Origin of the sequence: Mesorhizobium sp. WSM4983 (assembly GCF_029625765.1) — a bacterium.
Classification (GTDB): Bacteria; Pseudomonadota; Alphaproteobacteria; order Rhizobiales; family Rhizobiaceae; genus Mesorhizobium.
On record NZ_JARTVM010000006.1, the window covers coordinates 115,344 to 173,014 of the forward strand.

Annotated in this window: 49 protein-coding genes, 1 tRNA gene and 6 pseudogenes (1 of these 56 only partly in view); 32 read left to right on the forward strand and 24 right to left on the reverse strand. The window is 62.1% G+C overall.

The features are described from left to right. Positions 1-133: 133 nt before the first annotated feature. A complete protein-coding gene (locus P9254_RS18250) occupies positions 134-820 on the forward strand; it encodes a D-lyxose/D-mannose family sugar isomerase (protein ID WP_067329872.1) in 687 nt (228 codons plus the stop codon). Positions 821-837: 17 nt separating this feature from the next. Here the strand turns inward: P9254_RS18250 and P9254_RS18255 are convergent, their stop codons facing one another. Genes P9254_RS18255 through P9254_RS18285 form a run of 7 tightly spaced genes read right to left on the reverse strand, consistent with a single transcriptional unit; the run spans position 838 to position 7,077 of the window. Further along, the gene (locus tag P9254_RS18255; RefSeq protein WP_442920329.1) at positions 838-1,101 is read right to left on the reverse strand and encodes a hypothetical protein; all 264 of its coding nucleotides are present in this window, start codon (positions 1,099-1,101) and stop codon (positions 838-840) included. Between the two features lie 28 nt (positions 1,102-1,129). After that, complete coding sequence (locus P9254_RS18260; protein ID WP_278056024.1) at positions 1,130-1,993, reverse strand: RDD family protein; 864 nt, start codon at positions 1,991-1,993, stop codon at positions 1,130-1,132. Next, positions 1,980-2,996 carry a stage II sporulation protein M gene (locus P9254_RS18265; RefSeq protein WP_278056023.1) on the reverse strand — a complete coding sequence of 339 codons (1,017 nt, stop codon included), beginning with the start codon at positions 2,994-2,996 and terminating at the stop codon, positions 1,980-1,982. The genes P9254_RS18260 and P9254_RS18265 overlap by 14 nt, the downstream gene beginning before the upstream one ends. Then, positions 2,993-4,297 (reverse strand): DUF58 domain-containing protein, encoded by a 1,305-nt coding sequence (locus P9254_RS18270; RefSeq protein WP_278056022.1) that lies wholly within the window; start codon positions 4,295-4,297, stop codon positions 2,993-2,995. Before P9254_RS18270 ends, P9254_RS18265 begins: the two co-directional genes overlap by 4 nt. Then, on the reverse strand, positions 4,294-5,250 hold the full coding sequence (locus P9254_RS18275) for an AAA family ATPase (protein WP_278054811.1): 957 nt from the start codon (positions 5,248-5,250) through the stop codon (positions 4,294-4,296). The genes P9254_RS18270 and P9254_RS18275 overlap by 4 nt, the downstream gene beginning before the upstream one ends. Continuing rightward, on the reverse strand, positions 5,237-6,448 hold the full coding sequence (locus P9254_RS18280; RefSeq protein ID WP_278056021.1) for a DUF4350 domain-containing protein: 1,212 nt from the start codon (positions 6,446-6,448) through the stop codon (positions 5,237-5,239). The genes P9254_RS18275 and P9254_RS18280 overlap by 14 nt, the downstream gene beginning before the upstream one ends. Further along, positions 6,445-7,077: a DUF4129 domain-containing protein gene (locus P9254_RS18285; protein ID WP_067330190.1), complete on the reverse strand. Its 633-nt coding sequence runs from the start codon at positions 7,075-7,077 to the stop codon at positions 6,445-6,447. Before P9254_RS18285 ends, P9254_RS18280 begins: the two co-directional genes overlap by 4 nt. A gap of 143 nt (positions 7,078-7,220) precedes the next feature. On the opposite strand from P9254_RS18285, the gene P9254_RS18290 reads away from it, so the two are divergent. After that, entirely contained in the window at positions 7,221-7,997 is a 777-nt protein-coding gene (locus tag P9254_RS18290; RefSeq protein ID WP_127215562.1) for a hypothetical protein, read from the forward strand. Positions 7,998-8,250: 253 nt separating this feature from the next. Then, positions 8,251-9,033 carry a hypothetical protein gene (locus P9254_RS18295; RefSeq protein ID WP_067000573.1) on the forward strand — a complete coding sequence of 261 codons (783 nt, stop codon included), beginning with the start codon at positions 8,251-8,253 and terminating at the stop codon, positions 9,031-9,033. Positions 9,034-9,078: 45 nt separating this feature from the next. Here the strand turns inward: P9254_RS18295 and P9254_RS18300 are convergent. The 4 genes and pseudogenes from P9254_RS18300 to P9254_RS18315 form a co-directional block, all read right to left on the reverse strand. Further along, a pseudogene (locus tag P9254_RS18300) lies at positions 9,079-9,309 on the reverse strand (hypothetical protein); the annotation flags it as partial. 14 nt (positions 9,310-9,323) lie between these two features. Continuing rightward, complete coding sequence (locus tag P9254_RS18305; RefSeq protein ID WP_278056020.1) at positions 9,324-10,964, reverse strand: ABC transporter substrate-binding protein; 1,641 nt, start codon at positions 10,962-10,964, stop codon at positions 9,324-9,326. 270 nt (positions 10,965-11,234) lie between these two features. Further along, positions 11,235-11,912 carry an isochorismatase family protein gene (locus P9254_RS18310; protein WP_278056019.1) on the reverse strand — a complete coding sequence of 226 codons (678 nt, stop codon included), beginning with the start codon at positions 11,910-11,912 and terminating at the stop codon, positions 11,235-11,237. A gap of 322 nt (positions 11,913-12,234) precedes the next feature. Further along, a complete protein-coding gene (locus tag P9254_RS18315; RefSeq protein ID WP_278056018.1) occupies positions 12,235-13,530 on the reverse strand; it encodes a M24 family metallopeptidase in 1,296 nt (431 codons plus the stop codon). 198 nt (positions 13,531-13,728) lie between these two features. On the opposite strand from P9254_RS18315, the gene P9254_RS18320 reads away from it, so the two are divergent. Next, on the forward strand, positions 13,729-14,076 hold the full coding sequence (locus P9254_RS18320; protein WP_067329908.1) for a hypothetical protein: 348 nt from the start codon (positions 13,729-13,731) through the stop codon (positions 14,074-14,076). 2 nt (positions 14,077-14,078) lie between these two features. Here P9254_RS18320 and P9254_RS18325 read toward each other — a convergent pair whose 3' ends face one another. Next, on the reverse strand, positions 14,079-14,975 hold the full coding sequence (locus P9254_RS18325; RefSeq protein WP_245433081.1) for a GlxA family transcriptional regulator: 897 nt from the start codon (positions 14,973-14,975) through the stop codon (positions 14,079-14,081). Between the two features lie 191 nt (positions 14,976-15,166). Between P9254_RS18325 and P9254_RS18330 the strand changes: the two genes are divergently transcribed. Both P9254_RS18330 and P9254_RS18335 read left to right on the forward strand, forming a co-directional pair. Beyond that, entirely contained in the window at positions 15,167-15,664 is a 498-nt protein-coding gene (locus tag P9254_RS18330; RefSeq protein ID WP_067000588.1) for a GAF domain-containing protein, read from the forward strand. 122 nt (positions 15,665-15,786) lie between these two features. Continuing rightward, a pseudogene (locus P9254_RS18335) lies at positions 15,787-17,219 on the forward strand (aldehyde dehydrogenase family protein). A gap of 110 nt (positions 17,220-17,329) precedes the next feature. Here P9254_RS18335 and P9254_RS18340 read toward each other — a convergent pair. Beyond that, complete coding sequence (locus P9254_RS18340; protein ID WP_127246918.1) at positions 17,330-17,563, reverse strand: hypothetical protein; 234 nt, start codon at positions 17,561-17,563, stop codon at positions 17,330-17,332. A 751-nt stretch (positions 17,564-18,314) separates the two neighbouring features. Here P9254_RS18340 and P9254_RS18345 point away from each other — a divergent pair. The 4 genes from P9254_RS18345 to P9254_RS18360 all read left to right on the forward strand — a co-directional run bounded on the left by P9254_RS18345 (position 18,315) and on the right by P9254_RS18360 (position 20,225). Then, positions 18,315-18,725, forward strand: a complete 411-nt coding sequence (locus P9254_RS18345; protein WP_278056017.1) for a hypothetical protein — start codon at positions 18,315-18,317, stop codon at positions 18,723-18,725. A 204-nt stretch (positions 18,726-18,929) separates the two neighbouring features. Then, positions 18,930-19,394 carry a hypothetical protein gene (locus P9254_RS18350; RefSeq protein WP_067329922.1) on the forward strand — a complete coding sequence of 155 codons (465 nt, stop codon included), beginning with the start codon at positions 18,930-18,932 and terminating at the stop codon, positions 19,392-19,394. A gap of 46 nt (positions 19,395-19,440) precedes the next feature. Beyond that, positions 19,441-19,956, forward strand: a complete 516-nt coding sequence (locus P9254_RS18355; protein ID WP_067329925.1) for a metallophosphoesterase — start codon at positions 19,441-19,443, stop codon at positions 19,954-19,956. Between the two features lie 44 nt (positions 19,957-20,000). Next, the gene (locus P9254_RS18360) at positions 20,001-20,225 is read left to right on the forward strand and encodes a hypothetical protein (protein ID WP_067329928.1); all 225 of its coding nucleotides are present in this window, start codon (positions 20,001-20,003) and stop codon (positions 20,223-20,225) included. A 10-nt stretch (positions 20,226-20,235) separates the two neighbouring features. On the opposite strand, the gene P9254_RS18365 is transcribed toward P9254_RS18360, so the two are convergent. Continuing rightward, positions 20,236-21,129: a lipid kinase gene (locus P9254_RS18365; RefSeq protein ID WP_278056016.1), complete on the reverse strand. Its 894-nt coding sequence runs from the start codon at positions 21,127-21,129 to the stop codon at positions 20,236-20,238. Positions 21,130-21,386: 257 nt separating this feature from the next. Further along, positions 21,387-21,755: a hypothetical protein gene (locus P9254_RS18370; RefSeq protein WP_067329933.1), complete on the reverse strand. Its 369-nt coding sequence runs from the start codon at positions 21,753-21,755 to the stop codon at positions 21,387-21,389. Between the two features lie 155 nt (positions 21,756-21,910). Between P9254_RS18370 and P9254_RS18375 the strand changes: the two genes are divergently transcribed. The 4 genes from P9254_RS18375 (at position 21,911) to P9254_RS18390 (ending at position 26,485) form a co-directional block, all read left to right on the forward strand. Then, on the forward strand, positions 21,911-22,156 hold the full coding sequence (locus tag P9254_RS18375) for a hypothetical protein (protein WP_095824759.1): 246 nt from the start codon (positions 21,911-21,913) through the stop codon (positions 22,154-22,156). 384 nt (positions 22,157-22,540) lie between these two features. Then, a complete protein-coding gene (locus P9254_RS18380) occupies positions 22,541-24,496 on the forward strand; it encodes a sensor histidine kinase (protein WP_278056015.1) in 1,956 nt (651 codons plus the stop codon). Positions 24,497-24,669: 173 nt separating this feature from the next. After that, positions 24,670-26,139: a winged helix-turn-helix domain-containing tetratricopeptide repeat protein gene (locus P9254_RS18385; protein ID WP_278056014.1), complete on the forward strand. Its 1,470-nt coding sequence runs from the start codon at positions 24,670-24,672 to the stop codon at positions 26,137-26,139. Between the two features lie 100 nt (positions 26,140-26,239). Continuing rightward, positions 26,240-26,485, forward strand: a complete 246-nt coding sequence (locus tag P9254_RS18390; RefSeq protein ID WP_067000612.1) for a DUF6894 family protein — start codon at positions 26,240-26,242, stop codon at positions 26,483-26,485. Between the two features lie 777 nt (positions 26,486-27,262). Here P9254_RS18390 and P9254_RS18400 read toward each other — a convergent pair. After that, a complete protein-coding gene (locus P9254_RS18400; protein WP_278056013.1) occupies positions 27,263-27,628 on the reverse strand; it encodes a hypothetical protein in 366 nt (121 codons plus the stop codon). A 2,167-nt stretch (positions 27,629-29,795) separates the two neighbouring features. Between P9254_RS18400 and P9254_RS18405 the strand changes: the two are divergent. The 7 genes and pseudogenes from P9254_RS18405 to P9254_RS18430 all read left to right on the forward strand — a co-directional run. After that, a pseudogene (locus tag P9254_RS18405) lies at positions 29,796-29,915 on the forward strand (PilZ domain-containing protein); the annotation flags it as partial. A gap of 1,858 nt (positions 29,916-31,773) precedes the next feature. Beyond that, positions 31,774-32,400, forward strand: coding sequence for an imm11 family protein (locus P9254_RS18410; RefSeq protein WP_156751114.1), 627 nt, complete (start codon positions 31,774-31,776; stop codon positions 32,398-32,400). Between the two features lie 2,685 nt (positions 32,401-35,085). Then, a pseudogene (locus tag P9254_RS29110) lies at positions 35,086-37,179 on the forward strand (beta strand repeat-containing protein); the annotation flags it as partial. 238 nt (positions 37,180-37,417) lie between these two features. Next, positions 37,418-37,486: pseudogene (locus tag P9254_RS29115) on the forward strand (hypothetical protein); the annotation flags it as partial. A gap of 42 nt (positions 37,487-37,528) precedes the next feature. Continuing rightward, entirely contained in the window at positions 37,529-38,986 is a 1,458-nt protein-coding gene (locus P9254_RS18420; protein WP_442920330.1) for a calcium-binding protein, read from the forward strand. 116 nt (positions 38,987-39,102) lie between these two features. Beyond that, positions 39,103-40,734: pseudogene (locus tag P9254_RS18425) on the forward strand (type I secretion system permease/ATPase); the annotation flags it as partial. A 24-nt stretch (positions 40,735-40,758) separates the two neighbouring features. Further along, complete coding sequence (locus P9254_RS18430) at positions 40,759-42,066, forward strand: HlyD family type I secretion periplasmic adaptor subunit (protein WP_278056094.1); 1,308 nt, start codon at positions 40,759-40,761, stop codon at positions 42,064-42,066. Between the two features lie 249 nt (positions 42,067-42,315). Here the strand turns inward: P9254_RS18430 and P9254_RS18435 are convergent, their stop codons facing one another. Together P9254_RS18435 and P9254_RS18440 are read right to left on the reverse strand one after the other, a co-directional pair. Further along, the gene (locus P9254_RS18435; RefSeq protein WP_127242100.1) at positions 42,316-42,558 is read right to left on the reverse strand and encodes a conjugal transfer protein TraD; all 243 of its coding nucleotides are present in this window, start codon (positions 42,556-42,558) and stop codon (positions 42,316-42,318) included. Between the two features lies 1 nt (position 42,559). Continuing rightward, positions 42,560-42,886, reverse strand: coding sequence for a conjugal transfer protein TraD (locus P9254_RS18440; RefSeq protein ID WP_127242099.1), 327 nt, complete (start codon positions 42,884-42,886; stop codon positions 42,560-42,562). Between the two features lie 172 nt (positions 42,887-43,058). On the opposite strand from P9254_RS18440, the gene mobQ reads away from it, so the two are divergent. After that, the gene (gene mobQ / locus P9254_RS18445) at positions 43,059-43,868 is read left to right on the forward strand and encodes a MobQ family relaxase (protein WP_278056011.1); all 810 of its coding nucleotides are present in this window, start codon (positions 43,059-43,061) and stop codon (positions 43,866-43,868) included. Then, the gene (locus P9254_RS18450; RefSeq protein ID WP_278056010.1) at positions 43,765-44,643 is read left to right on the forward strand and encodes a recombinase family protein; all 879 of its coding nucleotides are present in this window, start codon (positions 43,765-43,767) and stop codon (positions 44,641-44,643) included. Before mobQ ends, P9254_RS18450 begins: the two co-directional genes overlap by 104 nt. 143 nt (positions 44,644-44,786) lie before the next feature. Here the strand turns inward: P9254_RS18450 and P9254_RS18455 are convergent. Further along, positions 44,787-44,860, reverse strand: a tRNA-Gln gene (locus P9254_RS18455). A 143-nt stretch (positions 44,861-45,003) separates the two neighbouring features. Next, the gene (locus tag P9254_RS18460) at positions 45,004-45,936 is read right to left on the reverse strand and encodes a lysylphosphatidylglycerol synthase transmembrane domain-containing protein (protein WP_095824756.1); all 933 of its coding nucleotides are present in this window, start codon (positions 45,934-45,936) and stop codon (positions 45,004-45,006) included. Between the two features lie 248 nt (positions 45,937-46,184). Between P9254_RS18460 and P9254_RS18465 the strand changes: the two genes are divergently transcribed. Both P9254_RS18465 and P9254_RS18470 read left to right on the forward strand, forming a co-directional pair. After that, positions 46,185-47,519, forward strand: a complete 1,335-nt coding sequence (locus P9254_RS18465; RefSeq protein WP_278056009.1) for a Ppx/GppA phosphatase family protein — start codon at positions 46,185-46,187, stop codon at positions 47,517-47,519. Beyond that, positions 47,516-48,211 carry an RlmE family RNA methyltransferase gene (locus P9254_RS18470; protein ID WP_067329957.1) on the forward strand — a complete coding sequence of 232 codons (696 nt, stop codon included), beginning with the start codon at positions 47,516-47,518 and terminating at the stop codon, positions 48,209-48,211. Before P9254_RS18465 ends, P9254_RS18470 begins: the two co-directional genes overlap by 4 nt. A gap of 45 nt (positions 48,212-48,256) precedes the next feature. On the opposite strand, the gene P9254_RS18475 is transcribed toward P9254_RS18470, so the two are convergent. Beyond that, the gene (locus P9254_RS18475) at positions 48,257-49,678 is read right to left on the reverse strand and encodes an MFS transporter (RefSeq protein ID WP_127404114.1); all 1,422 of its coding nucleotides are present in this window, start codon (positions 49,676-49,678) and stop codon (positions 48,257-48,259) included. A 213-nt stretch (positions 49,679-49,891) separates the two neighbouring features. Here P9254_RS18475 and P9254_RS18480 point away from each other — a divergent pair, with 213 nt between their 5' ends. From P9254_RS18480 to P9254_RS18500, 5 genes are all read left to right on the forward strand, one after another. Further along, positions 49,892-50,137: a type II toxin-antitoxin system Phd/YefM family antitoxin gene (locus tag P9254_RS18480; protein WP_067329962.1), complete on the forward strand. Its 246-nt coding sequence runs from the start codon at positions 49,892-49,894 to the stop codon at positions 50,135-50,137. After that, entirely contained in the window at positions 50,134-50,583 is a 450-nt protein-coding gene (locus P9254_RS18485; protein WP_095824754.1) for a PIN domain-containing protein, read from the forward strand. The genes P9254_RS18480 and P9254_RS18485 overlap by 4 nt, the downstream gene beginning before the upstream one ends. A gap of 142 nt (positions 50,584-50,725) precedes the next feature. Beyond that, positions 50,726-52,228, forward strand: a complete 1,503-nt coding sequence (guaB, locus tag P9254_RS18490) for an IMP dehydrogenase (protein ID WP_067329968.1) — start codon at positions 50,726-50,728, stop codon at positions 52,226-52,228. Further along, positions 52,179-52,820 (forward strand): hypothetical protein, encoded by a 642-nt coding sequence (locus tag P9254_RS18495; RefSeq protein ID WP_278056007.1) that lies wholly within the window; start codon positions 52,179-52,181, stop codon positions 52,818-52,820. Before guaB ends, P9254_RS18495 begins: the two co-directional genes overlap by 50 nt. Positions 52,821-52,834: 14 nt before the next feature. Next, positions 52,835-53,254, forward strand: coding sequence for an MAPEG family protein (locus tag P9254_RS18500; protein WP_067000646.1), 420 nt, complete (start codon positions 52,835-52,837; stop codon positions 53,252-53,254). A 105-nt stretch (positions 53,255-53,359) separates the two neighbouring features. Here P9254_RS18500 and rnd read toward each other — a convergent pair whose 3' ends face one another. The 3 genes from rnd to P9254_RS18515 all read right to left on the reverse strand — a co-directional run bounded on the left by rnd (position 53,360) and on the right by P9254_RS18515 (position 56,536). Next, entirely contained in the window at positions 53,360-54,511 is a 1,152-nt protein-coding gene (gene rnd, locus P9254_RS18505; protein WP_278056006.1) for a ribonuclease D, read from the reverse strand. Between the two features lie 168 nt (positions 54,512-54,679). Continuing rightward, complete coding sequence (locus tag P9254_RS18510) at positions 54,680-55,918, reverse strand: MFS transporter (RefSeq protein ID WP_127847432.1); 1,239 nt, start codon at positions 55,916-55,918, stop codon at positions 54,680-54,682. A 129-nt stretch (positions 55,919-56,047) separates the two neighbouring features. Next, positions 56,048-56,536 (reverse strand): MFS transporter, encoded by a 489-nt coding sequence (locus P9254_RS18515; protein ID WP_245322392.1) that lies wholly within the window; start codon positions 56,534-56,536, stop codon positions 56,048-56,050. Here P9254_RS18515 and P9254_RS18520 point away from each other — a divergent pair. Both P9254_RS18520 and aspS read left to right on the forward strand, forming a co-directional pair. Then, complete coding sequence (locus P9254_RS18520; protein WP_278056004.1) at positions 56,421-57,281, forward strand: DeoR/GlpR family DNA-binding transcription regulator; 861 nt, start codon at positions 56,421-56,423, stop codon at positions 57,279-57,281. The genes P9254_RS18515 and P9254_RS18520 overlap by 116 nt on opposite strands. A gap of 118 nt (positions 57,282-57,399) precedes the next feature. Next, a protein-coding gene (gene aspS, locus P9254_RS18525; protein ID WP_067329976.1) for an aspartate--tRNA ligase crosses the window boundary here: on the forward strand, positions 57,400-57,671 show its start. It continues 1,516 nt past the right edge of the window; the window shows 272 of its 1,788 coding nt (coding positions 1-272); it begins with the start codon at positions 57,400-57,402; the stop codon falls past the right edge of the window.

Here is a 57,671-nt window from a genome sequence, read left to right on the forward strand (position 1 = left end):
CCCGTTGGGGTTATGGGCTTGATCGGGCCGGATGTCACGGGGCCAGAGCCGTCAGTTTGCGTCGACAGCGGACCGGCATTGCGATATTCGGGTTGGCAGATTTCAGCAGGCAGCGGCCGGAAGGAAAACGACCATGAAGCGCTCCAAAATCAACGACATCATCCGCGAAGCCGACGCCTTCATCCGCTCGTTCGGCTACATCATGCCGCCCTTCGCCTACTGGTCGCCGGAAGAGATGAAGGCGCACAAGGCGGACTCTTCGGCCATTTTCAGCTCGCGTCTCGGCTGGGACATCACCGACTACGGCCAGGAGAAGTTCGATGAGCTTGGTCTCTTCCTTTTTACCGTCCGCAACGGCCGCTACGCGGACATGAAGCTCGGCATGGGCATGCTCTACGCCGAGAAGATCATGATCTCGCGCAAGGACCAGCTGTCGCCCATGCACCGCCACAACATCAAGGCCGAGGACATCATCAACCGCGGCGGCGGCAAGCTGGTGCTGGAACTGTTCATGCACGACCGCGACGGCGGCATCGACCCGAAGGCCGAAGTGTCGGTGCCGGTCGACGGCACCATCACCAGATTGCCCGCCGGCGGGCTCCTGAAGCTCGACCCGGGCCAGAGCGTGACGCTGCTGCCGGGCGTCTGGCACGCCTTCTGGGCCGAGGGCAAGGACGTGCTGATCGGCGAGGTCTCGACCGTCAATGACGACCTCACCGACAACGTCTTCCGCGATCCGATCGGCCGCTTCTCCAACATCGAGGAGGATGTGGCGCCGGTTCACCTTCTGGTGTCCGACTACGAGAAGTGGGTGGGGTAGGCGGGGGCGCTGAGGCTCTATCCGGTCTGATTAAGAAGTGCGCGCAGCCGGCGCACTTCCGCGACCAGGCGAGGAACGTCCTGCCGCGCAGCCGCAATGAAATCTTGCTCCGCGACGGTCGCACCGGACCTTTCAATGTCTTCGCCGCGCTCTGCGCCGTTGCCGGTCTGGATGAAGTTGGATCCTCCGTCGAAATCCCGACCTTCGTCCCAAGATTTCCACGGTCCGGGGCAGGCTGCGGCCGCCCGCGATTCCATTTCCTGAAGTTCGAATTCGGGCAACGAACTCATCATTCCCTCGCTTAGGCGTCTACCGCGCGTACTTGTCCGCCTTCCGATTGCCCAGCAGCAGCTTGCGCTCCAGGTGCGCGCGCAGCTCGCCGTAATAGGCGGTGAGGAATGCCCGTGAATCGACCGGCTCGACCCTGGCGCCGATCTTGCGGCCTATCGTTTCCGCCACCGCTTTCATCGCGAAATAGTCGTCGCGGCGCAGCACTTCCTCCAGCTTGTGCAACTCGGCGATGCCATAGGCGTCGAGCTGCGCGGCGCTGAACTGGAAGCGGGTCGCGACCGGATCCTTGCGCAGCGACAGATCCTCGAGCAGCGCCACCTTCGGCGCCTCGACCACCCAGGTTCCGGCGAGCAGGTCGCCAATCCGCAGCCGGTCGCGGTTGAAGAGCGGGAATAAGGAGAACAGCAGCGCCCACACCAGGCCGAAGATGGTCGACAGCGTGTCGGCGACGCCGGCGCTGCCGCGCGCCGCCAGGATCGACAGCGGCAGGAACACCTCGATCTCGCGCATCAGGTTGCGCGCGATGACCTGGTCGAGGCTGAGGCCGGCGCCGCTGCGCGAAGCGACGCGGACGCCGACCATCCGCTTGCCGGGCGTCGCCGCCCGCCGGCCCGCCTCGAAGGCGATGAAATAGACGTTGCGCAGCAGGAAGATGAAAATGATCCAGACGATGAAGAGCGGTTCGGCGTCCTTCACGCCGAGCCCGCCCAGGCCGAAGATCGCGACAAGGCTGACCGCGACGGCGGTGACGACGATGATCACCACATCGAGCAGGAATCCCGAAGCCCGCGTCCCGGCATCCGCCAGCTTGACGCGCAGGTCCACGCCCTCCGGCGTGACCAGCGGGCGCACCAGCGCGGCGGGATTCCTAGCCGTTGCCATGCCGCACCATCCGGAACAGGTAGAAGTAAGAAATCCAGAACGCCAGCATGCCGCCGCCGATCGAATAGCGGGCGATATCGCCTGTGATCGTCTGCCGGCCGATGCCTTCGAGCAGGCCGGCAAACAGCAACATCACGATGACGCCGACCATCGCGGTCGCCGCCACGCGGCCCGCTCGTGAGGCCGCGGCCATGCGCGTCAGCTCGCCGGGAAAGGCGATGCTGGTGCCGATGCGCATGCCGGCCGCGCCCGCGATGGCGATGGCAAAAAGCTCCGTCGTGCCGTGGATCGACAGCCAGCCGCCGAGCTCGAAACCGAGCCCCTTGGCGGCATAGATCTGGAAGATGGCGCCGAGCATGCAGCCATTCATCAGGATGATCAGCACGCTGGGCACCGCGAAGGCGAAGCCGAGCGCGAAGGCCAGGATCGACACCTGCGTGTTGTGGGTGAAGAGATAAGCGGCGAAGCCCGACAGAAAGTGGTCGCCGCCGCCATAAAGCACGCTGCGCAGCATCTCGGCCGACGAATCCGGATTGCGCCCGCCGGCGAGGCTCGGCGCGATGATGGCGTCGTACCAGCGCTTGTCGGAGGCGACCAGCCAGTATCCGGCAGCGGCACCGATCACCGTCAGGGCGACCGATGCCCAAACCTCGCGCCACAAGTCGCGGATCGCCGCCGGCCAGTCGTGCAGGAAGAAGTCGCCGATGCGCGTTCTCAAGGATCGCCGCGCGCCATAGAGGTAAAAATAGCCGCGCAGGCAGAGCGCTTCGAGATAGGCGACGAGCGCGCTGTCGAGCGAAGTGGCGCGTGCCACCGAAAGCGAGGACAGCGCCGAGCGGTAGAGGAGGGGCAGTGACAGCAGCTCCTCTTCCGACAGCGCGCGCGGCGCGCGCTTCTCGACGCGGGCAAGCAGCGCCTCGAACGCCTTCCAGTCGGCCTCGCGCTCCTGGCGGAAGCTTGCCAGCGACTGGCGGACGGCATCGGTGCCGGCGGGCAGCGTCATAAGAGGTTTTCCTCCTTGAGCTGGATAAAGCGCTCGACCAGCGCCGGGCCGAGCCGCTGGTGGTCGGCCTCGATGACATGCGCGCCGAGCAGCCTGAGTCTGCCGATCACCACCTGCCGCTGTCTGAGCAGGTCGCCGGCGGTGACCGCGCGGGCCACGTCCTCCGGAGCGGTAGGCGCCATATCCGCCAGCGTCTCCAGCTCGACATCCTTCATCAGCATGAACAGCACCAGATGCCGCTCGGTCAGCCGCCCGACGGTGCGCAGCATCAACTCGGCGCTGATCGGGTCGACGAAATCGGTGAAGACGATGACCAGCGAGCGCCGGTCGAGCTTCGCGGCGAGCGTCGTCAGCGCCAGGGTGAAATTGGTCTCCTCGGTCGAATAGTCGATCTGGGCGGCGCGCTTCTGGATCATGGTGAAGCTCGGCGAGCCGCGCACGGCGCCGCTGGAAACGCGGGGCCTGGCGTCGAAAGAAAACAGGCTGACGAGGTCGCCGCCCTTGAGCGCAATGAAGGCGGACAACAACGCCGCCGTCACGGCCCGGTCGACTTTCGGCACGCCCTCGACCGGCTCGCACATCAGCCGCCCGCTATCGATGGCTAGAACGATGTTGTTGTTCTCTTCGATACGGAATTCTCGGGCAAGCAATTTGCCGTGGCGGGCGCTGCGCTTCCAGTCGATCATGCGCCGGCCCATGCCGGGCTGGTAGTCCTTGAGCGCCTCGAACTCGCGGCCCTGGCCGGCGCGCTTCTGCGCATGGCCGTCGGCAAGAGCGGAGCGCTGCAGCAGCGTGATCGCCTCGTCGCGGGCGCGGCTGACATCGGGCAAAACCGCTATCTTGCGGTCCACCGGCAGCACGGCCTGGTTCCAGACCAGCCCGAACGGCCCTTGCCAGCGCAGCCATAGCCGATCGAAGCTGGCGATGCCGCGCCGAACGGCGTCGAATTCGAGATCGAGCGTGCCGCCATTCGCCGGCAGCGTGCCGCCCGTGCCGTTGACCGGCGCCAGCCGCTGGTCATGCCCGACGCGCGCCTGCAGCCACCGCGTTCGCGCCCCGAGACCGGCCGCGATGTGCAGCGTAAAGCGTCCGCCGACGCCGACCTGCGGCGGCGCGGTGAGCGTCGTGCTGAGCGACGCGCGTCCGCGCCCGGCCGCCGCGTCGACCGCCAAGAAGGCAAGCAAAGCGCAAATCCAGAGCAGCCCGAGATACCAGACATGCGGCAGCGCGAGCGCGATCAGGAAGGCGGGAATCGCTCCCGCCGCCGCCGCCCATACCGCTCTGCCGCTCGGATAGATCAACGCGGCGCTTCCGTCTGGTCGACGAGGTCGGACACGATCTGCTCGACCAGCCGTCCGTCGATCTGCGCCGCCGGCGAGAGGATGACGCGGTGGCGCAGCGCCGGCACGGCTAAAGCCTTGACGTCGTCGGGGATGACATAGTTGCGGCCGTCGAGCGCCGCCCGGGCTCGCGCCGCGCGCGCCAGCATGGCGCCGGCGCGAGGACTGGCGCCGACCTCCAGATCCGGGCTTTCGCGCGTGCCGCGGACAAGGGCCGCGATGTAGCCGACGACGTCGTCGACCAGCGTGACGGCGCCCACTGTGGCAAGCGCCGCCTCCAGCGTCTTGCGGTCGGTCTGCGCCTTGATGCCGTATTGCTCGATATTGTGCGAGGCGGAGCCGCCGCCGTGGTGGATGATGATGGCACGTTCTTCCTGCGCGTCCGGATAGCTGACCCGGTGCTTGAACAGGAAGCGGTCGAGCTGGGCCTCGGGGAGCGGATAGACGCCTTGATGCTCGATCGGGTTCTGCGTCGCCACCACCATGAAGTTCTTGCCGAGCGAATGGGTCGTGCCGTCGAATGTGACAGCGTGCTCCTGCATGGCTTCGAGCAGTGCAGCCTGCGTCTTCGGCGGCGTTCGGTTGATCTCGTCGGCAAGCAGCAGATCGCAGAAGATCGGGCCGCGCGTCAGCGTGAACTGGCCGGTCTGGAAATTGTAGATGTTGGCGCCGACGATGTCGCCGGGCATCAGGTCGGGCGTGAACTGGATGCGCCCATAGGCGACGCCGAGCGCCTGCGCGAAGCAGCGCGCGGTCATGGTCTTTGCGGTACCGGGCGGACCTTCGAGCAATATATGCCCGCCGGCGAACAGCGCCGTCAGCATCAGATCGACCGTGTCGCGCTGCCCGGTGATCGCTTTAGCCACCTCTTCCCTGATCGCGCTCGCCAGGGCTTTCACTTCAACGACGTTCACCGAGCCTCCTTGCCGTCCAGTCATGCAGCTCTTCCGCTGCTTCATGCATTGCGGCCAATGTTTTGGAACCGTTCGCAGCCTTGAACCGCGCGGTGAAGCCGTTCGCTTCATTTTTGTCGCGGGAATCCAGCCAGCGGTCTAGCGCTTCACCCTGCAGCCCGTGCGGCGCGCCAAGCAGCGCGGCGGCGCGCTGGCGCATCAGCGCGGCATAGCGGTCGCCGAGTTCCTGCAGCCGTCCTGCCCGCTTCAGGAGCATTGCCGTGGTGTCGACCAGCGCCTGCTTGCCGAAGGCGATGGCGCGACCCTCGGTGCGCGGCGGCCCGAAGCGACCGAGCCCGTGCAGGAAGGCGAGGGCAGCCGCCACCAGCACCGACAGCGTCAGCGCCAGGAAGGGCGGTTCGACCAGGAGCTTGCCGAGATCGTAGTTCTGGCCGATGCCGTGAAGCGTCAGGTCGAACATAACCGCGCCCTTGGCGGGCTCCAACATGGCGATCATGTCGAGCGCCGCTGCCGCCTTTTGCGGATCCTTCAGCGCCGCGTTGTTGATGAGATCGGGATCGGTCAGGATGTAGAAGGGTTCGCTGTCGAGTTCGGTGAGAACAGCCTTGCCGTCACCCGCGGCAATCAGCGGATGATTGTCGGCTACCCATTGCAACTCCTCGGGCACGGCGATCTTGCGCCCCTCTACATCGATCCGATCGACCGATGGCTTGCCGTCGCCGAGCTTGGCCTTGGCGAGGCGACCGAGCCAGTCGTTGACCGCCGTTGCGGGCAGCCGCTCGACTTTCGTCTCCCAGCCCTCCTGGCCCGGCTGCGGAAAGGTGACCCATTTGGGCAGCACGAAAAGCGTGTGCTTGCCCAAGCGGAGCTTGATGATGCGCTGAAGCGCCGCCGGGTCGCTGTTGGGCGCGATGGTGACGATCAGCAGGAATGTGGATGCCAGGGGAGATTGCAGATCCTTCTCCCCGCGCGCCATGGGCGGCGCCTGCCCGTTGGTGAGCTTCAGCCATTCCACGAGCCCGGCATAGCCGGTGCCGCCCTTGGAGAGCGGTGTTGCGCCGCCCTCGGGCTGACGAAAGTCCGGAGCGTAGGTCGAGAGCAGGAAGAATCCGGCGGCCGCGAGCAGGCTGGCGAAGATGCCCCAGAACAGCGTCCTGCGGCTGAACGGCTCTTGTGCCTCTGTCGCCTCCGCGCTCATGCCCAGGCATCCCGGAAGGCAAAGCGCTCATAGGCGCCGCGCGCCTGCTGCCAGCCCTCGGCGCCGACCGGCCGGCGAGCGAACAAGGCAGCCTCGACGATGCGCGCGATCTCACTGAAGGCAGCGCGGGGGCGGGACGGGATGGAACCTGCGGCGGCGATGTCGCGCGCGGTCAGCGACGGGCGCAGGAAGTCGGGCAGGCGGCTGGCGATGTCGGCAACGCTGCGCCGGAGCAGCAGATGCACCGCCTCGTCATAGTCGCCGCGCGCGGCGAGCGCATCGGCTTCGGAGAGCAGGATCTGAGCCGCGCCGGCATCCGGACGCCATTCCTCCTGCGCCTCCGCCTCCTTGCTCACGCGCCGCCACGGCAGCCGCCAGGCGATGCCCTTCGCCTCGAGCACGAGCAGGAACACGATGATTGCGACGCCGATGATCACCGCGCCCCAGAACAGATAGATCATGTAAGGGCCTAGCTTTGCCAGGGCTTCCAGAAAAGGCTTCAGCCATTCCGGCGGCTCCGGCCGCACCAGCCCCGGCAGGTCAAACTGGATCGAATCGTCAGCCAGCAGCTGCTTGTGCATCTTGGCCAGCCATTCGGCGTCCGCTGTGGCAGGCTGTGCCGCTGTCACCAACTCGCTCCCCTGCTACCCACGGGTTCGACACTGGCAATACCGCAGGACAATTGCAAGTGATTGGACGCGTCTCGTCAATACTGGCAGATTTGCTTTGGGGCGATAGGCTGGCGTGGAGCGGCCAAGCAGGGGAGGGCGTCATGACTTCAGCCGCGTTGGTACGGCAGGAGAAGTATCAGATCGGCCGAGTGTTCAACAACACTTTCTCCGTGATCGGTCGTAATATTGTACTCTGCGTTGGTCTTGCGGCGCTGTTTTCAGGACTACCGCAACTGGTCACCCAGCTCGTGCGTCTAAATTCCCATCCTGGAAATCCGGCCAATTTCGCCAAGGCTATCACGAACTACAAGCTCGGCTTCATCATTGGAACTGCGGTCATTGTAATACTTTATCTCGCCTTTGCGGTTCTGTTGCAGTCGAGCCTCGTCCGGGTGGCGATCGAGGACATGAACGGCAAGAAGCCGACTTTCGGCGATTCCATCGCAACAGCGATCCGCTTCCTGTTGCCCACGGTCGCCATAGGTCTGCTTGTAGCGCTCGGCGTGGGCGCGGCCTCGATTGCCTTGCTGGTGCCCGGAATCATCCTCGGGCTCGGCTGGTCGGTGGCAATACCGGTGCTCATTCAGGAGCGCTTGGGCGTCTTCGGCTCGATGTCGCGCAGCCGCGCCCTGACCAAAGGCAGCCGCTGGGCTCTGTTTGGCCTTTTCGTGATCCTGGTCATCATGGGGCTTGTGATGCAATCCATCACCGGAGTGGTCGTTTATCTATTCCATGGCATCGTCGCCGCCGTCGTGGCCGCCATGGTCCAGAGCATCGGCTCGATGGTGGGTTCCGTCGCAGCCGCGGTCAGCTATGTCGAACTGCGCCAGGTCAAGGAAGGCACTGGCGTCGATGAACTGGCGGAGATATTCTCGTAGTCTGGGATGCTGGCGAGGCCGGCCGAAGTGCTGGTGAGCGGCAGCCCCCGCTGAGAGCCTGCCTGTCCTGCAAAATCGCCTTCCTGGCCTCAAATCAGAGCGCGACCGTGAGCTTTTGCTGCAGTCGGCGGTTCTGGCTGACACCGGGAATACCCGAAACAATTGCAAGTCCACTGGACGGGGCCCGCCGTTCTTGGCAGATTTACTTTGAAGTTGCCGAATTGGATTCGGCAGCGGCTCGGGGGAAAGCTTCATGACCACTGCGACATTGGGACGACCAGGCAGATTCGAAATCGGCAGGGTGTTCAACAGCACTTTTGCCGTCATCACGCGCAACATAGGACTCTGCGTCGGGCTGGGGCTTTTGTTCGCCGGCCTGCCGACGCTGCTCATCAGGTTGTGGACCCAACCGCAGATGGAAGCGGTTATGAACGGCGATCCGAGTGCCATGGCGGATCCGAACGCGGTGCTGCGCAACTCCTATCTCAGCATCCTCGCGGGATTGATTTCCTTCGTCTTCACGCTGCTGCTCCAGTCGTCGCTGGTGCGGGCAACGATCGAGGATCTGAACGGAAGGCGGCCATCCTTCGGCGACAGCGTGCAGATTGCCATCCGCTTCCTATTGCCGACGCTTGCGATCGGCCTGCTCGTCGGCATCGGCTCTGCGCTTGCTATGATCGCGCTGATCGTCCCCGGCATCATCCTGTGGCTTGGCTGGTCGATGTCGGTTCCCGTTCTCATCCAGGAGCGGTTGGGCGTATTCGGCTCGATGTCGCGCAGCCGAGCGCTGACCAAAGGCAATCGCTGGTCGCTGTTCGGCCTCTTCCTCATCCTGGTCATCATCGCGATGGTCATCCAGTGGGGGATCCTGGTGGTGCTGCTTCTCTTCGGCGGGATCCTCGCCGAACTGGGCGCCGCCGTGGTGCAGGCCGTCGTCTCGATGGTGCTCTCCGTTGCCACCGCGGTCAGCTATGTCGAACTGCGCCAAGTCAAGGAAGGCACCAGCGTCGACGAATTGGCGAAAATCTTCTCTTAGCAACGGCCTGGCCGCCTTCCACTTTGAGGGCGGCCGCCCGCTGTCTCAACGACAACAGCAGTGGTCTGCCTGCACGCTCGTGCGGCAGAGGCATGACGATGTGATCGGCACGTCCGCCTTGGTCAGCGCCAAAGCAAGTTTCGCCTGCAAGCCCGGCAGCTCCTCGCTCTCGCGGCGCCCCTTCAGGCATTCGACCAGCCCGTGTAGCGCCCAGACATTGTCCGGATGCTGGGCGCAGCGCTGCACGGCGCCGCTGAGGCCCAGATCGTCGCGATCGGTCCTGGGAGGAATCAGGACTCGAGCCAGACCGTCTCGAAATGCTGCTCGAGCGCCTGGTGCTGCTCGCAGCCATGCACGCCCTTGCGGTAGGTGCGGTAGACCGAGCGCCAGTAGGGCTGGATGATGATGCCGGAGTCGCGCAAATTCTGCTCGATCTTGGCCATGATCTCCTTGCGCTGGGCGGCGTCCGGCGTCGCAAGTGCTTTATCGAGAAGCTCGTCGAACTCCTTGTTCGAATAAGCGCTTTCGTTCCAGGCCGCGCCTGATTTATAGGCCAGGGCCAGCACCTGGACGCCGAGCGGACGGCCGAGCCATTCGGTGCAGGAGTAGGGGAACTTGCTCCAGTCGTTCCAGAAGGTGGCAGCCGGCAGCACGGTGCGCTTGATCTTGAGGCCGGCCTCGCGGATCTGGGCGGCGATCGCGTCGGCGGTGCTCTTTTGCCATTCGACGTCGACCGAGATCAGCTCGTATTCGTGGTCGGCCTTGCCGGATTCGGCCAACAGCTTCTTCGCGGCGTCGACATCGCGCTTGGCTGGGCCGATATCGGCGAATTCGGGATGCATCGGTCCGACATGGTGGTTATCGGCGGGCTTGCCCCTGCCGTCGAGGCCGAGCTTCAGCACGGCCGCATTGTCGACGGCAAGCTGGGCGGCACGGCGCACCTTGACGTCGTCATAGGGCGCGTTGCCGACATTGAAGCGCGCGACGATGGTCGAGCCGGTCGCGATCTCGGAATTTTCGAGTTCCATCTGCTCGGTCTGCGACACGGCGTCCGAGGCGGTCTCGTGGTCGGTGTCGATCTCGCCGGATTCGAAGGCCGACAGCATGGCGTTGGGATCGGAGCCGTAGTCGACCCACTTGATGCCGTCGAGATAGAACTCGCCCTTCCACCAAGGCTTGTCCTTGCGCTTCACCTCCGCACCGGTCTCGGCGTCCCAACTCACCAGCTCGCACGGGCCGGTGGTGATGGCCAAAGCCTTCTTCGGATCGGCATCGCCTTCATAGGAGCGGTGCATGATCAGCGCCGGATAGTCGGCCATGCCGGCGATCAGAGAGATGTCGGGTTTGGGCAGGTTGAGCTTGATGGTGTAGTCGTCGACCTTCTGGATACCGCCGTCGACCGGCTTCTTGGTATCGGCATTGACCAGCGCGCCCATGCGCGCGGCGACCGAATTGCCGGCGACCGAGGCATCGCACCAGCGGTTGAGGTTGTGGATCACGTCGTCGGCGTTGAAAGTGTCGCCGTTCGACCAGGTGATGCCTTTGCGCACGTGAAGCGTGATCGTCTTGGCGTCGTCGCTGGTCTCCCAGTTTTCGAGCAGCCAGGGCTCGAAGGTGAAGTCGGTTTTCCAGCGCACCAGATATTCGTTGCAATGGCGCGCCACATTCGACATCTCGACGCCATCGAAAGTGCGCGGATCCTTGAAGCCCTTCACGTTCATGGCGACGCGCAGGACCCCGCCGCGCTTCGGCTCCTCGGCCCGAGCGGGCGAGGGAGTAAGGCCGCCCAGCGCCAGCGCGCCGGCGGCGCTGACGCCCAAGCCGGCCATAAGCGCCAGATACTCGCGCCGGCTGATCGCGCCCTTCTTGAAATCACCCGCGGTCGGCTTTGCCCGCGGGTGCAGTTTTCTGTCGGTCAGCATGAATTTCATTGTCGTTCCCTCTATTGTTGGTGCAGGTCGCCCGCGCGGCGGCTTTTGGCGGCAACGACCTGCACGAAACCCAGGGGCGCCCCCCTGCCGTCAGGCGCGGAGGCGGAAATGGCCGCTGGGCGCCGTTGCCTGCGAGGGGATCATAGGTCCGCTTTCCGCGACGAAATGTTTGGTTTTCCGCAATTCTTGTGCGCTGTTCCGCAGGCTAAAGTTGGCTGACGCGCATAATTGCTGCGCCTTGCCGGGCGGCTGGGTCTCCGGTCTTCGCGGTCAGAGCTCTGCGTAAAGTTGCGCCGCATTCTCGAAGGTGAAGCGCAGCGGCACCGATCCCTCGACCTGCCACACGCTCACCGTGTCGCCTGCCATCAGCCGGCAAGCGTCGAGCGTGTTGGTCACGGCGCCGCCATAGAGGCGGTTGGCGAGGTTGAGGATGCCGGTCTGGTGCATGGCGCTGCTGCCGCTGCCGCAGGCATCCTTGACCAGGAGCACGCGAAAACCGTGCGCCACCGCGTCCTTCACCGTGGCGTCGATGCAGGCTTCGGTCCACACGCCGGCAATCACCAGCCATTCGATGCCGGCTGCTTCGAGCTTGTCGCCAAAATCGTTCTTGCCGAAGACGCTGGCTTCCTGCTTGACCAGAGTGGCTTCGCCGTTTTGCGGCGCCACTTCATGGCAGATCGCCGTCAGCGGATCGTCCTTGTCGGAGAAGGCCGACTTGCCGCTCTCGTCGAGCGGATGGAACGGCCGCGCCTCGGCGAGGTCGACAATATAGGCCCAATGATAGAGCGGCACGAAATTGCGCCGCGCCGCCTCCTGCAGGCGTTGGACGTTGGCGAGGATGTCGGCAAAGCCCTCGACCAGATAGCGCTTGTCCTTGCGATGCTCCTCCTGGAGATCGATGAACACCGCGGCCACCGTGCCGCGCCGGATGGAAATGGGGGATTTCATGCGGATGCTCTCAAAGGGGTGCGGCGGCGCGTCGGAATGTGCCGCAGCGTATCAGCTTCGTCATTCCAGCGCGAAGCAGCCGCGAAGCGGCGTCGCGAAGACCCTGGAATCCATTCCGTTACCTTGACCGAAGAGTGCGGCCCAACAGAATTCTGCACCGTTGCGGCGCTCGGACGTAACGGAATGGATCCTAGGGTCTGCGCCGCGTCGCTTCGCTCCTTGCTTCGCTCTAGGATGACGACGACATGAGTGCTGCTGCCAATCTCGAACGCCTGCGACAATGTATGGGCGGCGCCAACAGAGCGTATCGGGATCAAACCGCTCATTCCAGAAACTCATCCTCATAAGGAAACCGCGAAAGCAGCTCGGTCCCCGTTTCGGTAATGAGAATCTCGTCCTCCAGCTTGACGCCCTCGCGGCCGCCTTTCTCGCCGATATAGCTTTCGACGCTCACCACCATGCCCGGCACGATCATGCCGTCGCGGCCGTACGTCTCGTAATCCATCGCGTGGGCGATGAAGGGCGTCTCGCCATGCATGCCGACGCCGTGCATGACCGAGGTATAGCGCTGGTCCACAAAACGGTCCGGGATCTTCCAGGCCTTCTCGGCGATCTCGCGAAACGCCATGCCGGGTTTCACGATGGAAATGTTGTGCTGCACCTGGTCGTGCGCCATGCGGTAGAGCGATTTCTGGTAGGGCGTCGGCTTGCCCGGGCCGCAGCGGAAGGTGCGCGAGAAGTCGGAATAATAGCCGTAGCAGCCGATGGTGTCGGTATCGAGCGCGACCAGCTCGCCCGGCCTGATCTTGCGGCCGCTCGCCTCGTTGAACCACGGATTGGTGCGCTGTCCTGAAGTCAGCAGCCGGGTCTCGATGAACTCGCCGCCCTGGCGGATCACCTCGTGATACATAATGGCGAAGAGCTCGTTTTCGGAAACGCCGGGCTTGATCGCCTCGCGCACGGCGGCCACCGCGGCTTCGGCTCCGGCCATGGAAGCCTGCAGGCATCTCACCTCCTCCGGCGTTTTCACCGCGCGCACGGCAAGAATCTCGCCCTGGCAGTCCTTCACCTCGCAGCCGCGCTTTTCCAGAGCCACCGCCTGCAGATGGCTGCAGCGGTCGAGGCCGAGCTTCATCGAGCCGCCGCCATGCCTCTTCAGAAGCTCGGTGATCTCGTCGGCGAACGGCCCCGCCGTCTCGTCGTCGCGACCGGAGACGGAGGACCAGACGAGCTTGGAAGGACGCGCCTCGTCGATCGTGTCGAGCACCATCGAGACATGGTAGCTCTGCGGATATTCGAACAGCACGATTGGCCCATCGGTCGGGATGAAGAAGTAGCGGGTCGAATTGCGCAGGAAATAGCCGAACATGTTGCGCGAGCCGGTGGCGTAGCGCTGGTTATAGGGGTCGAACAGCACGACGCCGCCATAGCCCGCCTCGCGCATCCAGGCGCGCAGTTTGGCGAGCCGCCCCTTGCGCAGAGCGTCAGCGTCGATGAAGGACGGCTCGGTGTCGGAGAGCCACATGCCGCCGGCGGGATCGGCCGCGGCCGGATGGCGCATGCGGTCCTTGAAGTCCACATCCTCGGTGCTGTCGGGATCGAAAACGACGATGCTCATGGGTGCCTGGCCTTGAGTAGGTTGTAAATGCCGACCATGGCGCAGGAGGGGAGAAGGTATTGTGCGGAAAGCCGCTCATGCTGTGCCGGATGCCGCTGGCCGTGTGGAACTGCAACCGCTAAAATTCTGCTCGATGCCTCATCAGCTTTGAGACTTTGTGGTAAAGTCGCTGAATAATCTGGTATTGCGGACCACACCGTGGATTATCGAATAGCGCTTGGCCCCTTATACATCCTGCTTTTTTTCAGCTTCTGCCTTCTGGCCTATATTCAGCCGATTCTGCATTGGCTGGCCGACGATTTTGGCAACACAACCATGCTCGCATGTCTGGCGGCATATTTCGGCATTATCGTCGGATTGGTTTGGGCTATCAACAAAATCAACAAAGCATTCCCGACATTGGACCTTCCGCCTTCTTCCAATCGCCAAGGGGTGATCTGGGATGTCGCGGCGACCTATGAAGAGGCAAGGCCCAACGTCGCCGCCGAGAAATCGCCGCCTGTCAAAGTCCGGTCGGAAACTGGCAAACCGGACGTTGAACTCTGATCCTACCGCCGCCGCATCGCCTTCGGCGCCTGCCCATGCTCCTCCTTGAAAGCCCGCGCGAAACTCGACATCGAAGCAAAACCGCAGGCCAGCGCAACATCGCGCACCATCAGCGTCGAATGCGCCAGCAGATCGGCGGCGCGCTTCAGCCTGAGCCGCCGGTAATAGCCGTTCGGCGAGATATCCAGCTCGGCGCGGAAATTGCGCTCGAGCTTGTCGGGCGAGACCCCAAGCCGCTCAGCCAGCTCCGCCATGCCGAGCCGTTCCTCGACCGCGTCCTCCATGATGGCGATCGCCGACAGCACCAGCTCGTTCTGCACCCCGGTGCGCAGGCGCAGCGGCATCAGCTTGCGGTCGACGCTCGACCGCAGGGGAGAGTGCACGAACCATTCCGCGACACCAGCGGCAAGCTCGGCGCCGTAGTCGCGCGTGATGATCTCCAGCATCATGTCGAGGCTGCCGACGCCGCCGGCCGAGGTAAAACGCTTGCGGTCGATGACGAAGAGATCGCGCCTGAGCTCGATGTCGGGAAACGCCTCGGTGAAAGCGGCCTGGCTGGTCCAGTGCAAGGTGCAGGCATGGCCGTCGAGCAGGCCGGCGCGGGCGAGGAAGAACGCCGCATCCGCCACCGCGCCGATATGCGCGCCACCGCGCAGGCTTTTGCGGATCCAGCTCATCGCCTCGTCGGCCACGACATGGTCGGCATCGCCGCCCGAGCAGACGACGATGCGATCGACCTTCGGTGCGTTGGCGGCCGAGAAGCCGGGCTGGATGACGACGCCGTTGGAGGCTTCGACCGTGCCCTGATCCGCGCCGACGATCACCCATCGGTAGCAGTCGCGCTTCGCAAGAATGTTGGCGCCGCGCAGCGGCTCGATGACAGAAGAAAACGCCATCATCGGAAAGCCGGGAAAGACCAGCACCGCAAAGGTGAGCGGGGTCTCGCCTGCCTCCGGCTGCGCGCGGTCGCGTTTTCGGTTGGCGAGAATGGCGCTCACGACTTGTGTATTTCCCGCGCGCAGCATTGGTGGCAGATAAGGCCAAACTGTAGCGGGCGCTTCAGCGCCTTAGCAACGGAGAAACGACCAGGATGTTTGCGGCAACGGCCCTCGACACGAGCAACAAGCCGGCCTTCTACGATGAGCTGGCCAGGCAATTGAAAGCGCTGCTGGAAGGCGAGCGAGACTCGATCGCCAACGCCGCCAACACCTCGGCGCTCATCTACCAGATGGTGCCCGACCTCAACTGGGCGGGTTTCTATTTCCTTCAATCCGACGAAGAGCTGGTGCTCGGCCCCTTCCAGGGCAAGCCGGCCTGCGTGCGCATAGCGGTCGGCAAGGGCGTCTGCGGCACGGCGGTCGATCTCGATATGTCGATGCTGATCAAGGACGTGCACGATTTTCCCGGCCACATCGCCTGCGATGCCGACTCGCGCTCGGAACTGGTCGTGCTCTTGCGCGACGACGAAGGCATCTTCGGCGTGCTCGATCTCGACAGCCCGCTGCCAGGCCGCTTCGACAAGGAAGACCAGGCCGGCATCGAGAAGCTTGCCGCGATCTATGTGGCCGCCAGTTCCTTTGAGGACTGAACTCTTAGCGGACTGCGGTACGGCTCCGCCGCTGGCTCAACGACCCTGTCTTGCGTTGCCATACGCGCGTCGTTATCTCTGGGGGAATATGACGCTCGCCAAGCGCGCCGAAGGGAGAAGATATGTCGCACAATCTGCAGTTCTATATCGAAGGCGTGTGGGTCGATCCGGTGGTGCCGAACAATTTCGACGTCATCGATCCGTCGAACGAAGACGCCTTCGCGCAGATCTCGCTGGGCACCAAGGCCGATGTCGACAAGGCGGTCGCTGCCGCCAGGCGCGCCTTCGCTACTTTCGGCTTCAGTGAAGTCGAGGAGCGCCTCGACATCCTCAACCGCGTCATCGAGGTCTACAAGAAGCGCAGCAAGGACCTTGCGCTCGCCGTCTCGCGCGAATGGGCGCGCCGCGCCAGATGGCGCTGGACAGCCAGGTCGGCGTCGGCCAGGCGCATCTGGAGAAGATGGCCGAGGTGCTGAAGACTTTCCAGTTTCGCCATGTCAAAGGCTCCTCGCTGATCGTCAAGGAGCCGATCGGCGTCGTCGGCCTGATCACGCCCTGGAACTGGCCGCTCAACCAGATCACCTGCAAGGTCGGCCCGGCGCTCGCCGCCGGCTGCACCATGGTGCTGAAGCCGTCGGAGATCGCGCCGCTCGACGCCATCATCTTCGCAGAGATCATGGACGAGGCCGGTGTGCCGAAGGGCGTCTTCAACCTGGTCAACGGCGATGGCCCAACTGTCGGGCAGGCTTTGGCCAGCCATCCGGATGTCGACATGATGTCCTTCACCGGCTCGACGCGGGCCGGCATCCTCGTCGCCAAGGCGGCCGCCGACACGGTGAAGCGTGTGCATCAGGAGCTCGGCGGTAAATCCGCCAACATCCTCTTCCCCGACGTCGATCTGCAAAGGGCGGTGACCAAGGGCGTGGCCGGCTGCTTTGGCAATAGCGGCCAGTCCTGCAACGCGCCGACCCGCATGTTCGTGCCGCGCGACCGGCATGACGAGGCCGCCGGCTATGCCAGGACGGCGGCGGAGAAACTCACCGTCGGGCCGGCCGATGCGCCGGGAACGAAGCTCGGCCCGGTGGTAAGCCAGCTGCAGTTCGACAAGATTCAAGACCTGATCCAGAGCGGCATCGACGAAGGCGCGACCCTGATCGCTGGCGGCCCCGGCCGTCCGGCCGAGCTCAACCGCGGCTACTATGTCCGCCCGACCGTCTTCGCCAACGTGACGCACGACATGCGCATCGCGCGCGAAGAAATCTTCGGGCCGGTGCTGTCGATCATGCCTTACGACACGGTCGAGCAGGCGATCGAGCTGGCCAACGACACCGTCTTCGGCCTCGCCTCCTACATCCAGGCCAAGGACATCGAGAAGGCGCGCCAGGCCGCGGCCCGCATGCGCTCCGGCAACGTCTATATCAACTATCCGACGTGGGACGCCGGCCTGCCCTTCGGCGGCTACAAGCAGTCCGGCAACGGCCGCGAATATGCCGAATACGGTCTCGAGGATTTTCTGGAGATCAAGGGCATCGCGGGATACGCGGCGGCGGAGTAGGCGGAGCAGAGGCCGGCGCAGGCGGATAGAGAAAGGGCGCGATCTCGGCTTCGCCAATTTGCCATGAGCCGCTTGCCGCGACAGCCGATCAGCTCTTCCTCGCCGCCTTCTTACCCGCGTCTTGCCTCGATGATGCCCACCATGGCGCGGGTGAATTCGACCACGCTGTTTGCCGTGATGGCAGCATTGTCGGGGCTCTGGCCGATTTGCTCGGCTGCTCCGCAGCACGTGCGGCGGATGAGGTCGTAATGAGCAAGTCTTTCATCGTCCGGCAACGCCGCCAGGTTCAAGGCTCGACGGTGAAGCATGCGCAACAGCTGCGCCAGCGCTGTTTCGACACTCATGCGTTTGGCTCCGCATCGGTCGAACGTCTCGGCACATAAAGTACCGGATCGTCGATCAGGGGACGGTTCTCGTCCCCGATCCGGCAAGGCTGCGCCTTAGTCGTTAATACATCGTTGATCGCTAATATGATCGGCGAAGCCTTTGGGCGGATTCCCGGATGCCATCGGATGGCGGAGACAGATCATCCCCCGCGCGGCACAGCTAACGTCCTCGGCATTTCAAAATCTAACGATCGGCAGAATGCACCAGTAAGGATGCTTGGTAAGGGTTGATTCAACCCTTGCTGGTATGTACAAGGTGGCGGCTCCGGCCAGGGGTAGGGTTGCCTAAAAGCCGGAGCCGCCTGCGCGGCCGATGGGTAGTGTCCGCGCTGTCCCAGAATAGGACAGCGCGGTCTACGATTCGTTAATTCGCTAATATATCGTCCTATGGGCGAACCCCGCGGACAGCGATGCCGGCAAACGAAATTTCCCAAGCAATTGAATTCTCACAGTTCTAGCTGCGAATCTGGATTCGAACCAGGACCGGCGGACTTAAGAGTCCGCTGGTCTACCCGTTCCTGTCACCAGCAACGCTGCCAGCCCAGAGAAGATCCACCTTGTCTTTGGCCTTCTTTCGGGGGCGATGAGATAGAATGGGGATGGCGATGCCCGGGTCGACAGACCGGCCCGGCCGTCGATGGTCCTGATGATAGTTGCATCGATGCACTTCGTCGCAATGCCTCAAGCCCTTTGCCATGGTTAACGAGTCATGGGCCGGCAGGACCTTCGTAAAGACTTTGCTAATATTAGAAAGAAGACAAGCCGTTCAGCGGAACAAGCCTCGCTGAGCGCAGTTCGGTGCGACGTGGCGCCGGCTATTGCCGTCGCGTTGGGAGACAGCAGCGCAAGCGAACCCGACAGGAAGCCAAGCGTTCGCAAGGCCTCTCGCGAGCTGCCAAGAAATGAGTGGAACATCACCCCTAGGTGCGCAATGACTACCCCCAAATACATTTCAACGTTCGACCTCGATGAGTTGCGCGAAGCCTTCAAGCAATTGACACGCGAGCAAGGCATCACAGCCGAAGAACGGGACGTATACGCCCAGCTTTTCCTGAAGCAGACCTGCGCCCCAGTTTTTCCGCTCGGGCCTGAACGGCGGCCGATTCAGGCTTGGAGTTAGCTTGGCGGCTGGTGTGCCGCATCGACGGTTGCGGGTCCACGGCAGCTTCCCGCAAAGTTCGGCGACACACTTGCGCCAAGCCAGGCTTGTCCGTCGAGATCATGGCCCGAACGCCGCTGCAGCTCTGCGATGGATCACCAGATGGTGGGCCGGGGGGCCCCCAACTGATCTGGACGCCCTATGAAGCGGCGCTAAATCAAGCCGATGCGGGTTGCGTTCAGTATATTTACTTTTCTTTTTTGCACCGCCTCTCTTCAGGCCCAGGAGTGGCAGCCGTTTGGGGTCCGGCAACTGGGCTTCACATTCGATGTTCCGCCTGGTTTCGTCCTCACCCAGCATTCGGATCAGGGTGCTGCATTCCAAGGCGAACAAGACGCGTTTCTTGCCGTGTGGGGCGCCAGACTTGGAAGAGCCAGCTTTCGGGCCGAGATCGAGCATCGCATGCTGGAAGACGAAAAGGCCGGCTGGAAGTTGACGTACCGGCGCCTGACCTCGACCTGGGCCAGCTATTCAGGGATCAACAACGGTGAGATCCGATATGTTCGCGCCATCAGGGTCTGTGATGACCGCGCCGCGCTTTTCACGATCAACTACAGCAGATCGGAGAAAACGCCTTATGATCGGATCATTGTGCGAATGGTAAGATCCTTAAGGGCCGAAGGCTGCTAGCCTTAGGCCCAGGGTGGGTTTCGATCTGCATTGCCGGCATGCCCTGATGCTATTTTTTACGAGCGACACGCATTTCAATGATGCCCGCATCCTGCGGATTGACCGGCGGCCTTTCGCATCGCTTGCCGAACATGACGAAGCGCTGATCTCTTTCTGGAACGAGACCGTCACGCCTGACGACGAGGTCTGGCATCTTGGCGACTTCGCGCGCCACGGCAAAGCAGGCGGGGAGGCACTTCTGTCGCGCCTCAATGGGCGCAAGAACCTGATCATCGGCAACAATGACCCGGACGAAACGACCGCCGCCGACGGCTGGGCCAGTATTCAGCATTACGCGGAACTCAGGTTCAATGGGGTGCTTCTCATCCTGTGCCACTATCCGTTCCGCACCTGGAATCAGATGGGCAAGAAGTCGATCAATTTGCACGGTCACTCGCATGGGAAGCTTAAGCCGCTTCCACGCCAGTACGACGTTGGCGTAGATGCTTGGAACTTTCGGCCGGTCCCGCTTCCAGCATTGATCCAAAAAGGCGGTGCCCGGGCGCAAGCTTCGCTAGCTTAAAGTAGGTCAGCCGGCCAGCGAGAGCATCAGGGGCGGCCGTTCTTTTGGACCGCGCTAACCGAACACCCGAGTCCTTCATCATCGACGGCGAGATGATCACGCGGGATCCCGACGGACGGCCGAACTTCCATGCCATCCATTCGCGCATGACCTGGAACGCCCAGGCTCGCCTTCGTCGCTTTCGACCTTCTCTCCTCAACGGCGAGCACATTCGTGCTCTGCCGCTGATCGAGCGCAAGGCGAGGCACTGGAAACTGATCAAACCGTAAGACGGGGCGCTCACGCGGCGCGATCCGGCGCGAAGACCGAGATCGCCTTTGGGTGAACCTTGAAATGGGCCGGTGTCGACGTGACGATCTCGCCATCGGTGTTGACCGGCATCGCCTTCCGCGTCTCGATGTCGAACTCGACGCACCTGGCCGTGCGCACCTCACGCCATGCGCCATGCGTTCCAGAACGGAAAGAGCGGAGCATCAGCGCCAGCTTCCAGAGGTTCGTCATTTCCAAGCTATAGAGATCGAGATGTCCGTCATCGATCTCGGCCGTTTCTTCCACGACGTTGCCGCCGCCGTAATGCCGACCGTTTCCAACCGCGATCTGGTAGGTTTCCACCTCGATCGCCGCGCCTTTCTCGGTAATCTTCGCGTGAAACCGCGCGGCCCGGGTCAACACTTTCATCGCCGCCAGCGCATAGCCCAGCCTGCCGAAGCGCTTCTTCAGTGCGGGGTCAAGACCCTGCGCCAGTTCGGTGCTGAGTCCGATACTTGCGACGTTGAAAAAGGCATGACCGTTGACCGTCCCGACATCGATCAGCCGGGTTCGGCCTCGCGCGATCACATCGGCGGCCTGCAGGAGATCCATCGGAATATTGAGCGTGCGAGCAAGGTCATTCGCTGTCCCCATAGGAATGATGCCCATCGGCAGGCCGCTTTCCATGATCGCCGTCGCCGCCGAGGACACCGAACCATCACCACCGCACACGACCACAAGATCGGCCATATGGCGTAAGCGAACGATGTCTCGAGCGATTTCAGGCAACGCCTCGAACATCTCAACAGTGACGGAAAGCCGACCTCGCCCCAGCCGCTCCACAATTGGCGCGAGCATCTCCTGGCCGCGCCGAGCCTTGGGATTGAGGAGCAGCAACGCGCGCCTTTTGGCTGCTTCGCTCATTCAAAGATCGGTCCGACTGATCATGGCTCAACGCAAATAGGGTGGCTGCTTCCGGATTTCGACCGCAAACCGACGCGAAACGTCACGCCTGCCCCGCCTATGGCGCGCGGTTTCTAAGCGACAAGCGCGCCTGCGGCGTCGGATAATTCGCGGGCAAAAGGTCCACATTGGCTATGGCGAAGCGCTTTCTTGAGAAGGCGGGCTGAAGCGATCCGTTTTTGCAGTAGGACTCCCGAGGAGCGAGAGAGCCGCCTTGGCTAGTGAAGTTTGTCCTTGGAAGGTTTGGCGGCCGACTCGCTCAAGATTTCTTTAAGCGCTTGCTCCAGCTCCAGCCCGAGCCCGATAATGGGCTCGGGAATCGCAATCACGTCATTCCGGCCCGCCACCACTTGCGTCTCGGCCGAAAGCTCCGAGACTGCTTTACCGGCCGATTTCGATAGCAGTCGCGACAGGTGCTGCCGCTGCAATGCGTGAACCTCTTCCAACAGGCTCAGGAGCCTCAATGCATCCTCGATCGGCAGCCTGCTGGTTCTGAGGCAGGCAATCCGCTCGTGCTGACGTGCGATGTGCCGCTCGCCCTGTCGGACGTGGCGCCGCGCCATGCTGATGTGGTCGTGGAGAAGCATTGCCCACAACGCGAAATCCCCCGCGTCGTTCCGTTGTGGTTTTGAGGCGCAAATCACAAAGGTTAATGCAGCGAGTTTCTTGCCCGCTTACATGCAGCAAGGCCGCAGTCTGCTCAAGCTTGTCGGTGCCGGTCGGATGATGAGAAGGGAATCTGATGAAGGCAATGAAGAGGGAAAATCGTCGCCGCTTGCTGATCCAACTCCGCCAGCAGGAGATGCGCTATCTAGAGCTGATCGACCAGACGCGAGTGATGATTGCCAAGAGCTCCAGACTGGTCGAGCAATCCAGAAAACTCCTGTTGGTTCAGCGCAGCGGCGCATGCAAGACCAAGCCGGCAATTGTCAGTCTGCCGCCATCCCGACGGTATCGCGTTCGCTGTAGCGCAGACCGCTCGGGCTGACCCCGCGCTCGGGCGCGCTTATTATCCATCTAGGGAGGCGTACCGTCTTGCCGGCGAAGGGGTACGTCACCTTTTCGTCCCTCGAATGAAAGGCGACAAGATACGCTGGCCCGCCGAGCCGGAAATGACGGCAAAACCAAGCTCTGGTTCCCGCGTGGCTCCTCTGTCCACCCCTCGGGCGGGACTCTTTGCAACTCAGTGATTTTCGCTTACCCGCATTGTCTGGCGGCAAGCGGCCTTCGAACTTGGCCATGTTCAGCAGTGTTAATCTAAGCTTGTCGTTCGCCAGCTTGCGGCTAAGCTTGCAGTATTGGGGAAGACAGGGAAACAGATTTGCCTCGTCGATCGGTACGAGCCCATCTGCTTGGACTAATCGCAGCGGCCGTGTTGCCGGTCTGGCTGTTTGCTGCCTATCTGTTCGTTGCCTACGCCCTGCATGAGCAGTCTCGTATCGAGCAGGAGGCGCTTTGGATTGCTCGTCAGGTGTCGCTGGTCGTTGATGGCGAACTCGTCAATCTCAAGACCCTTCTGGAAGGGCTCTCCAAGTCGCCTGCTCTCGCCAATGATGATCTGCAGGCTTTTAGCAACGAGGCGAGCCGCCTCGTCCAGGGTACGGATCAGGTAATCACGCTGCGTGATCTCGGTGGCCGCGCCTTGGCAAGCACTCAATCCGCCAAGGGCTCCGAGCCTTCGGCCGAACCGCTGACGCCCGAGGAGCGCGAGCACCTGGATCTTGCTGGCGTGCTGGTCAGCAACGTGTTCGCCGCGCCGCGATCGAACGCATACCGGATCGCGGTCACCAGACAAGTGTCGGGCTCGAACGGCCAGTCGTTGCTGCTTTCGATGTCGGTCCCGACGGAACGCATTCGCCTTGCTATGCTGCCCGCGGTCCCAGCGGGGTGGACGGTCGCTGTCGGTGATCGTGAGGGCAACTACGTTGCAAGGTCCAAGTTGCATGGTGAGGTGACCGGCAAGCCCGGTTTGCCGGAATATTTAGCAAAGGTCGTCGGCCGCTCCGGTACGTTCCGATCTCGCAATTTCGAAGGCACCACGCTGCTGGCCGGGTACTATCGATCGCCCTATTCGGACTGGTTCTACACCGCCAATGTTCCGCTTTCTGATGTTCAGGCACCTCTCTGGTGGTCTCTCGCACAGATTGGCGCAACAGGCCTAACTGCGCTGCTTTTTTCGCTCACTCTGGGCTACGTGGTCGGTAAAACCTTCACCAAGGCGACAGTCGACCTCGCCGCGCGCGCCGATGCGCTCGGCAAAGGGAGCGAGGTCAAACCTATGTCGACGTCTGTCGCCGAGTTCGACACGATTGCCCAAGCCATGATCAAAGCCGGCCGTGCAATCGCGGAACGCACGCGCGAGTTGGAAACCGTTCTGGATACGGCGCCGGTGGCGGTCTGGTTCACCTATGATCCGCAAGCGCGACAGGTGATCCGCAACCGGTTCGCGGCGGAACTGATGGGCCTATCGACGGAGTCCCGGAGATCCTTTGGGACGCCCGACTTGGTGATCGAAACGCTGGCGTACAAAGACGGCCAGACCATCAGCCGGGAAGACCGTCCGCTGAGCAGAGCCATGCGCGGCGAGGAAACTGACAGTGAGGAATTCGCCTATACGCTGCCATCCGGGGTGCAACGTTACCTGCTTTCCAGCGCGCGGCCCGTCCGCGATGCGGCAGGCTCGGTAATAGGCGCTGTCCAGATCAGCCTCGACATCTCCGAGCGCAAACGGAGTGAGGAGCAGCGCCAACTGTTGATCAATGAACTAAACCACCGGGTCAAGAACACGCTGGCCGTAGTTCAGGCAATCGCGAGCCAGACCATGCGCAGCGCAACCAGCCTCGCGCTCGCAAAGGAGGCGCTTTCGGCCCGGCTGGTTTCGCTGGCACAAGCGCATGATATCCTCACCCGGGAGAATTGGAGCGGTGCCGATCTCAGCACGCTCATTGCCGCCTCGATCGACCCGCATGCCTCTCTCGATCGGTTCGATCTCACAGGCGAGCCGGTTTGGTTGCCCTCGAACGTGGCGCTTTCCTTCGCGCTGGCCATTCATGAACTTACCACGAACGCCATCAAATATGGGGCGCTCTCCAATCCTACCGGATCGGTCTCGATCTCGTGGCGGTTGGAATACGTCGATGGGGGCCGAATTCTGGTCCTGGAATGGTGCGAGGAAGGCGGCCCGCCGGTCGTGCCTGGCAAACACGGCTTTGGTACGCAACTCCTGCAGCGAGTGTTCGACAGCGAAAGAACGGGCGGGGTTGAGCTGGTCTACGATCGCTCCGGGCTGCGTTGCATTTTTAAGGTGGGATTGGACCGCAGCAAGTAGCGTAAGTGCCGACGCAAACACCAGACGGCGACGAGACCCGCGACGTCTTTCAGCACTACCACCTAGGAAGAATGGAGAGTTTGGCCCGGGAATTTAGGGGGTGCCTGTTCCGACAACTTCCAAACGTCTAATATGCCCAAATGCAGCGGTGTCGCATCGCCTTCGGTCCGTTCGTGCTCGATCCCGACATGGGGACGCTTCTTAAAGACCAGATCCCGATCACTGTTGGGCATCGTGGGCTGACGCTGCTTGCTGCGCTTACCGCACGGCCCGGTGAGATCCTGACGAAGGCCGAGCTGATGGACGCTGCCTGGCCGGGCACCGCCGTTGAGGAAGGCAACCTTACCGTCCAAATCGCGACGCTGAGAAAGGCACTCGGTCCGGCTGATAACGGCGGTGAGTGGATCGCCACAGTGCCTCGCCTCGGGTACCGCTTCACGGGGACTGTCGAGCCGGTGGCGAGCGCGTCCTACGGAGCGATCCCACCGCCCGGCAAGCCGTCGATCGCGGTGCTGCCCTTTGTCAACTCGGGCGGCGATCCGGACCAGCAGTATCTCAGCGACGGCATAACCGAGGACATAATTACGGAGCTGGCCAGGTTCCGCTCCCTGCTCGTCATCGCACGCAATTCATCGTTTCAGTTCCGTCACCCCGCATTGGACACTGCCGAAGCCCACCGCAAGCTCGGAGTTCGCTACCTCGTCGCAGGCAGCATACGAAAGCTCGGTGATCGCATTCGGATCACCACACAATTGATTGATGCCGCCACCGGCACCCACCTTTGGGCCCAACGGTACGACCGGGCCCTCAACGACATCTTCGCATTGCAAGACGAGGTTGCGGCTCTTATCGCCTCGATGGTCGAAGGCCAAGCGGAGGCCGATTCTGCGAGCCGCAGCAGACGCAAGCGTCCGACCGATTGGGACGCATACGACTACTACCTGCAGGGGCGCGCGCACTTCTACCGATATGAACTGGACAAGGCCGAGCCCCTCTTCGCGCAGTGTATCAAGCTCGATTCGGCATTCGCTCAAGGTCACGCCTTCCTGGCGCAGGCCCTCGTCGGCAGATTTTGGTACGACAACGATCTGCGGACGCTACAGAAGGCCTGGGACGCCGCTCGAACGGCGCTCGCTCTCGACAGGAGCGATGGCGTCTGTCATCAGAGCATGGGGCTGGTGCTTACCCACATGCGCCAACACAGCGATGCGGGAGTGCATTTCGAGCGAGCGCGCTCGTTGAACCCGCTGGACGTGAACATAGCGGGGGATTACGCAAGCTGGCTCAACTACGGCGGACGGGCCGAGACGGCGCTCGACGTGCTCGAAACAGCGCTCCTGCGCGACCCGGTACCACCGATGTGGTTCTGGGAGGTGAAGGGTAGCTCCCTGTTCCTGCTTGGAAGGTACTCCGAAGCCGTCGCTTCGTATCAGAAGGCTGGCGACCAATTCTTCGTCCATGCTTTCCTCGCAGCGTCTTACGCACATTTGGGCGAGACGGAGAAGGCGCGCGCTGAAGTCGAGGAGGCACTGACCAGGAAACACGACCTGACTCTCCGGCTGATTTCAAATCTCCCGTTCGCCGACCATGTCGCGCTCGGGCTTTTCACATCAGGCTTCAGAAAGGCGGGTTTTCCCGCCTGAACGCACCCCAGGGAAGGCTATTTTCACACTCGGAGGGGTGGATGCTTTCCCATCTCTCAAATTTGAATGCGGGTGCAGCTCGTGCGGCCCACAATAATGCATGCCGAACTATCTGTTCGAAGTCTTCCGAAATGGGCAAAGCCTCGGCGATGCTTGGGTCGACCTCGGCAATCTGACCGACCTGCGACGAGAAGCGCTGAAGGCGCTTCACGATATCGCTGCAGACGAAATCGCCTCAAGCGACTTGGATGAGACTGTGACCGTTGCCGTTCATGACGAAGCCGGCAGGCCGGTATATTCCGCAAGTCTCACCGTCTCGCAGCCGTTGCCCGCCTTCAACGGCTAGGAGTCGTCCGCTCATCCTCCAGCGGCAGGAACGCGCCCGGTCGCAGCGAAGCCGGAACTGGTAGTTTGATGAGTGTGGGGGAAAGACGGCAGCGGAAGAGAGCCTTTCCTGCTGCTGATCCTGATCTCGCCGCTCGCGGCCAACGCGAGTGGCGTTCCTCTTCAGCATCTTGGCTTGGAACACCACCAACCAGCCGGTTGAGCCTGAAGCCGCACATTATTCACCGTGGTGATGAGTGTTTCTGCGTTTTCCAAATTGGACGCGTACAACCTTTTTGGGCGATGGTTCGAGCCCGGGAAGCCCGCAGCGGCGATCGTGGCGCGCGATGGCCGATATGCCGGCACCGCGTTTATAGCGCTGCCCAGCGGCCTCAGGGAACGGCTGTGGAAGCGCGTCCAAGAGGCCAGGGCCTCAAAGCCAGCGCAGCGGGTGCCGAGCGCCTTCGCCGACGATGTCGAATGGGTTAAGCCGGGCATCACCGGCTGGGTGAAATTCCTTCGCGGGGAGCACGCGCTTCGTCATGCGACACTGCAGGATTTCCTCGATGGTAGAAGTTCACCGCCGTGGCGGTCCGCAAAAGAGCAGTAGAAGCGGGAATTTTCAATCCGGCTGAGCTGGAACTTCCGGCCTGGGTCTTCGATGGTTTGAAATATGATGGCCAAACTACGGAGCAGCGTGAGGCCCTAGCTTCCCGCATGATCGCCAACTTCATGGCGGGTATTGTCGACGAGCATGAACCCGTTTCGCTATCCCGGCTCCCTTTAGGCGATACAGGGCTCACATCGCGTCGGCCGGCGCGAAGAAGCAATTCTCGTCTTCTTCGGTCGGATGAAGGCAGATGTGGAAATTGTCGTCGCCAGACGGAATGACCACGTCGTAAGCAACGAAGTATCGGTTTTGGTGAGTGACTCTGTGGTGATCGCCTGGTCGAAGGATGATTACATACCCGTCAGGCCGCGGCGTCACGGCGATGGCGGGGATCTTGCCGCATTCTCCGGTGATGGGATCGCCATGGCAACAGGCAGGTGGATACGTCCAGCTGCTACTGTGGCTATGCGCCAGGGCTAGACCACCATTGAGGGCCGCAGCTGTGACCACAATGCTCGCCAGCCCTGCGCGTTCTCGCGTGCTGACCTGATGCATAGTCGCCCTCGCGTGACCACGTCAACATCTAGATTAGCATCTACTAATATGTTAAGCAAATGCAAGGGTCTTTGCGGGCGAGGCCGGTGCGCACGATTGGTATACGGGCAAGAGGGATTCGGTTCTCCAGTACGATTGCTAGGGCCGTTGACCCCACTTATGAATTTCGAGGCCTATCACAGCTTTAGGTGACCTGTTTTTTCGCCCCGACATGCACAAGTTCAATCGGCCAAAGATAGGACAACAAAACAGATGCCCGCCATCCCAGGCAACGGGATGGCGGGCATCTATCCACTCTCTCATGCCGCCGAACGAAGGGACACATGCTCGCCGGCTCTATCAAATGATGCAGCGACGCGAAGGTTTCAGCACAGGGACCAAAGTGTCCGTCTCTACGACTTCTGTCTGAATAGAACATCTCAACGGGCATGCGATCATGGTCGCGACGGCACGGGTCGACCTCGCATTCTATCCGTGCCGTCTCAAAGCATGGAGCCCGCTCGTCCCCCTCAAACGAGCGGGTTCTTGCATGCGACGGATTTCGAGGAAGGACCCGAAGGTAGCGGCCAGATTTTCCTCAGTATGAGCGCGCGGGCTTTGAAATTTCTGGACCGATGGATGGCAGAACATCTGCCAAACGTGAGCACCGAAACCCAGGGGCCATTGCCATCTTGTCGTCGAACTCCTGGCTACTGCCGGGCGTCAGGGCATCGCGCCCAAAGAGATATACGAGGAGTTCGATAGCTTGTTTCACCTTCTGAGCGAAGCGATGGAGCGCCGTAGGGGCGGCTTGGCCCGCTAAAACGGCGACTAGATGCCACTCCACTTACATCATTTCTGAATGACGGTGCGCTTCTGCCCTCGCCAGATAACGGGCCATGTTCAAGCACGGGGGTCTGATGGGTTGTCGCCCTTGAGCGATGCTCCAAGCGGAAAGCCAATGAACCATGGCCGACAAGAAAATAGGCAATGGCGGAAACGGCTTTGAGATCACTATGGTCGCCGTCATCGTCTTCGCCGCGATGGGCTGATCCTGGTCGCAGCTACGGCAATACACTGAATCGCCGCCGAGGAAGCCGCTTCAGCTGTGGAAGGCGTCAGCCGGAAAGACTTGCGTTGCTGTTGGAACATACGCGAGGGTAAGCGGCGGCACGGTTCGTCCCCGGCATCCGAGCCGCCTGCATAAGAGCAACGGTCCGTTCGACTTCCCAAGGCGAGCGGGCTTTTGCGTCCGTCCCGGGCGAGCTGAGGCGCCTAGATGGCGGGTGGCGGCCCGGTAGCCTTTGGGTGTGGCTTAGGGGTGGCCACCGGGCCTTGGCCGGCAGGGCCTATCGGGAACGCCATGCCGGCAAAGAAGTATATGCGCATCTCCTAATAAGCCGAAATTCAGCGAAAAGGGGCTGATCGACATGCAGCACTCCGCGCCGCTCAGAATTTTCCATCCAAGCCTGAACCTGTCCGCCTTTCGGTAGTTGGAAAGGCAGGAGGTTCCATGAACGAAGACACCGGCGATGGGGACTTGAGCGACGCTCCGATGAGATCCCGGCCAGCCGATTGGCCAGAGAGGTAGAGATTTCCGAAGAGCAAGCGCGCGAGCTGATCGAGTTGATCGGGACCGATTGGAATGCGCTGCTTCGAGAGGCTCATTTTCTAAAGGCGCGGCATTGAGCGGACGCGGGGCAGAATTCTTTGCCGAATGGATTGCCGACAACTTGATGCGCGGCAGCGTGGGCGCTGGCTTCCTCAAGAAGCATGCCAGTATTCGGCAATCCTATAACCCGCCGCTCGGTGTGCCCCCACACCCAGCGGCGGGCTAAGGTGACCGGCGCCTTTTCTCGTGGGGGAGAATTGCCTGAGAGCCCGGCGCCGGCCTAGCGACTAGTGGTCCGCCGCATATGCAAGATAGCTAATTTCTACCTCAAAAGGACATGGTGTGATCGCGTAACCTCTTTGGCAATCGCCCCGGCGATCAGGAATAATCCTCACCGGTGCGGCGATCCCAATTTGCGAGGATCGCCATGACAATGAAATTTCCCTTCACGGAAGACACACTCGGCAAAAGCTGGAGGCCGGGACGGGTCTTTCTGTCTATTGCCTCACTTGCCGGCGGTCGGCGGTATTGGACGTTGCCGCACTGGTGAAACGGCTCGGGCCAGACCATAAATGCCTGCTTTGCGTACCAGTTGATGGGATCGCCTACAGGACTGTTGTTCGATGGCGCAAGAGTGATCGCGTAGGCGTTGAATTCAAGGGCACCGAGCCAAAGCCGAAGTTCCATTACGGTTGAATGCCGGCTCCGGCCTTCCTGTCTCTAGTGGCAGAAATGTCACGCAATCTGAATATGCAGCGCTTCAACTAGGGCGCGCTTATGATCCCACTTACCGAGGCGTACCGTCTTGGCTGCGAGGGATGCGGGGACCACTGGAGCGCTCGCTGCGGCAACGCAGCGGGCGCTTCGCATGGGAGCGATGGCGATGTGCACCGGAGCAGGGCTAGCATCCGGCTTCCGGGCTTTCTGTCAGCTCACTCTCCGGCTGGACCGCCAGCGCGCGGTCTCGATGTCGTCGCGGGAAATCCCCATGTCGCTGAGCATGTCGTCCGGTGAGTCGCTCAGATCGTCAGTTGCCTTCAATAGCGCCCTCTGATCGGCTCGGCGACCAAACCAATCGACAACGGGACCAGCTACGACAAGAGGAAGGTTCATAAGCATAGGAAGGTTCACAAGCATCAGGGCACTCCCTTCACCGCTGCACAAGCTAGGCCGACGCGCCAGGAGCGTCTGTGACAGGATTCACAGACCCGTTAGTGCCTGCTAAATCAAGAACGTGCCGAGAACATCACGGCCATTCCGTGTGAGCGGGAATGTTTTGCAATGCACGGAAAACAAGGGCTTAGGTGAGAGCGTGTTGCAAATGTGATGTAACCACGGTCCGGAGACCATGTTTTCATCTAAGGCATTGTTCTGCTTGGATATTTCGTTGGCTGGGGTTCATGGAAGCTTTTCGAACTTTCTTGGTCGCGCCTCAGCCGGAATTGCGGGTGCTTATATCGGCAGTGAGAGCGAGGAGCCGGGGTAGAAGAGAGTCCTGCCTTGCAAGCCATCTTGAACGTGGGACGGATTCCATAGTGCCTCGCCAAGTTGGGTGGCACTCCTTAGTGTTTAGAAGCTGAAGTTGCGCGGCGGCGTGGGTCCGACTGACGCAGCGCGTCGATTGTGTCTGCGATGATCGTCCGCCCCCTCAGGAACACAATTGGAAGGTTCGCCTTGATAGGATCGGGACTAAGGCTCCGTCTATCCGTGGTGGCCGCGAGCGTTTCCAACGGTATCTCACATACTCCTAGAATTCCTAGATCGTTGCAGTGCCGGGTCATTGGACCCGGCAAGCAAGAAGTGCCCCACGGGTGACATCGACCCTGCCACTCTCCAAGCAGAACGATCACTCTAGTTCTGCTTGTACGGGTGCTCTTCAACAAGCACGATTGGGGGGGCGCGGCAAGTTGTTCGATATTACTGGCTGCCGTTTCGCAATCTCATCACATCTGGCTTGTGAAGGCCAACCGTCAAGAAACGTTGTTATAGGTACTCCGAGGTTCTTCAAGAGAAATTGCGAGGGAAGTCAACGCTTGTCAACGTGAAATTAGCGATAAGTAATATATGGAATCAGTATATAACTGTGTATGCTCTTCGTGCCATTCCAAAAGAAAAGATGACTTCGGCTCTTTCCTTTCACAAAACACTTAACAAGCGATCACGAATATGTTACCGGTTTGATTGTGGGGTGGAGGGGCGACATCTGCGACCAAACTGAGGCGGCGAAGTTTCATAGCGTCTGGCGCGGCGCTTGACGCTAGGTCTTGCTGCGCTAACGCGATGGGCCGTTCGCCATCTCGTGGATCATAGTTCGCAGGTATCTGCGGCGAACCATAGAACTCGTTTGGAGGCAAATTGTACCGGCAGATAGTGCTGCTGAGCCATACCCGACATGCCTGATCCCAAGGATAGTGCGGTTTTCGCGCGATCCTCTGAAACCTAGCATCCAATCTGCGCCTCGCTGTGGGCTGCGCGGTAGTAATTTTGCCTTGGCCGTATTCAGGATTGAGCTATGCGTAGGTGCGAAGACATAGGTCAGGGAGATATTGCCACGATGACGAAGCTTCATAGCCCAAGAGTCTGGGCCAGTCGCGCCTTCATGGACTCGACGCGGATCAAAGGGTTCACGGCGGATCCTTTGCCGACCGGAATGCGTCTCGGTCAGATGGCGGAGTTGAACGAAACCGGCGAACGGATGTCGGCCGATCATTTCCCGAAGGAGATATTCGCCAAGTATCCGGACAAGAAAGAAGGCAAGCAGGCGGATCTAGTTCTTGCCGCAGGCGCGGTGGTGATTTCGGCGGCCTGTGCCGATGTGCTGCGGCAATTCGATCTCGGTCATTCCTCGCTCTATCCGATCAAGCTCCTCCAGCATGACCGCAAGACGCCTGTGGAGGGCGAGTATTTTTGCCTCAATATCGGCGAGCGCAAAGATGCTTTTCTGGCTGAGTCTTCACGAGAGGTCACTAAACTCGGATCCGGGAAACTACTCGTGCGATCCTATCTTCCCGACGATGATGTGGCGGTCAGCCCGGCTGCGCTCGATGGCCCTGATCTGTGGGTAAGTCCGCCCTTGATCCGCATTTTCTTTCTGAGCGACCGGCTAACCCAAGCACTACGGGCGGCAAAAATGGGAAGAGTTTTCGGTTTTCGCACCTGCCGTATTGTTGAAACTGACTGATATCGTCCAAGCGGGCATGTCATGGCGATACCTTTTGCGTTCCAGATACACCATATTTTTCCAACAAAATTGTTTGATGACCCACGAATTGCAGAATCTCTGCAGCAGTTACTTGCTGTAACTGGCACTAACTTCACAATGGATATGGCTGGCAACGAGATTGCGCTCTTCAGCGACCCCGAAGTTGCGGCCTATGTGCGGGCGCTCACGAATGCAGACGGAAGCAATGTCTACTACGACAGCGGTTTTGGCAGCGTAATTCACACAGGCGATCACCCGGGCTATACCGAGTTTCTCACCCGCAGTATTTTTGAAGTTCTTGAATCTAATCTGACAAATGATCAGAAGATATCGGAAGTATACAAACTCCATTACTTCGCGACACAAGTGAGTCAGGGGCTTGTCACCTTCGAAGGCCAGACTTTGGGCGTAGCGGGCACTGCGGTCTATGCGGACACTCTCGCCGACGCTTATGATAACTTGGCCGTCAGTGCCACCTCATTGCAAGCACACATCAGCGGGCTGAGCAGGACGATAACAGATGGAGAGGACCATAATCTGCAGGCGCGACTCAATTCGATAAGCTCATTTGTCACGCTTTCTTTTCAGAAGGGATACCTAAATACCGATCAATACGACGCTAAATTGTCTCAGATTTCTGCGGTTCAGCTTGGTTTGGATCAATCAGGAGGATACCACGATGATCTGGCAGGTATGCTCAAGGCGAGCACGGCCATAACACAGATCAGCATTGCCGCGAATTTTGAAGTTAGGAATAGTTTTGGGGTACAATCGAAGCTAAATGAAATCCTCTCGTACCATATTTCAAACTTTGTCGCACTAGAGGCCAATAATCTTGACGTTGATCTATTTAACAACGCAATGGAAGCCATTTCGAAGTTCTCGGATCTGTTGTCCAGTGTCCCCTCTGACATGCTGCCGAACGATCTGTCTCACTTCGACCAGGCTACCATTAATCGGATGGCAGCAATTCATAACAGCACACTTGTCGGGGTGGGCGGGGGTCTCCTTGGCGATACGGTTGAGTTTCTCAACTTAGCATATGACGCCATCAAAACCGGCCGCCGGACCGGGGATTGGAGCGATCTGACGGAGGTGATTGTCAACTACGGCATATCGGCGGTTCTCAGTGCAATGGCGATAACCGTGGTAATCGCTGTCGTGGGCGAAATCTCCGTGGCCGCCGCGGCCGTCGTCGCAACTGCCTGGGCGGTTGCCGGCGTCATCGACGCTGTTTCCAACGGCGCGCAACTACTCGACAAGATCTTGACGGATCTTGAGGTTCGCGACGATCTTCCCGGTTGGTACGCTGATCTCGCAAGACTGTTCAATCCACCTCCTCGCGATCCGCTCGTCATCGATCTGGACAGGGATGGAATCGAACTGACAGCCTTTGACACATCAACGGCCTATTTCGACCTCGATGGCGATGGCTTCGCAGAACTGACAGGCTGGGTTCGACCGGATGACGGCCTATTGGTCTTGGACGAGAATGGAAACGGACGCGTTGATGATATTGCCGAATTGTTCGGCTCGCAGAACTCGCAAGGATTCGAGGAACTCAGCCATCTCGACGGTAATGGCGACAACGTCATCGATGCCAGCGATGCCGCATTTCTCTCCCTGCAGGTATGGCGCGATGCTAACGGCGATGGTTCGTCGTCGCCGGATGAACTTCGTTCCCTGACGGACTACGGCATTACGGCTCTCAGTCTTGAGACTTCCCCTTCGACTGCAACGCCAAGCGGCAATCGGATTCTCAGCACGAGCCATGTCACCTGGAGCGACGGCGCCGAAACACAATCGGCAGAGGTCGCTTTCACACTTTCACAGTTTCAAAGCCGTTACGTACTGCCGGAGAACTTCGCATACGACGCTGACGTATACAGCCTGCCGAAACTCGCCGGCTATGGGGACGTCCCTGGCCTCTGGGCCGCCATGACACAGGACGACTCCCTGAAAGCGGAGGCCGAGGCTGCGATCGAGACCGCCCGTGGCGGCGACTTTGACGAATTCCTGGCCGGCATGGACGATCTTCTGTTCGATTGGGCCGGTGTCGAAGGCGTCCGTTGGATGGGGGACGTGGAAAATCTTTATGTAAACTTCGCCTATGACGCCAATGAGTTGGCCGAATACCTTGAGGTACACATCGTCGCGCCTGGCAGCAGTGGGCCCACCCCGCCCCAACCCAAGGGGTACGTGTTCTCGATGGAAAGCGTGGACCCTGCGAAACTCCAGGAGTGGCTGGCGGCCAATAATCTGGCTCTACCTCCGCTCTTCAGCGGCAACCTCAGCGGTGTAATGCTGAATGCCACGTTGCCGACCATTACCTTTGGCGGAGGAGGTGGAACAGGTGGAAGGCGGGCTGTGCTGTCCCTAAGCGACCTGGGAAATCAACCTCCTCCCGATCCGACTTCAATATTGCCCGCGCCAGCACTGGCCTTTCTGCAAAAGATCATGGGCCAGGACTACAGTGTCGCAGGAAACTTCCTGGCCCCCAGCTCGGTCATGGTTGGTGAACCAACCGCGCAGAACGCAGTGGCCTTAATGGAATCGTATTCGGAGGTGAAGGACTATTACACCGCTCGCTTCCTTGCGCAGGCGGCTTGGTCGATCATCGCACGAGAAGGATCCGAGGCAGACCTTGGTGCGCTGGCTCCGTTCATGAATATTTTTGTCAATCCTCTGACCGATCAAATAGATGGGGACTTCGGTCGCTTGGCGCTACAGGTCATCGAAAAATTTCGCGGCGAAAACTTGGGATCAGATTCAGATGCGGTCGCGTTGCTTGCGGTATTCAGAAAGGAAATACCGATCCTACCGGCAGTGATAATAAATTTCTTCAGCGACATTGATAGATCAACTATTTTGAACGCATTCGATCTTGCAGAGGTCGATGGAACGGATGATGGAGAGACTTTGAATGCCACTGCCGCTGCTGTCATCGAGGCCTACGGCGGAAACGATACTCTGGCAGGCAGCAACGGCAACGATACGCTCATTGGCGGCATCGGCAACGACGCACTCAACGGCGGCGCCCGCAACGACACCTATGTGTTCAACTCCGGCGATGGCTCCGATACAATCGGCGACAGCAGCGGGAGCGACTGGCTCATTCTAGGCGTCGGGCTCACTGCCGCGAACGTGACCTTCAACGTCTCCGGCAATGACCTGCTGATCAGCGATGGCATCAGCGGTGATCAGATCAGGATCATGTATCAATATTCCTGGGGTTCCACGTCATCGCAGATCGAGACGCTGGTCTATGGCAATGGCACCTCGATCAGCCTAACCGGTGGCCTGCCGATCGTCGGCGATGCCGGTAACGACACCCTCAACGGCACCAACTTCGCCGACACGCTGACCGGCGCTGCGGGCACCGACACGCTGAATGGCAGCGACGGCAATGACACGCTCAACGGGGGCGTCGACAATGACGCACTAAACGGCGGCAGCGGCGGCGACACTTATGTTTTCAATTCCGGCGACGGCTCCGACACGATCGGCGACAGCAGCGGGGCTGCCGACAACATCCAACTGGGTGCCGGGCTGATCGCCGCCAACGTGACCTTCAACATCTCCGGCAACGACCTGTTGATCACCTACGGCGCCGGCGACCAGATCAGGATCATGTATCAATATTCCTGGGGTTCCACGTCATCGCAGATCGAGACGCTGGTCTATGGCGACGGCACCTCGATCAGCCTGACCGGTGGCCTGCCGATCGTCGGCGATGCCGGCAACGACACCCTCAACGGCACCAACTTCGCCGACAGGCTGACCGGCGCTGCGGGCACCGACACGCTGAATGGCAGCGACGGCAACGACACGCTCGACGGCGGTGCCGGCACCGACACGCTCAAGGGCGGCAGCGGCAACGACACCTTTGTCTTCAATTCCGGCGATGGTATCGACACGATCAACGAGAGCGGCGGCGCTGACACCATCCAGTTGGGCGCCGGGCTGACGGCCGCCAACGTAACGTTCAACGTCTCCGGCAACGACCTGGTGATCACCTACGGCGCCGGCGACCAGATCAGGCTGACATACCAGTATTATGCCTACTCGACTTCCTATCAGGTCGAGACCCTGGTCTATGGCGACGGCACCTCGATCAGCCTGACCGGCGGTCTGCCGATCGTCGGCGGCGCCGGTAACGACACGCTGAACGGGAGCAACGGAAATGAGATGCTATATGGCTTGGCGGGCACCGACACGCTCAATGGCAGCGATGGCAATGACACGCTCAGCGGCGGCGTCGACAATGATGCGCTCAATGGCGGCAGCGACAACGATACCTATGTCTTCAACCCCGGCGACGGCTCCGACACGATCAACGACAGCAGCGGGGCTGCCGACAACATCCAGCTCGGCGCTGAGCTGACCGCCGCCAACGTGACCTTCAACATCTCCGGCAACGACCTGTTGATCACCTACGGCGCCGGCGACCAGATCAGGCTGGCATACCAGCATTACGTCTACTCGACCTCCAATCAAGTCGAGACCCTGGTCTATGGCGACGGCACTTCGATCAGCCTAACCGGCGGCCTGCCGATCGTTGGCGGTGCCGCAGATGATATCCTCAACGGCACCAACTTTGCCGACACATTGATCGGTGCCGTGGGCAACGACACGCTCAATGGCAGCGACGGCGCCGACACGATCGTTGGTGACATTGGCAACGACGCGCTTAACGGCGGTGCGGGCAATGACTCCTTGACCGGCGGCATCGGGATCGACGCGCTCAACGGCGGCAGCGGCAACGACGTCTATATTTTCAACGCCGCCGATGGGACCGATACGATCAACGAGAACGGTGGCGCCGATACAATCCAGTTGGGTGCCGGTGTGACGGCTGTATTATGCCTACTCCACCTCCTACCAGGTCGAGACGCTGATCTATGGCGACGGCACTTCGATCAGCCTGACCGGTGGCCTGCCGATCTTCGGCGGCGCCGGCAACGACACGCTCAACGGCACGAGGTTTGGCGATACACTGACCGGCGGGGCGTGCACCGATACGCTCAATGGCGACGACGGCATCGACACACTCAATGGCGGCATCGGCAACGACGCGCTCAACGGCGGCAGCGGGAACGACACCTATGTGTTCAACTCAGGCGATGGTTTCGACACGATCAGCGAGAATGGCGGCACCGACACGATCCAACTCGGCGCCGGGCTGACCGCTGCCAACGTCACCTTCAACGTCTCGGGCAACGATTTGCTAATCACCTATGGCGCCGGTGACCAGATCAAGCTGGCGTACCAGTACTATGTCTACTCGACGTCCTACCAGGTCGAGACGCTGATCTATGGCGACGGCACTTCGATCAGCCTGGCCGGTGGGCTGCCAATCGTCGGCGGAACCGGCAACGACACGCTCAACGGCACTGCTTTCGCCGACACACTGACCGGCGGCGCGGGCACCGATACGCTCAATGGCAATGCTGGCAGCGACACACTCAATGGTGGACTCGGGGTCGACGCGCTCAACGGCGGCAGCGGGAACGACACCTTTGTGTTCAACTCAGGCGATGGTTCCGACACGATCAACGAGAATGGCGGCACCGACACGATCCAACTCGGCGCCGGGCTGACCGCTGCCAACGTCACCTTCAACGTCTCGGGCAACGATTTGCTAATCACCTATGGCGCCGGTGACCAGATCAAGCTGGCGTACCAGTACTATGTCTACTCGACGTCCTACCAGGTCGAGACGCTGATCTATGGCGACGGCACTTCGATCAGCCTGACCGGTGGCCTGCCGATCTTCGGCGGCGCCGGCAACGACACGCTCAACGGCACCAGCTTCGGCGACACGCTGACCGGCAACGCAGGCGTCGATACGCTCAACGGCAATGGCGGCAACGACACGCTGACCGGTGGAGCGGGCAATGACACTCTCGACGGCGGCTCCGGCAATGACACCTATGTGTTCAACGCCGGCGACGGCTCGGACACTGTCTACGATACCGGCGGTGGCACCGACACCATTCAACTCGGCGCCGGACTGACGGCGGCCAACGTGACCTTCAACGTCTCGGGATCCGACCTTCTGATCAGCGACGGCGTCAGCGGCGACCAGATCAGGCTTGTCAACCAGTACTACTGGGCGTCCACCTCCTACCAGGTCGAGACGCTGGTCTATGGCGACGGTACCACGATCAGCCTGACCGGCGGTCTGCCAATCGTCGGCGGCGCAGGCAACGACACGCTCACCGGTGGCAGCTCAAAGGAGGCGCTATACGGATTTGGTGAGGTCGATGTGCTGAATGGCGGAGCAGGCAACGACACGTTGAGCGGCGGAGCGGACAGCGACACGTTCATCTTCCAGGCAAGCTTCGGCAACGATACAATCACCGACTTCACCGCAGGAGCAGGGTCAGAGGACGTCATCGACTTTACAACCAATGTCTTCGCCGACTTCGCCGCCGTGCTGGCCGCGGCGACACAGGTTGGCTCAGACACTGTTATCACGCGGGACGCCGGTAACGTTCTGACGTTGAAGAATTTTGCGATGTCGAACCTGCATCAGGACGACTTCCAGTTCGTCGCCGCTTGAATTGAACTGGAAGTCAGGTGACGGCAACGACGCTTTTCAATCCAACCCAGCCGCCGCGGGCAACGCTCGCGGCGGTGCTGTCCTCGTTCAAGCGCGCCTTTTCGGGGGTGGCGCTGATGAGCGGTGTCGTCAACGTACTGGCGCTGACCGGCTCGTTCTTCATGCTGCAGGTCTATGACCGCCTGATCCCCGGTCGCAGCGTGCCGACGCTGGTCGGGCTCGCCATCTTCGCCGCCATGCTTTTCACCTTCCAGGGCGTGCTCGAGCTGATCCGCTCGCGGCTCCTGGTGCGCATCGGCATGGCGCTCGATCAGCGCATGAGCGGCAAGGTCTACGCGGCACTGATGCGGCTGCCCTTGCGCACCAAGCTTGTGGGCGACGGCTTGCAGTCGCTGCGCGATCTCGACCAGGTCCGCTCGTTCCTCTCCAGCGCCGGACCGACCGCGCTGTTCGACCTGCCATGGATGCCGCTTTATCTCGGCATCTGCTTCCTGTTCCATTTCTGGATCGGCATGACGGCGCTGGGCGGCGCCATCATCCTCTTCGGGCTGACGCTGCTCGCCGAGGCCCGCACGCGGGAGCCGGCCAAGAAGGCCAACGGCCAGGCCGCCTTGCGCAACACGCTTGCCGAGGCGACGCGCCGCAATGTCGAGGTGCTGCAGGCGATGGGCTTCGGCTCGCGCATCGCCGAACGCTGGGCGGGCATCAATGCCGACTATCTCGGCACCAACGCCAAGGCGAGCGATGTCGCGGGCACGCTCGGCACCATCTCGAAGATCCTGCGCATGATGCTGCAATCGGGCATCCTGGCGATCGGCGCCTGGCTGGTCATCCATCAGGAAGCGACCGGCGGCATCATGATCGCGAGCTCCATCATGATGGGGCGGGCGCTAGCGCCGATCGAGCTGGCGATCGCGCATTGGAAAAACTTCGTCAGTGCCCGGCAGGCCTGGGCGCGGCTGGCGCAACTTCTGGCCATGCTGCCCGAGACCTCGACCAGCGTCTCCTTGCCGGCGCCGGCGTCTGGCCTCGCTGTCGAAGGCATCAGCGTGACGCCGCCCGGCGAGCGCCGGCTCGTCGTGCAGGACGCGGGCTTTGCGCTCGAGAAGGGTGCGGGCCTCGGCATCATCGGTCCGAGCGCGTCGGGCAAATCCTCGCTGGTGCGGGCGATCGCAGGAATCTGGCAGCCGGCGCGCGGGGCGATCCGGCTGGACGGCGCGACGCTCGATCAATGGTCGCCGGAAGAGCTCGGCAAGCATATCGGCTACCTGCCGCAGGACGTGCAGCTGTTCGACGGCAGCATTGCCGAAAACATAGCGCGCCTCGAGCCGCAGGCGCCTTCGGACAAGATACTGGCGGCCGCGCGCGCCGCCGGCGTGCACGATCTGGTCGTCCACCTGCCGGAAGGTTACGAAACGCGGATCGGCGAAGCGGGCTCGGCGCTTTCGGCCGGTCAGCGGCAGCGTGTGGCGCTGGCCCGCGCGCTCTACGGCGATCCGTTCCTGGTCATCCTCGATGAGCCGAATTCCAATCTCGATGCCGAGGGCGAGGCGGCGCTGACGGAGGCGATCCAGGGCGTGCGCGCGCGGGGCGGCATTGCCGTCGTCGTGGCGCATCGGCCCAGCGCCCTGGCCAGCCTCGACCAGGTGCTGGTCATGGCCAATGGCCGCGTGCAGGCCTTCGGGCCGAAGAACGAGGTCCTGAACAAGGTCACCCGGCCGGCCGCGGCGCCGTTGAAGGTGGTTGCCGGGGGCCGAGGAGAGCGCATCCTGATGGCCGACGAAGCCGCTCCGGTGGAAACGACCATTCGCCGCTACCTGATCGGCGGCGTCGCCGCCTGCATCGTTCTTGTCGGCGGCGGCGGGGGCCTTGCCGTCGTCACCGAGCTGTCCGGCGCGGTGATCGCTTCCGGCAGGCTGGTCGTCGATTCCAGCGTCAAGAAGGTGCAGCATCCGACCGGCGGCGTTATCGGCCAGATACTCGTGCGCGAAGGCGATGCGGTGAAGTCGGGCGGCGTCCTGTTGCGTCTCGACGAGACCGTGACGCGGGCCAATCTGGCGATCGTCACCAAGGGCCTCGACGAATTCGAGGCGCGCCTGGCGCGCCTTGAGGCCGAGCGCGACGGCAAGGAGGCGATCGTGTTTCCTCAATCGCTGATCTCGCGGCAGGGCGATCCGACCGTCGCCCGCGCCATGGCCGGAGAACAGTCGCTGTTCGAATTCCGCCAACAGTCGCGCGCCGGCCAGAAGGCGCAGCTCGAGGAGCGCATTGCCCAACTGGCCGAGGAGAGCTCCGGCTTGAGCGAGCAGCGTGTCGCCAAGAGCCACGAGATCGAGCTGATCGGCATCGAGCTCGAAAGCATCCGCAAGCTCTGGCAACAGAAGCTGGTGTCGATCGATCGCCTGACCGAGCTCGAGCGCGACGCCGTCCGGCTCGACGGCGAACACGGCCAGCTCACCGCCTCGATCGCCCAGGCCAAGGGCCGCATTGCCGAAACGCGGCTGCAGATCATCCAGGTCGACCAGGACCTGCGCAAGGAGGTCGCGACCGAGCTGCGCGACGTTCAGAGCAAGATATCCGAGTTCGTCGAGCGCAAGGTGTCGGCCGAGGATCAATTGAAGCGCATCGACATCCGCAGCCCGCAGGACGGGGTGGTGCATCAGCTTGCGGTCCATACCGTGGGCGGGGTCATCACGCCCGGTGAAGTCGTCATGCTGATCGTGCCGGTGGCCGATGAGCTGACCGTGGAGGCGCGCGTGTCGCCGCAAGACATCGACCAGCTGAAGCTCGGTCAGGAAGCCGGCCTGAAATTCTCGGCATTCAACCAGCGCGTGACGCCGGAACTGAACGGCAATGTCAAAGAGATCGCCGCCGACCTCAGCCTCGACGAGCGCAGCGGCGCGGGCTTCTACACCGTCCGCATCGGCATTCCGCGCCCGGAGCTGAAAAAGCTCAACGGTCTGACGCTGGCGCCCGGCATGCCGGTCGAGGCGTTCTTCTCGACAGGCAACCGCACGATGCTCTCCTATCTGGTGAAGCCCTTAGCCGATCAGATCGACAGGGCGTTCAGGGAGGAGTGACCGTGCCCGGATCTCAATAGCCTATTGACCCATTGCGGACGATCGCAACCTGCTGGTTCACAAATCATCCGGGGATACCTGGGTTACCGGAATCGCTAGAGCGATGCCTTCAACTCAGGTTGGTCGTGACCGGGGTTCCGGTCAGCAACGCGGAGTCCACCGGCGAACCCGAGATGAATCTAAAACATCCCTTTCACATTGAAGCGGTTTTCGACCGGGTGGGAGCCGGCGCTCGCCAATCTTCGGGCGTCATTGGCCCTTTTGCTCTTCATGACATTCCGCAGCGAACGCCTGTTTCCCCTTCGCGGCCCACAGGTCCCGCGCATTCTCGCCCTCATGGCTTTGGAGCTTGGCGGCGATCCAGAGCAGCGCGCCGTAGATGATAGCGCGATCGTCATTGGTCAGCTCGACGATGCCTGCCTTGACGACGAGTCCGCCGAGCTCGATGAGGTGTCGGGTGCGCTTGCAGCGCTCGACCTGCCACGCGCGCATGTCATTTCGGGCCCGTGCCGCTTGCCGGCGATTGCGGGCTGCCCGATTGCGCTGGAGCGCCGCGTAGGTTGCGCTGAGATGCTGGAGCAGTTCGCCGGGAGCCGCTCTCGAAAAACATCCCCCCACGCTTAGCCCATGCCTCACGCTTTGCGGCGTCCTTCGTCTCGGCGATTGCGACCAGCGCGCCGGCCAGTTCGTCGGTGCTGAGTTGATCGGCGCCGGTGGCGATGACCAGGTCGCCAAGCTGCTGCACCTTTCGGTTTTTCAGTTCCTTGGCTTTGTCTTCCAATGCCTTCAGTTCGGCGTCGAAGTCACGTGGTTTGCGCATGGCGGTCTCCGTCGGTTGTCGATCGGATGATGATAGGGGAGCATCTGCCGGAAGGCTTCAGGGTTGCCGAGACAGCCCGGGACGGGCTGGTCCATCCCGAGAATTTTTCGAGGGAGGGCGCGCTTATACGTCGTGCCGACGTGCGCTTTGACGTGCAAATGAATGGATCGCGATGGCGATCTATCATCTTCACGTCAAGGTCATTTGCCGCAAGGCAGGGAGCAGTGCTGTGGCGTCAGCCGCCTACCGCTCGGCTTCTCGATTGCGTGACGAGCGGATCGAACGCACTCATGACTTCTCGGCCAAGCGCGGCGTCGTCCATTCAGAGGTGATGCTGCCGGAGAATGCTCCGCGCGCCTGGAGCGATCACGAACGACTATGGAACGACGTAGAGGCCTTCGAGATAAGGAAGGATGCGCAGCTAGCCCGCGAGGTGGAGTTTGCCCTCCCGCGTGAACTCAGCCAGGCGCAAGGCATCGAGCTGGCGCGCGACTTCGTTCAGGCCGAGTTCGTCAGCCGAGGCATGGTCGCCGATCTCAATGTGCATTGGGACAGGGCAGAGGATGGCGGTCCAAAACCGCATGCCCATGTCATGCTCACCATGCGGTCAGTGGATGAAAACGGTTTTGGGGCGAAGGTACGAGATTGGGTGACGCTCGATGAGCTGGGTGTAGAAATCCACCTTGCGAAGGAAGGTGTGACGCTGTCGCGAGACTCGCGCTCATCTGAAAAGTTCATGCACGGCATCAAGGTCTTGATGGCCAAGAACTACATAGACAACCTGTCGGAAGAAGCCCGCAAGGGGCAGATGGAGAAGGCGGAGCAGGGCATATGGCCGACCAAGGCTCCGCTAGGCTATGTCAACACCACGGGGAAGGATGGCAGAAAGGTCATCGAGCCGCATCCTGAACTGGCTCCAGTCGTCAACACAGCTGTTCGAGCGCTACGCAACCGGCCAGTATTCGCTGAAGGCCCTGGCTAAGGCAGCCCACAGCGATGGGCTGATCTATCCCAAGAGCGGCAATCCGGTTCCGGTCAGCACCGTCCATATGATCCTGCGCAACCGCCTCTACACGGGACTGTTCCAGTGGAACGGCAAATTGCACCAGGGCAAGCACGAACCTCTCGTATCGATCGAATTGTGGGAGAGGGTGCAGGGCGTCCTGACGGGCCGCAATGCGGTGCCGACCCACCCGGTGGGAAACGAGTTCGCGTTCACCGGCTTGATGACCTGCACCGAATGCGGCTGCGCCGTTGTCGCTGAGATCAAGAAGGGCAAATACGTCTACTATCACTGCACGGGGCATACCAACAAAGGCCGAGGCGGGTACGGTGATTGCCGCCGCAAATATGTCCGCGAGGAGGTGCTCGATCAGGCATTCGCCAACCTGCTCGACCGGTTGCACTTCGACGAAGAGATCCTGGAATGGGTAAAGGCAGCGCTCATGGCCAGCCATGCCGACGAGCGCCGGGAGCATGAACAGGCGATCCATCGATGCCAGGTCGAGTACAAGCGGCTCGAGGACCGGCTGCACGCCATGTATCTCGACAAGCTCGATGGCCGCATCGACAACACCTTCTACGACCGGATGTCGGCACAGTGGCGAACCGAACAGACCCGGCTGCTTCGCGAGATAGAGCGCCATGGCAGCACCGAGGAATCATACATGGAGGATGGCATCCGGCTGTTGGAATTGGCGCGCAACGCCAGCCGACTGTTTGCGAAACAGCCCGTGCATGAGAAAAAAGGCTCTTGAATCTTGTACTGTCGAACTGCCAATGGGACCAAGGCGAGGTTCACGCTGTGTTCAGGCAACCGTTTGATCTACTTGCGGAAACGGTCGCGTCTGGAGCAGCCATAGGCGCTGAGCAGACCGCTATACCAACAGGGAGTCCAGTTTGGCTGGGGAACCTGGATTCGAACCAGGACTAACGGAGTCAGAGTCCGCTGGTCTACCGTTAACCTATTCCCCAGCAGGCGCGGTCGGTATCGCGCGAAGCGGGCGGCTCAAGCGCCGCGAGCGCTGCCTTGTAGCCGCCATCCGAAAATAGTCAACCCCGCGCCGCAGTTCAACCGCAGCCTTTTTCTCATTCGATCGCGGGCCGCACGGGAACGCTCAGCCTTCGCCGCGGCTGTATTGCGAATGCTCGAAGAACAGCACCACGCCGAGCCCGATCAGCAGCGGGATGATCAGGTAGAACAGGCGGAACACCAGGAGTGCGGCGAGCACGCCGACCGGATCCATGTGCGACAGTCCGGCCAGGAAGACCACCTCGAAGACGCCGAGCGCGCCCGGCGCATGCGACAGCAACCCGACCGAAAAGGATATCATGAAGACGCCGAGCACGACGAAATAGCCGGGATTGCCGGCCGCCGGCAAGGCAAAGTAGATGATGGCCGCCGCCGCGAGCAGCTCGACCGGGCCGATCAGCAATTGCCGCGCCACGATCGGCAGTGCCGGGTAATGCAGCTGGAAGCTGCCGACCTTGAGCGGCCTCAGATGCAGCCAGCTGCAGAACACATAGACCGCAACCAGGATCAGCATGGCGAGGCCGGCGGCTGTTGCCAACTCGTGGTGCGGGGTCGTGGTGAAACGGTCGACGATCTCCGGCTCCAGCACCAGCACGAGACCCCCGACAAGCAGGCTGGAGAGCACGAAGGTGATCCAGCAGATCGCCACCAGCACGCCGACATCCTGGCCGGTCAGCCCCCGGGTGCCATAGGCGCGGTAGCGGATCACCGCGCCAGACAGCACCGAGCCGCCGATATTGTGCGACAGCGCATAGGTGGTGAAGGAGCAGAGCGTGACGAACAGCCACGAAACTTTCTTGCCGATATGGAGCAGCGCAATGTGGTCGTAGCCGGCGAGGGAGGCATAGGCGACGACCGAGCTCAGCGCCGCCAGCACCCAGGCGCGCGGGGGGATGGCGACGATACCGGCCCAAACATCGTCGAGTGAGATGCCGCGCAACTCATGGATGAGCAGCCAGAGCGAGAACACCACGGCCGCTACGCCGATGACCGGCCAGAAATAGCGCGTCCAGTTCATGGCGTCGTCGTCATGCGATTAAGCTCATTGCTATGATGTCGCCCAAACCCGTTCCAAGTCTCATTGAGACATGCCTGATTGAAGCCGGCTATTCAACCGGCATGAGGTGGCCCCTGCGTGACGGCGCCAAAAATCGGGCCATGCGCTCTTGGTGATTGCAAAGCGCGCTGCTAGTCTGTTCTCAACTTGAACAAATCGAGGTGCCTGCTGCGTCCTTGCTGGTTCGCGCGGCGCCGAAAGGAATTGAAGTGGAAGACCACGATACCGGCGCGGGCGCGTCGGCAGTGGGCGTGTCCGGGGCATCGCCGGCGGTACCGGCGGGCCCGCCCGCGGGGCGTTTCAGCCGCCATGCGGGCGCGCACGCAAGACATGCCGACAATCAAGGCGAGAACCCGAAAGGCAAAACGCGCAAGCGCCGCAAGCGCAGGCGAGGCCGCAAGGTTTTCGCACGTGATGAGAACGGCGGAATACCCTCGCCGGGGCCCGTCGCCGCTCCCGCCAGCCTTGCGCCTGAACCCGCGCCGATCGTCCCCCAGCCGCGACCGTCGCTTCCAAATGGCGCGCGCCCGTCGCATCAGGAACTGCCGGTATTCGCAGCGCTCGACCTCGGCACCAACAATTGCCGGCTGCTGGTCGCGGTGCCCGCCCGCCACGGCCAGTTCCGCGTCATCGATGCGTTCTCGCGCATTGTCAGGCTGGGCGAGGGGCTTTCGGCCAGCGGGCGGCTCGGCCAGGCGGCCATGGACCGTGCCGTCGAGGCGTTGAAGGTCTGCGGAGACAAGCTGCGCAACCGCAAGATCAGGAAGGCGAGGCTGATCGCCACCGAGGCCTGCCGCTCGGCCGAAAACGGCGTCGACTTCCTCGAACGGGTCGAGCGCGAGGCCGGTCTGAAGCTGGAGATCATCGATCGCCAGACCGAGGCCCGGCTGGCCGTCTCTGGCTGCGGCTCGCTGGTCGAGCGCGAAACGCGCGGCGTGGTGCTGTTCGACATTGGCGGCGGCTCGTCCGAGATCGCATTGATCGACCTCACGCGCGGCCAACGCTCGCCGCAGCTTGCCAACCACATCGTCTCCTGGACGTCGCTGCCGGTGGGTGTCGTCTCGCTCGCCGAACGTTTCGGCGGTCGCACGGTGACGCGCGAGACCTTCGCCGCCATGGTCGATGACGTTGCGGTGCGGCTCAAAGCCTTCGACGGGCGCGACCGGCTCGCGCATGTGCTCGCCAGTCCGAATTTCCATCTGCTCGGCACCTCCGGCACGGTGACGACGCTGGCCGGCGTCCATCTCGACCTCGAGCGCTACGATCGCCGCCGCGTCGACGGGCTGTGGATGGACCGTCTGAGCGTCGACCGCATGGTGGAAAAACTGATCGGCTGGGATTTCCAGCAGCGCGTCGCCAATCCCTGCATCGGCGCCGACCGCGCCGACCTGGTGCTTGCCGGCTGCGCCATCCTGGAAGCGATCCGCGGCGTGTGGCCGTCGGAGCGGCTGCGGGTCGCCGACCGCGGCTTGCGCGAAGGCATATTGAGCGAACTGATGGCCGATGACGGCGTCTGGCGTCATGACGGGCGCGGCCGACAATGAGCAGGAAGCCAGAGAAGCCGGGCTCGGCCGGCATGCGCGTGTTGAAGACCCGGATCAAGAAGAAGAGCGGCCTGAAGGAATCCTCGCGCCGCTGGCTCGAGCGGCACATGAACGACCCTTATGTGCAGCGCTCCAAGGCCGATGGGTACCGTTCGCGCGCCGCCTACAAGCTCACCGAGATCGACGACAAGCATCATCTTTTGAGACCCGGCATGAAGGTGATCGACCTCGGCGCCGCGCCCGGCGGCTGGTGCCAGGTGGCGGCGGCCCGCACGAAATCGAGCGCGGAAAACCCGCATGTCGTCGGCATCGACTATCTTGAGATGGACGCGGTGCCGGGCGCTGTCATCCTGCAGTTGGATTTCCTCGATCACGACGCGCCGCAAAAGCTGTCAGAGGCGCTCGGCGGTCAGCCCGATGTCGTGCTGTCGGACATGGCTGCCCCCACCACCGGGCATCGCCGGACCGATCATCTGCGCACCATGCATTTGTGCGAAGTGGCGGCGGATTTCGCCCTGCAGGTTTTGAAGCCCGGCGGCCATTTCCTCGCCAAGACCTTTCAGGGCGGGGCCGAGAACGAGCTGCTCTCGCGGCTCAAGCAGAATTTCCGCTCGGTTCATCATGTGAAGCCGCCGGCCTCGCGCGACGAGTCGGTGGAGCTTTACCTGCTGGCGAAGGAGTTCAAGGGGTAGCGCCTAACCTTCTCCCCTTGTCAGGAGAGAAGGGAAAGGTGGCGCTCATTTCCCCGCGGTCCCCACCGCCTCCAGCGTCTTCGGCGTCGTCAATTTGCCATGTCCCGACACCGCATTGCCGGCGTCCGGCGCCAGCCGCATGAAGGTCAGCGATGCCGCCGCCGAAACCGCCGCGACGATGAAGAAGGCGATGTGGAAATCGCCAAGCGTCAGCGGGCCGCCATGGATCGAAGTCGACACTTCGAGGATGCCGCCGGCCAGCGCCACGCCGAGCGCGATCGACAACTGCTGGAACACGGCAACGATCGGCGTCGCCTTGCTGGTGTCGGCGGTCGATACTTCGGCGTAGGACAGCGCGTTGACGCCGGTGAAGAACATCGAGCGGATGAAGCCGCCGACCAAAAGGATCGCGAGCATCAGCGCATAGGGGGTTGCGGGGGTGAAAAGGCCGTAGATGGCAATCGAGCCGGCGGCGATCAGCGATCCCCAGACCAGCACCCGCCGGAACCCGGCGAGCCTGAAGAGCAGCGCGGTGACGAACTTCATGCCGATGGCGCCGACCGCGGAGACGAAGGTGATCATACCGGACTGGAACGGCGTCAGCCCGAAGCCGATCTGGAACATCAGCGGCAGCAGGAAAGGCACCGCGCCGATGCCGATGCGGAACAGCGAGCCGCCGAGCACGGAGGAGCGGAACACCTGGTTTCTGAAGAGCTCCAGCGCCAACAGCGGGTTCCTGGCGCGCCGAGCATGCAGCAGATAAAGCACGCCCGAAACCAGGCCGACGGCAACGGTAATGAAGCCGGCGATCGGCGGCAAAGCGGGGAGGCTGACCACCGAGAGGCCGAAGACGATGCCGGACGCCGCGAGGCCGCTGAGCACGAAGCCCGGGAAGTCGAGCGGCGGCGTTTTGGCGGGGTCGGTTTCCGGCAAATAGCGGGTGGCAAGCCAGATGCCCAAAAGCCCGATCGGCACGTTGATCAAAAAGATCCAGTGCCAAGTGAAATAGGTGGTGATGAAGCCGCCGATCGGCGGGCCGACCAACGGCCCGACCAGCGCCGGCACCGTCAGCCATGACATCGCCGCGACCAGCTCGCTCTTCGGCGTCGCGCGCACCAGCACCAGGCGCCCGACCGGCGTCATCATGGCGCCGCCCATGCCTTGCAGGAAACGCGACACCACGAAGGCCGGCAGCGAATTGGAGAAGGCGCAGGCGACCGAGCCGGCAATGAAGACGGCGATCGCGGCGCGAAACACCTTCTTGGCCCCGAACCGGTCCGCCATCCAGCCGCTGATCGGAATGAAGATTGCCAGCGACACGAGATAGGCCGTCAGCGCCAGCTTCAGCGCGATTGGGCTGGTGTGGATGTCAATGGCGATTGCCGGCAGCGAGGTCGCGATCACGGTCGAATCCATGTTCTCCATGAAAAGAGCGACCGCCAGGATGAGCGGGATGATGCGGTTCAAGGGAACGCCCTGATTTGACTTCGCGATTCCGGGCCTGGCTTTGGGGGCGAGCCGGCACGCCGGGGCGGTACCACCAATTGGCCCGGATGTCGCATTAATTTGCGGTCACTTTTGTGCGACCGCAACCCTCGCTGGGAATCATCGTGCGCGCCGCTTGATAAACAGAGCCTCTGTCGTTATTGTAGTGAGAATAACTACAGGTTAGGTGCAGCCATGGACGAAACCGTTTCGGCAGCCGATGCCAATCGCAGGTTCTCCCACATCCTGCGTGATGTACGCGAGGGCCACAGCTACGTCGTGACCACCCATGGGCGGCCGGTGGCGCGGATCGTGCCTGCGCAGAAGCACGAGGACGTGGCCTCCCGCTCGCACGCAGCATTGCTGTCGCGCCTCGAACGGCAGCCGATACTCAATGCCGGACACTGGACCCGCGATGAACTTTATGAGGACGATCGGTGAAGGTCGCCATCGACACCAACGTCCTGGCCTATGCTGAGGGCGTTAACAACGCGGAGAAGCGCGACGTCGTTATCGAACTGCTACGCAACGTTCCACGAGAGGCCGCAGTCATTCCGGTCCAGGTGCTGGGCGAACTGTTCAATGTTCTCGTCCGCAAGGCTGGAAGACATTCCCAGGAAGCTCGGGATAAGCTGCTTAGCTGGAGCGACGCCTTCGCGGTTGCCGGAACGACGCCGGAAGTGATGATGAAGGCTGTCGATCTTGCGGCAGACCAGCGTTTCGGCATCTGGGATGCTGTCATTCTTTCGACTGCTTCGCAAACGGGTTGCCGGCTACTCCTGTCGGAAGATCTGCAGGATGGCTTTACCTGGGGCGGTGTAACCGTCGTCAATCCTTTTGCATCGCCGCGGCACGCTCTGCTGGATGCTCTCCTAGGTGCGGAATAGGAACCTGAAGCGTCTCGCAACGATCGGCTTTTCATCTCCTGCGGGACGTGTTACCAGCCAGCGCCAATCCTGAAAGGGAAGATGAGAGTCGGCGCTGGCCATTTCGGCCCAGCGCCTTTTCCGCATTCAAAAAGGACTGGCCATGGCAAAAATCATCGAGACGTCCACCGGCGCGCTGGCGCTGACCTTCGACGACGTGCTGTTGCAGCCCGGCCATTCCGAGGTCATGCCCGGCCAGACCGACATCCGCACCCGCATTGCCAGCGACATCGATCTCAACGTGCCGATCCTCTCGGCCGCCATGGACACGGTCACCGAAGCGAGGCTGGCGATCGCCATGGCGCAAGCCGGCGGCATCGGCGTCATCCACCGCAATTTCTCGCCGGCCGAGCAGGCCGAGCAGGTCAGGCAGGTGAAGAAGTTCGAATCCGGCATGGTGGTCAATCCCGTTACCATCGGCCCCGACGCCACGCTCGCCGACGCCCTGGCACTGATGCGCGCTCATGGCATTTCCGGCATTCCGGTGGTCGAGAACGGCGGCACCGGCGGTCATACGGTCGGCCGGCTGGTCGGGATCCTCACCAACCGCGACGTGCGCTTCGCCTCCGATCCGTCGCAGAAGGTCTACGAATTGATGACCCGTGAGAACCTGATCACGGTGAAAGAGAATGTCGACCAGGACGAGGCCAAGCGCCTGTTGCACAAGCATCGCATCGAGAAGCTGGTGGTGGTCGACCGCAAGGGCAATTGCGTCGGCCTGATCACCGTCAAGGATATCGAGAAGTCGCAGCTCAACCCGCACGCCACCAAGGACGCTCAGGGGCGGCTGCGCGCCGCGGCCGCCACCAGCGTCGGCGACGACGGCTTCGAGCGCGCCGAGCGCCTGATCGATGCCGGCGTCGACCTTCTGGTCATCGACACCGCGCACGGCCATTCGCAGCGCGTGCTGGACGCGGTGACGCGGGCGAAGAAGCTCTCCAATTCGGTGCGCATCCTGGCCGGCAACGTGGCCACCGCCGAGGGCACGCAGGCGCTGATCGATGCCGGCGCCGACGCCGTCAAAGTCGGTATCGGCCCCGGCTCGATCTGCACCACCCGCATCGTCGCCGGCGTCGGCGTGCCGCAGCTGTCGGCGATCATGTCGGCGGTGGAGACGGCTGAGAAGTCGGGCGTGAGCGTCATCGCCGATGGCGGCATCAAATATTCGGGCGATCTCGCCAAGGCGCTCGCCGCCGGCGCAAGTGCCGCCATGATCGGCTCGCTGCTTGCCGGCACCGACGAGAGCCCGGGCGAGGTCTATCTGCACCAGGGCCGCTCCTTCAAGGCTTATCGCGGCATGGGTTCGGTCGGCGCGATGGCGCGTGGCTCGGCCGATCGCTACTTCCAGGCCGAGGTGCGCGACACCTTGAAACTGGTTCCGGAGGGCATCGAAGGCCAGGTTCCCTACAAAGGACCTGTGGCTGGCGTGCTGCACCAGCTTGCGGGCGGCCTGAAAGCCGCTATGGGTTATGTCGGTGGGCGCGATCTTGCCGAGTTCCGCGAACGCGCCACCTTTGTGCGCATATCAAACGCCGGACTTCGTGAAAGCCACGCCCATGACGTCACGATCACCCGCGAAAGCCCGAACTATCCGGGCGGACTTTGATCAGGCGGACGAGCGGCCGGATCGCCGGGGGCTATGGCGCAACCTGATCGTCACGGTGTTGCGCCTGTCGCGTCACGCGGCGGCGCTCTCGATTGGGTCCGCGGCGATCTTCATCGCTATGACGGCGCTCGAGTTCTTTTATTTCCGCCACCTGAGCGGCGGGCTTCCTTCGCTCGACATGCGTGTTACCGGCTTCACGCCGGATGAGGGCATGGCATGGCTGACGGCGCTCGGCCGGCGCGGCAGCGAGATCATCATCGTTTGGCATTATCTGACGTTTGATCTGCTCTTCCCGGCGCTGCTGTCGCTCACCTTGCTCAGCCTGATCCTGGCCTTCGGCAGGCGGCTGAGCACTTTCCGCTCCATGCCCGCGCAATTGAAGGCGCTGTCGGCACTGGTCCTGGTGTTGCCCTATACGATCGCCGACTACGCGCAGAACTTCGCCGTGGCGCGGCTTTTGTCGGATTTCCAGTCGGCCAATCCCGACTCGCTGGCCTTTGCCTCGTCGCTGACCGTGACAAAGTTCACGCTTCTGGCGATCCCCTTCGCGGTCGTTGCGGTCCTGGCGCTTGCCGGGCAGCGGCGGCGTTAAACGGTAGGGGCAAGATGAACCAGACCGCCATCTTCTGGCCGATGCTGGCGCAGGTGCTGCTGGTCTACATCGTCTATCTGGTGATGCTGAAGCGGCGTTATCTTGCCGTGAAGTCCGGCGAGGCCAAGATCAGCCAGTACAAGGTCCGCTCGACCGAGCCGGCCTCAAGCGTTACCGTCGCCAACAACCTCATCAACCAGTTCGAGCTGCCGGTCCTCTTTCACGTGCTATGCTTGGCGCTGTTCGTTACCAATGGCGTGAACTACCTGACGCTGACGCTGATGTGGCTCTTCGTCGTCACGCGCTATGTGCACGCCTGGGTGCATCTCACCAGAAACTATCTGCTGCACCGCAGCCGCGCCTTCTTCCTGGGCGCGGGCATTCTTCTCGTCGCCTGGATCTGGTTCGCGCTGCACCTGCTTGGGGCGGTGTAGACTGATGCTTGTCGCTCAGAAGTGTGCGCGGTTCTGGGACAACGACACGCCATCAACTCAAGTATTTGAAGCACGTTGCCGGAAACCGTTTCAGCGCGACGCGCTTTAGAGGTCGAACACCGCTATCCTGCGCTTGTCGAACTTGATGCCGATCTCGCCGCGCACCAGTCTAAGCGCCTGCTCGCCGAACACGGCACGCCGCCAGCCTTGCAACGCCGGCACGTCGGCGGCATCGCCCTCGGCGGCGATGCGGTCGATGTCGTCGCTGGAGGCGAGCACCTTGGAGGCGACGCCTTCCTTCTCGGCGACGATCCTGAGCAGCACCTTGAGCAGTTCCGCCGCAGCGCTCGAGCCCTCCGGCGGCTGGAACGTCTTCGGCAGCTTGGGCATCGCTTCCTTCGGAAGGGAAAGGGCGGTGTTGACGGCGCTGAGCAGCGCGGTTGCCGTCGCCGAACGCTCCCAGCCCTTCGGCGTCGTCCGCAGCCGCCCCAACGCAGTCGCGTCGCGCGGCGCCTGTTGCGCGATTTCGTAGATCGCATCGTCCTTGAGCACGCGGCCGCGCGGCACGTCGCGCTCGCGCGCCTCGCGTTCGCGCCATGCCGCCACCGCCTGCACGATCGCCAGCTCCTGCGGCTTGCGCAGCCGCATCTTCAGCCGCTTCCAGGCATCCTCCGGATGCGGATCGTAGGTCTGGCGCGAGGTGAGGACGTCCATCTCCTCGTTGAGCCAGTGGGCGCGGTCCTCGCGCTTCAGCTCGGCGCTGAGGTGCTCATATACCTTGATCAGGTGGGTGACGTCGGCGAGCGCGTATTCGAGTTGCTTGTCGGAGAGCGGCCGGTGCCGCCAGTCGGTGAAACGCGAGGATTTGTCGAGCCGCGCGCCGGTGATGCGCTGCACCAGCTGATCGTAGGAGACGCTGTCGCCGAAGCCGCAGACCATGGCCGCCACCTGCGTGTCGAACACCGGATGCGGCACCAGGTCGCCCAGATGAACGATGATTTCGATGTCCTGGCGTGCGGCGTGAAAAACCTTGACCACCGCTTCGTTGGCCATCAGCCGGAAGAAGGGTTTGAGGTCGATGTCGGGCGAAAGCGGATCGATCAGCGCCATCACGCCTGGCGCGGCCATCTGGATGAGGCAGAGGATCGGCCAGAAGGTCGTTTCGCGGATGAATTCGGTGTCGACGGTTACGAATTCGGACTTTTCGAACGCCGCGATGACGCTCTCGAGTTCTTTCTGGGTGGTGATGACGTGCATCAATTCGCTTTTGGCATCATATCAGGCCTCTTCAATTTCAGCCGCAAGCGCTTTCGTCAAGCCGCAGTTAGAGCAATTCCAGGAAAAGTGACGAACAGTTTTCCGTCCGTAATTGCGTAAAATCAAAGAGATAGAGCGGTTCGGCGTGTCCGCGAAACGCTGAAACGCCTAATCCTGCTTGTCTGAATCGCCACCCCGCCGCGCCAGCCGCGCGAATAGCGTCGACGTGCGCAAAAGCGCGGTGAAGCGGCTGCGGCTGCCGGCCGGCACACTCGACCGCACCTGCATGCGGTAGAGGATCACAATGATGAGAACGGCATAGACGACGGCGTTGAAAACGAACAGCGCGCTCGGCCCGAAATGTTGCATCACCGCCGAGGCCGCAATCGGACCGCCGATCGCGCCGAAGGAGTAGAACAGCATCAGCGCCGCGTTGATCAGCACGAATTCGCCTTTGCCGGCCCGGTCGTTGGCATGCGCGGCCGATAGTGAATAGAGCGGCATGGCGAAGCTGCCGAAGATGAAAACGATGATGAAGTTGAGGAACGGGTCGGCGCGCGCCACGAAGGCCAGCGCCAGCGCGGCAAGCATGGCGCAGCACGTCGTCGCCAGCAGCACCGAGCGGCGGTCTCGGCGGTCGGAGAGATAGCCAAGCGGATATTGGATGAGGGCGCCTCCAAAAATGCCGACGCTGACGAAGGTCACGACATCGGCAACCGACATGCCGATCTCCTCGGCATAGACCGGCGACAGCGTGCGAAAGGCGCTGTTTGTGACGCCGACGGCGATGCAGCCGATCGAGCCGAGCGGCGAGATCCGCCAGACGCGCGGCAGGTCGAGCTTGACGTCTTCCGGAGGCGCCGGGTTCGAGCGGTCCCCGAGCGAGACCGGCACCAGCGAAAAGGTGATCATCATCGACATGACGGCGAAGATGGCGAAACCGCCGGCGCCGAAGATCGGAATCAGGAATTGCGCGCCGGTAACCGAGCCGATGTCGACCATGCGATATATGGCGAGCACCCGCGCGCGGTCCTTGTTGCCGACGCCGGAATTCAGCCAGGCTTCCATGACGGTGAACAGGCCGGCAAAGCAGAAGCCGCCGGCAAAGCGCACCGCGCACCACATGACGGGGTCGATGACGAGCACCAGAAGCAGCGTGCCGACCGAGGCGATCGCGGCCAGCGCGGCAAAAGTCCGGACGTGGCCGACCGCCTTCAGGATACGCGTGACGGCCAGGCAGCCGAGCAGGAAACCGGCGAAATAGAACGTGCCCATCAAGCCGATATCGGAAGCGGAAAAGCCTTCCTGCGCCCCGCGCAAGGCAATCAGCGTTCCCTGCAGCCCATTGCCGCCAAGCAGGATGCCTGCGGCAATCAGGAGCGGAATAAGCGGACGGATGGACGACATTAAAGAGAGGCAATCACGGATCTGTGACCTCTTCTTGGACCATAGATCCTGTCAACGCCAGCGGCAAATGCAACTTCACATCCTTGCACCCGGCCGAGGAGATGGGCTGCCAATTGGGGTAGGGGTGTCCTAAGCCTTGCCGGCCCGTATTTCTATCTCCAGCTCGACCGTAGCAGGTGTCTTGCCCGGAAACGCATGGATGTTCTCCACGGCCGGCCTCCGGCCAAGTGAACCTACCGTCAGCAGGCTGAGCGCGATGAAGGGGATGCCGATGCCATAGGCGGAGCGGATGCCCCAATGGTCCGATACGAAGCCGAGCAGCGGCGGGCCGAGCAGGAAAGCGATGAAGGAAATCTGCGAGAGCGCCGCGACGTTGATCGCCGCCGGGCGATCCGTCCGTTGCGCGGCGGCGGAGATCGCCAGCGGGAAGAGGGCGCTGCTGCCGATGCCCAACAGGGCAAAGCCAAACATCGAAACGGCCGGCAGCGGCGAGAAGAAGACGATGAGCACGCCGGCCGCCATCGCTGCCAAGAGCACGCGCGCAACCCCGCTTGGCGAGTGGCGGTCGACGAAGGAGTCGGCGAAAAGGCGTGTGGTTGCCTGCGAGAAGGCAAACAGCGCCACGGTCAAGCCCGGCGACGAAGGGGCCGGAGTCGAAGACGGTGCGCATGTAGATCGCCGACCAGTCGATGCTGGCGCCTTCGAGGAGCATCGCCGAAAGCGTCACGGCGACCAGGACCAGGATCGGCAATGTCGGCCGCGCGAACATCGGCGCCTTGTCGCCGGAGCTGGCGAAGCGGGCGGGCGCCGGCTCGAAGCCGCCGAGAAACAGGGCCGTTGCAATGGTCACCATCGGCACCACCAGCGCCAGATGCAGCTGCGGCGACAGGCCGAGATGCGCCATGGCGCCGCCGAACAGCCCGGCGCCGAAGAAGCCCGCGCTCCAGAGCTGACGGTCGCTACCAATTCGCCGGGCGTCGCATCGGCACTCGCCGATCTGCCCCTGGTCGAGCTGTTTGTGCTGGGCGGCAGGTATGTCCGCGACCTCGGCACCTGTGTCGGCGGCGATACGCTGGCCGCCGTGGCGCAGCTTGGCGCCGATCTGTTCTTCCTTGGCTCCTGCGGCCTCGATGCCTCGCGTGGCGTCACCGCCTTCGATTCGGCGGAAGCGGAGGTCAAGCGCGCCATGGCCGGGAATAGCGCCGGCATCGTGATCGCCGTCACCAACGACAAGCTCGCCACCGCGGCGCCTTATCGCGTCGCCGCGCCCGACGCGATAAGCCATCTGGTGGTGGACAAGACGGCGCCTTCACCCATCCTTGCCGATTTCGAGCGCCTGGGTGCCGAAATCCACTTTGCCTGACCTGGGGCACCGCGCCTGCGTGTGACCGCTTGCCTTGACAAAGCCGGCCTCTCATGCGCTTTTCGCGCCAATTTTCGAGCCGGGCTTTCGCCCGCAATTCCGGACTCCACCAATGACAATGCATCGTTACCGCAGCCACACCTGTGCCCAATTGAGAAAGACCGACGTCGGCAATTCGGTCCGCCTGTCCGGCTGGGTGCATCGCGTGCGCGACCATGGCGGGCTGCTCTTCATCGATCTGCGCGACCATTACGGCCTGACCCAGATCGTCGCCGACCCGGACTCGCCGGCCTTCAAGGTCGCCGAGACGGTGCGCGGCGAATGGGTGATCCGCATCGACGGCGAGGTCAAGGCGCGCCTGCCGGAGACCGTCAACGCCAATTTGCCGAC

Bases quoted from the DNA above. Each gene is read 5' to 3' on its own strand.
- P9254_RS18250 (WP_067329872.1), top strand. From the start codon at position 134: ATGAAGCGCTCCAAAATCAACGACATCATCCGCGAAGCCGACGCCTTC.
- P9254_RS18260 (WP_278056024.1), bottom strand. From the start codon at position 1,993: ATGGCAACGGCTAGGAATCCCGCCGCGCTGGTGCGCCCGCTGGTCACG.
- P9254_RS18265 (WP_278056023.1), bottom strand. From the start codon at position 2,996: ATGACGCTGCCCGCCGGCACCGATGCCGTCCGCCAGTCGCTGGCAAGC.
- P9254_RS18280 (WP_278056021.1), bottom strand. From the start codon at position 6,448: ATGAGCGCGGAGGCGACAGAGGCACAAGAGCCGTTCAGCCGCAGGACG.
- P9254_RS18290 (WP_127215562.1), top strand. From the start codon at position 7,221: ATGACTTCAGCCGCGTTGGTACGGCAGGAGAAGTATCAGATCGGCCGA.
- P9254_RS18295 (WP_067000573.1), top strand. From the start codon at position 8,251: ATGACCACTGCGACATTGGGACGACCAGGCAGATTCGAAATCGGCAGG.
- P9254_RS18305 (WP_278056020.1), bottom strand. From the start codon at position 10,964: ATGAAATTCATGCTGACCGACAGAAAACTGCACCCGCGGGCAAAGCCG.
- P9254_RS18310 (WP_278056019.1), bottom strand. From the start codon at position 11,912: ATGAAATCCCCCATTTCCATCCGGCGCGGCACGGTGGCCGCGGTGTTC.
- P9254_RS18315 (WP_278056018.1), bottom strand. From the start codon at position 13,530: ATGAGCATCGTCGTTTTCGATCCCGACAGCACCGAGGATGTGGACTTC.
- P9254_RS18325 (WP_245433081.1), bottom strand. From the start codon at position 14,975: ATGATGGCGTTTTCTTCTGTCATCGAGCCGCTGCGCGGCGCCAACATT.
- P9254_RS18330 (WP_067000588.1), top strand. From the start codon at position 15,167: ATGTTTGCGGCAACGGCCCTCGACACGAGCAACAAGCCGGCCTTCTAC.
- P9254_RS18340 (WP_127246918.1), bottom strand. From the start codon at position 17,563: ATGAGTGTCGAAACAGCGCTGGCGCAGCTGTTGCGCATGCTTCACCGT.
- P9254_RS18345 (WP_278056017.1), top strand. From the start codon at position 18,315: ATGGGCCGGCAGGACCTTCGTAAAGACTTTGCTAATATTAGAAAGAAG.
- P9254_RS18350 (WP_067329922.1), top strand. From the start codon at position 18,930: ATGCGGGTTGCGTTCAGTATATTTACTTTTCTTTTTTGCACCGCCTCT.
- P9254_RS18355 (WP_067329925.1), top strand. From the start codon at position 19,441: ATGCTATTTTTTACGAGCGACACGCATTTCAATGATGCCCGCATCCTG.
- P9254_RS18365 (WP_278056016.1), bottom strand. From the start codon at position 21,129: ATGAGCGAAGCAGCCAAAAGGCGCGCGTTGCTGCTCCTCAATCCCAAG.
- P9254_RS18370 (WP_067329933.1), bottom strand. From the start codon at position 21,755: ATGCTTCTCCACGACCACATCAGCATGGCGCGGCGCCACGTCCGACAG.
- P9254_RS18375 (WP_095824759.1), top strand. From the start codon at position 21,911: ATGAAGGCAATGAAGAGGGAAAATCGTCGCCGCTTGCTGATCCAACTC.
- P9254_RS18390 (WP_067000612.1), top strand. From the start codon at position 26,240: ATGCCGAACTATCTGTTCGAAGTCTTCCGAAATGGGCAAAGCCTCGGC.
- P9254_RS18400 (WP_278056013.1), bottom strand. From the start codon at position 27,628: ATGCATCAGGTCAGCACGCGAGAACGCGCAGGGCTGGCGAGCATTGTG.
- P9254_RS18410 (WP_156751114.1), top strand. From the start codon at position 31,774: ATGACGAAGCTTCATAGCCCAAGAGTCTGGGCCAGTCGCGCCTTCATG.
- P9254_RS18430 (WP_278056094.1), top strand. From the start codon at position 40,759: ATGGCCGACGAAGCCGCTCCGGTGGAAACGACCATTCGCCGCTACCTG.
- P9254_RS18435 (WP_127242100.1), bottom strand. From the start codon at position 42,558: ATGCGCGCGTGGCAGGTCGAGCGCTGCAAGCGCACCCGACACCTCATC.
- P9254_RS18440 (WP_127242099.1), bottom strand. From the start codon at position 42,886: ATGCGCAAACCACGTGACTTCGACGCCGAACTGAAGGCATTGGAAGAC.
- mobQ (WP_278056011.1), top strand. From the start codon at position 43,059: ATGGCGATCTATCATCTTCACGTCAAGGTCATTTGCCGCAAGGCAGGG.
- P9254_RS18450 (WP_278056010.1), top strand. From the start codon at position 43,765: ATGGCAGAAAGGTCATCGAGCCGCATCCTGAACTGGCTCCAGTCGTCA.
- P9254_RS18460 (WP_095824756.1), bottom strand. From the start codon at position 45,936: ATGAACTGGACGCGCTATTTCTGGCCGGTCATCGGCGTAGCGGCCGTG.
- P9254_RS18470 (WP_067329957.1), top strand. From the start codon at position 47,516: ATGAGCAGGAAGCCAGAGAAGCCGGGCTCGGCCGGCATGCGCGTGTTG.
- P9254_RS18480 (WP_067329962.1), top strand. From the start codon at position 49,892: ATGGACGAAACCGTTTCGGCAGCCGATGCCAATCGCAGGTTCTCCCAC.
- guaB (WP_067329968.1), top strand. From the start codon at position 50,726: ATGGCAAAAATCATCGAGACGTCCACCGGCGCGCTGGCGCTGACCTTC.
- P9254_RS18495 (WP_278056007.1), top strand. From the start codon at position 52,179: ATGACGTCACGATCACCCGCGAAAGCCCGAACTATCCGGGCGGACTTT.
- P9254_RS18500 (WP_067000646.1), top strand. From the start codon at position 52,835: ATGAACCAGACCGCCATCTTCTGGCCGATGCTGGCGCAGGTGCTGCTG.
- rnd (WP_278056006.1), bottom strand. From the start codon at position 54,511: ATGCACGTCATCACCACCCAGAAAGAACTCGAGAGCGTCATCGCGGCG.
- P9254_RS18510 (WP_127847432.1), bottom strand. From the start codon at position 55,918: ATGTCGTCCATCCGTCCGCTTATTCCGCTCCTGATTGCCGCAGGCATC.
- P9254_RS18520 (WP_278056004.1), top strand. From the start codon at position 56,421: ATGAGCACGCCGGCCGCCATCGCTGCCAAGAGCACGCGCGCAACCCCG.